At 68.5% G+C, this 56141-nt stretch carries 53 protein-coding genes (2 of these 53 cut by a window edge); 26 read left to right on the top strand and 27 right to left on the bottom strand.

The genetic code is table 11. The features are described from left to right. From Y710_RS01240 to Y710_RS01225, 4 genes are all read right to left on the bottom strand, one after another. Window positions 1-247, bottom strand: the 5' end (the start) of a protein-coding gene (locus Y710_RS01240; protein WP_062366007.1) for a MaoC/PaaZ C-terminal domain-containing protein. 614 nt of this gene lie to the left of the window's left edge; the window shows 247 of its 861 coding nt (coding positions 1-247); the start codon lies at window positions 245-247; its stop codon lies off the left edge, out of view. 3 nt (window positions 248-250) lie between these two features. Next, a complete protein-coding gene (kstD, locus tag Y710_RS01235; protein WP_039867740.1) occupies window positions 251-1981 on the bottom strand; it encodes a 3-oxosteroid 1-dehydrogenase in 1731 nt (576 codons plus the stop codon). 119 nt (window positions 1982-2100) lie between these two features. Beyond that, window positions 2101-2958, bottom strand: coding sequence for a class I SAM-dependent methyltransferase (locus Y710_RS01230; RefSeq protein ID WP_062366005.1), 858 nt, complete (start codon window positions 2956-2958; stop codon window positions 2101-2103). A 48-nt stretch (window positions 2959-3006) separates the two neighbouring features. Continuing rightward, window positions 3007-3804: a VOC family protein gene (locus Y710_RS01225; protein ID WP_062366120.1), complete on the bottom strand. Its 798-nt coding sequence runs from the start codon at window positions 3802-3804 to the stop codon at window positions 3007-3009. 200 nt (window positions 3805-4004) lie between these two features. Here Y710_RS01225 and Y710_RS01220 point away from each other — a divergent pair, with 200 nt between their 5' ends. Continuing rightward, on the top strand, window positions 4005-4628 hold the full coding sequence (locus Y710_RS01220) for a ClpP family protease (protein ID WP_006897265.1): 624 nt from the start codon (window positions 4005-4007) through the stop codon (window positions 4626-4628). Then, window positions 4625-5212 carry a ClpP family protease gene (locus Y710_RS01215; RefSeq protein ID WP_006897264.1) on the top strand — a complete coding sequence of 196 codons (588 nt, stop codon included), beginning with the start codon at window positions 4625-4627 and terminating at the stop codon, window positions 5210-5212. Before Y710_RS01220 ends, Y710_RS01215 begins: the two co-directional genes overlap by 4 nt. 2 nt (window positions 5213-5214) lie before the next feature. Here Y710_RS01215 and Y710_RS01210 read toward each other — a convergent pair whose 3' ends face one another. The 3 genes from Y710_RS01210 to Y710_RS01200 all read right to left on the bottom strand — a co-directional run bounded on the left by Y710_RS01210 (window position 5215) and on the right by Y710_RS01200 (window position 7165). Next, window positions 5215-5529, bottom strand: coding sequence for a helix-turn-helix domain-containing protein (locus Y710_RS01210; protein ID WP_006897263.1), 315 nt, complete (start codon window positions 5527-5529; stop codon window positions 5215-5217). An 86-nt stretch (window positions 5530-5615) separates the two neighbouring features. Next, the gene (locus Y710_RS01205; protein ID WP_006897262.1) at window positions 5616-5999 is read right to left on the bottom strand and encodes a hypothetical protein; all 384 of its coding nucleotides are present in this window, start codon (window positions 5997-5999) and stop codon (window positions 5616-5618) included. Continuing rightward, window positions 5999-7165, bottom strand: a complete 1167-nt coding sequence (locus Y710_RS01200) for a 3-ketosteroid-9-alpha-monooxygenase, oxygenase component (protein ID WP_039867754.1) — start codon at window positions 7163-7165, stop codon at window positions 5999-6001. The genes Y710_RS01205 and Y710_RS01200 overlap by 1 nt, the downstream gene beginning before the upstream one ends. A 157-nt stretch (window positions 7166-7322) precedes the next feature. On the opposite strand from Y710_RS01200, the gene hsaA reads away from it, so the two are divergent. The 6 genes from hsaA to Y710_RS01170 all read left to right on the top strand — a co-directional run bounded on the left by hsaA (window position 7323) and on the right by Y710_RS01170 (window position 13287). Then, window positions 7323-8507 (top strand): 3-hydroxy-9,10-secoandrosta-1,3,5(10)-triene-9,17-dione monooxygenase oxygenase subunit, encoded by a 1185-nt coding sequence (gene hsaA, locus Y710_RS01195; protein ID WP_006897260.1) that lies wholly within the window; start codon window positions 7323-7325, stop codon window positions 8505-8507. A gap of 38 nt (window positions 8508-8545) precedes the next feature. Then, on the top strand, window positions 8546-9460 hold the full coding sequence (gene hsaC / locus Y710_RS01190) for an iron-dependent extradiol dioxygenase HsaC (protein ID WP_062366003.1): 915 nt from the start codon (window positions 8546-8548) through the stop codon (window positions 9458-9460). 126 nt (window positions 9461-9586) lie between these two features. Continuing rightward, complete coding sequence (hsaB, locus tag Y710_RS01185) at window positions 9587-10162, top strand: 3-hydroxy-9,10-secoandrosta-1,3,5(10)-triene-9,17-dione monooxygenase reductase subunit (protein ID WP_045537461.1); 576 nt, start codon at window positions 9587-9589, stop codon at window positions 10160-10162. Continuing rightward, window positions 10153-11349 (top strand): hypothetical protein, encoded by a 1197-nt coding sequence (locus Y710_RS01180; RefSeq protein ID WP_082781235.1) that lies wholly within the window; start codon window positions 10153-10155, stop codon window positions 11347-11349. Before hsaB ends, Y710_RS01180 begins: the two co-directional genes overlap by 10 nt. A gap of 26 nt (window positions 11350-11375) precedes the next feature. Continuing rightward, window positions 11376-12158: an SDR family oxidoreductase gene (locus tag Y710_RS01175; protein ID WP_062366001.1), complete on the top strand. Its 783-nt coding sequence runs from the start codon at window positions 11376-11378 to the stop codon at window positions 12156-12158. Further along, on the top strand, window positions 12151-13287 hold the full coding sequence (locus tag Y710_RS01170; RefSeq protein ID WP_062365998.1) for a sulfotransferase family protein: 1137 nt from the start codon (window positions 12151-12153) through the stop codon (window positions 13285-13287). Before Y710_RS01175 ends, Y710_RS01170 begins: the two co-directional genes overlap by 8 nt. A 45-nt stretch (window positions 13288-13332) precedes the next feature. Here the strand turns inward: Y710_RS01170 and Y710_RS01165 are convergent, their stop codons facing one another. Continuing rightward, window positions 13333-14832, bottom strand: a complete 1500-nt coding sequence (locus Y710_RS01165; RefSeq protein ID WP_062365996.1) for an HNH endonuclease signature motif containing protein — start codon at window positions 14830-14832, stop codon at window positions 13333-13335. 86 nt (window positions 14833-14918) lie between these two features. Continuing rightward, window positions 14919-15788, bottom strand: coding sequence for an alpha/beta fold hydrolase (locus Y710_RS01160; protein ID WP_062365994.1), 870 nt, complete (start codon window positions 15786-15788; stop codon window positions 14919-14921). A 174-nt stretch (window positions 15789-15962) separates the two neighbouring features. Between Y710_RS01160 and Y710_RS01155 the strand changes: the two genes are divergently transcribed. Further along, window positions 15963-17189 carry an Nramp family divalent metal transporter gene (locus Y710_RS01155; RefSeq protein WP_045537452.1) on the top strand — a complete coding sequence of 409 codons (1227 nt, stop codon included), beginning with the start codon at window positions 15963-15965 and terminating at the stop codon, window positions 17187-17189. 1447 nt (window positions 17190-18636) lie between these two features. Here the strand turns inward: Y710_RS01155 and Y710_RS01150 are convergent. The 9 genes from Y710_RS01150 to Y710_RS01110 form a co-directional block, all read right to left on the bottom strand. Further along, complete coding sequence (locus Y710_RS01150; protein ID WP_062365992.1) at window positions 18637-19752, bottom strand: acyl-CoA dehydrogenase family protein; 1116 nt, start codon at window positions 19750-19752, stop codon at window positions 18637-18639. Continuing rightward, a complete protein-coding gene (locus Y710_RS01145; RefSeq protein ID WP_062365990.1) occupies window positions 19749-20714 on the bottom strand; it encodes an acyl-CoA dehydrogenase family protein in 966 nt (321 codons plus the stop codon). Before Y710_RS01145 ends, Y710_RS01150 begins: the two co-directional genes overlap by 4 nt. A 3-nt stretch (window positions 20715-20717) precedes the next feature. Next, a complete protein-coding gene (locus Y710_RS01140) occupies window positions 20718-21920 on the bottom strand; it encodes an acyl-CoA dehydrogenase family protein (protein WP_006895764.1) in 1203 nt (400 codons plus the stop codon). Beyond that, the gene (locus tag Y710_RS01135; RefSeq protein WP_062365988.1) at window positions 21920-22831 is read right to left on the bottom strand and encodes an enoyl-CoA hydratase; all 912 of its coding nucleotides are present in this window, start codon (window positions 22829-22831) and stop codon (window positions 21920-21922) included. The genes Y710_RS01140 and Y710_RS01135 overlap by 1 nt, the downstream gene beginning before the upstream one ends. 59 nt (window positions 22832-22890) lie before the next feature. Then, complete coding sequence (locus Y710_RS01130) at window positions 22891-23340, bottom strand: hypothetical protein (protein WP_062365986.1); 450 nt, start codon at window positions 23338-23340, stop codon at window positions 22891-22893. Beyond that, a complete protein-coding gene (locus Y710_RS01125) occupies window positions 23337-23930 on the bottom strand; it encodes a helix-turn-helix transcriptional regulator (protein ID WP_062365984.1) in 594 nt (197 codons plus the stop codon). Before Y710_RS01125 ends, Y710_RS01130 begins: the two co-directional genes overlap by 4 nt. A 5-nt stretch (window positions 23931-23935) precedes the next feature. Then, the gene (gene fdxA, locus Y710_RS01120; RefSeq protein WP_006895755.1) at window positions 23936-24286 is read right to left on the bottom strand and encodes a ferredoxin; all 351 of its coding nucleotides are present in this window, start codon (window positions 24284-24286) and stop codon (window positions 23936-23938) included. A gap of 4 nt (window positions 24287-24290) precedes the next feature. Further along, window positions 24291-24890 carry a DUF2249 domain-containing protein gene (locus tag Y710_RS01115; protein ID WP_006895753.1) on the bottom strand — a complete coding sequence of 200 codons (600 nt, stop codon included), beginning with the start codon at window positions 24888-24890 and terminating at the stop codon, window positions 24291-24293. A gap of 77 nt (window positions 24891-24967) precedes the next feature. Then, window positions 24968-25849 (bottom strand): IclR family transcriptional regulator, encoded by an 882-nt coding sequence (locus Y710_RS01110; protein WP_006895751.1) that lies wholly within the window; start codon window positions 25847-25849, stop codon window positions 24968-24970. 51 nt (window positions 25850-25900) lie between these two features. Here Y710_RS01110 and cysD point away from each other — a divergent pair, with 51 nt between their 5' ends. Further along, on the top strand, window positions 25901-26857 hold the full coding sequence (cysD, locus tag Y710_RS01105) for a sulfate adenylyltransferase subunit CysD (protein WP_062366114.1): 957 nt from the start codon (window positions 25901-25903) through the stop codon (window positions 26855-26857). Further along, window positions 26857-28743: an adenylyl-sulfate kinase gene (gene cysC, locus Y710_RS01100; protein WP_045539911.1), complete on the top strand. Its 1887-nt coding sequence runs from the start codon at window positions 26857-26859 to the stop codon at window positions 28741-28743. Before cysD ends, cysC begins: the two co-directional genes overlap by 1 nt. A 23-nt stretch (window positions 28744-28766) precedes the next feature. Here cysC and eccA read toward each other — a convergent pair whose 3' ends face one another. Continuing rightward, window positions 28767-30560, bottom strand: coding sequence for a type VII secretion AAA-ATPase EccA (gene eccA, locus Y710_RS01095; protein ID WP_082781234.1), 1794 nt, complete (start codon window positions 30558-30560; stop codon window positions 28767-28769). Window positions 30561-30724: 164 nt separating this feature from the next. On the opposite strand from eccA, the gene purL reads away from it, so the two are divergent. The 3 genes from purL (at window position 30725) to Y710_RS01080 (ending at window position 35094) form a co-directional block, all read left to right on the top strand. Beyond that, window positions 30725-33019: a phosphoribosylformylglycinamidine synthase subunit PurL gene (gene purL / locus Y710_RS01090; protein ID WP_045539527.1), complete on the top strand. Its 2295-nt coding sequence runs from the start codon at window positions 30725-30727 to the stop codon at window positions 33017-33019. A 75-nt stretch (window positions 33020-33094) separates the two neighbouring features. Beyond that, entirely contained in the window at window positions 33095-34792 is a 1698-nt protein-coding gene (locus Y710_RS01085) for an alpha/beta hydrolase (RefSeq protein ID WP_051999618.1), read from the top strand. Window positions 34793-34845: 53 nt separating this feature from the next. Further along, window positions 34846-35094 carry a TM2 domain-containing protein gene (locus Y710_RS01080; protein ID WP_156479386.1) on the top strand — a complete coding sequence of 83 codons (249 nt, stop codon included), beginning with the start codon at window positions 34846-34848 and terminating at the stop codon, window positions 35092-35094. Window positions 35095-35136: 42 nt separating this feature from the next. On the opposite strand, the gene Y710_RS01075 is transcribed toward Y710_RS01080, so the two are convergent. Further along, on the bottom strand, window positions 35137-35808 hold the full coding sequence (locus Y710_RS01075; RefSeq protein WP_062365982.1) for a TetR/AcrR family transcriptional regulator: 672 nt from the start codon (window positions 35806-35808) through the stop codon (window positions 35137-35139). Between the two features lie 55 nt (window positions 35809-35863). Here Y710_RS01075 and Y710_RS01070 point away from each other — a divergent pair, with 55 nt between their 5' ends. Beyond that, on the top strand, window positions 35864-37312 hold the full coding sequence (locus Y710_RS01070; protein WP_062365980.1) for a carotenoid oxygenase family protein: 1449 nt from the start codon (window positions 35864-35866) through the stop codon (window positions 37310-37312). 41 nt (window positions 37313-37353) lie between these two features. Next, entirely contained in the window at window positions 37354-38433 is a 1080-nt protein-coding gene (locus Y710_RS01065) for an NAD(P)H-dependent amine dehydrogenase family protein (protein ID WP_062365978.1), read from the top strand. Window positions 38434-38440: 7 nt separating this feature from the next. Here Y710_RS01065 and Y710_RS01060 read toward each other — a convergent pair whose 3' ends face one another. Then, entirely contained in the window at window positions 38441-39949 is a 1509-nt protein-coding gene (locus Y710_RS01060; RefSeq protein WP_062365974.1) for a glutamate-cysteine ligase family protein, read from the bottom strand. 72 nt (window positions 39950-40021) lie between these two features. Here Y710_RS01060 and Y710_RS01055 point away from each other — a divergent pair, with 72 nt between their 5' ends. The 6 genes from Y710_RS01055 to Y710_RS01030 all read left to right on the top strand — a co-directional run bounded on the left by Y710_RS01055 (window position 40022) and on the right by Y710_RS01030 (window position 46591). Continuing rightward, the gene (locus Y710_RS01055) at window positions 40022-40888 is read left to right on the top strand and encodes a PHP domain-containing protein (RefSeq protein ID WP_101841659.1); all 867 of its coding nucleotides are present in this window, start codon (window positions 40022-40024) and stop codon (window positions 40886-40888) included. Window positions 40889-40968: 80 nt separating this feature from the next. After that, a complete protein-coding gene (locus tag Y710_RS01050) occupies window positions 40969-41358 on the top strand; it encodes a sterol carrier family protein (RefSeq protein ID WP_006895739.1) in 390 nt (129 codons plus the stop codon). A gap of 117 nt (window positions 41359-41475) precedes the next feature. Then, window positions 41476-43071 (top strand): amidophosphoribosyltransferase, encoded by a 1596-nt coding sequence (gene purF / locus Y710_RS01045; protein WP_006895738.1) that lies wholly within the window; start codon window positions 41476-41478, stop codon window positions 43069-43071. A gap of 112 nt (window positions 43072-43183) precedes the next feature. Further along, window positions 43184-44269 (top strand): phosphoribosylformylglycinamidine cyclo-ligase, encoded by a 1086-nt coding sequence (gene purM, locus Y710_RS01040; RefSeq protein WP_062365972.1) that lies wholly within the window; start codon window positions 43184-43186, stop codon window positions 44267-44269. A 193-nt stretch (window positions 44270-44462) separates the two neighbouring features. Continuing rightward, window positions 44463-45677, top strand: coding sequence for a saccharopine dehydrogenase family protein (locus Y710_RS01035; RefSeq protein ID WP_062365969.1), 1215 nt, complete (start codon window positions 44463-44465; stop codon window positions 45675-45677). Beyond that, complete coding sequence (locus tag Y710_RS01030) at window positions 45674-46591, top strand: oxidoreductase (RefSeq protein WP_045540954.1); 918 nt, start codon at window positions 45674-45676, stop codon at window positions 46589-46591. Before Y710_RS01035 ends, Y710_RS01030 begins: the two co-directional genes overlap by 4 nt. 27 nt (window positions 46592-46618) lie before the next feature. On the opposite strand, the gene Y710_RS01025 is transcribed toward Y710_RS01030, so the two are convergent. Together Y710_RS01025 and Y710_RS01020 are read right to left on the bottom strand one after the other, a co-directional pair. Further along, window positions 46619-47749, bottom strand: coding sequence for a saccharopine dehydrogenase family protein (locus tag Y710_RS01025; protein ID WP_062365967.1), 1131 nt, complete (start codon window positions 47747-47749; stop codon window positions 46619-46621). 58 nt (window positions 47750-47807) lie between these two features. Continuing rightward, on the bottom strand, window positions 47808-49409 hold the full coding sequence (locus tag Y710_RS01020; protein WP_062365965.1) for a succinic semialdehyde dehydrogenase: 1602 nt from the start codon (window positions 49407-49409) through the stop codon (window positions 47808-47810). Window positions 49410-49491: 82 nt separating this feature from the next. Here Y710_RS01020 and Y710_RS01015 point away from each other — a divergent pair, with 82 nt between their 5' ends. Then, window positions 49492-50514, top strand: a complete 1023-nt coding sequence (locus Y710_RS01015) for an AraC family transcriptional regulator (protein WP_062365963.1) — start codon at window positions 49492-49494, stop codon at window positions 50512-50514. Here Y710_RS01015 and Y710_RS01010 read toward each other — a convergent pair. Continuing rightward, entirely contained in the window at window positions 50480-51373 is an 894-nt protein-coding gene (locus Y710_RS01010; protein ID WP_062365961.1) for an oxygenase MpaB family protein, read from the bottom strand. The two genes, Y710_RS01015 and Y710_RS01010, sit on opposite strands and share 35 nt — an antisense overlap. Window positions 51374-51531: 158 nt before the next feature. Here Y710_RS01010 and Y710_RS01005 point away from each other — a divergent pair, with 158 nt between their 5' ends. Continuing rightward, window positions 51532-52113 carry a TetR/AcrR family transcriptional regulator gene (locus tag Y710_RS01005; RefSeq protein WP_197078074.1) on the top strand — a complete coding sequence of 194 codons (582 nt, stop codon included), beginning with the start codon at window positions 51532-51534 and terminating at the stop codon, window positions 52111-52113. A gap of 136 nt (window positions 52114-52249) precedes the next feature. On the opposite strand, the gene Y710_RS18390 is transcribed toward Y710_RS01005, so the two are convergent. The 3 genes from Y710_RS18390 to Y710_RS00995 form a co-directional block, all read right to left on the bottom strand. Further along, a complete protein-coding gene (locus tag Y710_RS18390; protein ID WP_006895729.1) occupies window positions 52250-52429 on the bottom strand; it encodes a DUF3073 domain-containing protein in 180 nt (59 codons plus the stop codon). A 168-nt stretch (window positions 52430-52597) separates the two neighbouring features. Further along, window positions 52598-53770 carry a CAF17-like 4Fe-4S cluster assembly/insertion protein YgfZ gene (locus Y710_RS01000; RefSeq protein ID WP_062365959.1) on the bottom strand — a complete coding sequence of 391 codons (1173 nt, stop codon included), beginning with the start codon at window positions 53768-53770 and terminating at the stop codon, window positions 52598-52600. A 29-nt stretch (window positions 53771-53799) separates the two neighbouring features. Continuing rightward, on the bottom strand, window positions 53800-54657 hold the full coding sequence (locus tag Y710_RS00995; RefSeq protein ID WP_039867115.1) for an SDR family NAD(P)-dependent oxidoreductase: 858 nt from the start codon (window positions 54655-54657) through the stop codon (window positions 53800-53802). 126 nt (window positions 54658-54783) lie between these two features. On the opposite strand from Y710_RS00995, the gene Y710_RS00990 reads away from it, so the two are divergent. Continuing rightward, the gene (locus Y710_RS00990) at window positions 54784-55638 is read left to right on the top strand and encodes an aminodeoxychorismate lyase (protein ID WP_045538368.1); all 855 of its coding nucleotides are present in this window, start codon (window positions 54784-54786) and stop codon (window positions 55636-55638) included. A 98-nt stretch (window positions 55639-55736) separates the two neighbouring features. Then, a protein-coding gene (locus Y710_RS00985; protein WP_045538367.1) for a cytochrome ubiquinol oxidase subunit I crosses the window boundary here: on the top strand, window positions 55737-56141 show its start. Its footprint extends 1155 nt past the window's final position; 405 of the gene's 1560 nt are visible here — the first part of the coding sequence; it begins with the start codon at window positions 55737-55739; the stop codon falls past the right edge of the window.

Raw genomic sequence — 56141 nt, 5'->3', positions numbered from 1 at the left:
ACAGGTCGATGTCCACTCCGGGGAACGACACCTTCGGTGCCTCGGTGGCGTTGAACGTCGCCGCGACGGTGGCGAACGACGGCAGTACCTTCGGCTCCGAGTCGTGGACGTACTGCAGACCCGCGGTGTCCAACGGGTCGTGGGCCCCGCCCACGGCGAGGTTGTAGAGCGCCACTTCGCGCGGCGTCCACGAGAACGTCACTTCACCGAGGTCGGCGCCGGCGGCGACTGAGGGATCGATGGGCATGAATCAGGCTCCTGCGTGCGAGACGGTGGCGTTCTTGGCCTTCTCGACGGCGTCGAGCGCGGCGAGATATCCGAACACCATGGCCGGGCCGATCGTGGCGCCGGGACCGGCGTAGGTATGGCCCATCACCGGCGCGCTGGTGTTGCCCGCGGCGTAGAGGCCTTCGATCACGCTGCCGTCGGCTCGCAGTGCGCGTCCCGCGGTGTCGGTGTTGACGCCGCCCTTGGTGCCCAGATCGCCCGGAACCATCTTCACGGCGTAGAAGGGCGCCTTGTCGACGACGCCGAGGCTCGGGTTGGGCTTGTTGGTGATGTCGCCGTAGTAGTGGTCGTAGGCGCTGTCGCCGCGGTGGAAGTCCTCGTCCTTGCCGCTGCGGGCGAATCCGTTGAAGCGCTCGGTGGTGGCCTGCAGCTTGTCCGCGGGCAGGCCGGTCTTCTCGGCGAGCTCGGCGATGGTCGTGGCCTTCACGACGACGCCCGACTTGAGCCAGCTCTTCGGCAGCGGCTGTCGTGCGGTGACGCCTGCGAACAGGTATCGGTTGCGGCAGCGCTGATCGAAGATGAGCCAGCCGGGCACGTTCTCGCCTGGGCCGTCGCCCTGGCCGAACTGGCCGCCGTACATCTGGTGGACGGCCTCGACGTAGGGGAGCGATTCGTTCATGAAGCGCTCGCCCCGGGTGTTCACGATGAAGGTGCCCGGCACCGAGCGTTCCGAGAGCGCGAACCACGGACCCTTGGGCAGCGGAATGGTGGGTCCCCACCAGGCGTCGTCCATCAGGGAGACGTCGGCGCCGACCGCGAGCGCGGCGTTGATGCCGTCGCCGGTGTTGGTCGGTGCACCGGTGGTCCACTCGCTGCCGATCGGCGCGCGCTGGTACTTCGCGCGCATCTCGGCGTTGTGCTCGAAGCCGCCGCTGCCGAGGATCACACCGTAACGGGCACGCAGTTCGGTGGCGGCGCCGTCACCCGTCCCTACCTTGACTCCGACCACGGCGCCGTTGTCGGTCACCAGATCGGTCAACGGAGTGTTGAGCCGGATGTCGACGCCCGCCTGCCGGCAACCGAGCAGCAGCTCCGCGGCCAGGGCGGCTCCCATGGCGATCATCTTCTTGCCGCGGCTGCGGGCCCAGAAGAAGCGTGCACCGACCTTCGCCATTCGGACGGGGCCGCGCCAGTGCCGGAATCCGGTGTTGAGCCAGCGGTAATCGGACTGCAGGACGACCATGTTCAGCGGTGCCTTGGTGTACTGGGGATGCAGCGTCGCGAGATCGTCGCCGAGGCGTCGGGCGTCGAACGGCTTGGGCTCCACCGAACGTCCCATCGCACGACCGCCGGGGGCCTCGGGGTAGTAGTCCGAGTATCCCTTGACCCACTCGAGTTCCAGTGGTGCATGGGCGATCAGATAGTCGAGAGCCTCCGGTCCGCGGTCGATGTAGGTGTCGATCCGCTCGGCGGGAGCGTGCTCGCCGATGATGGCGTGGGCGTACTTGCGTGCTTCCTCGGGGGTGTCCTCGACGCCGTCTCGGCGCAGGATCGAGTTGTTCGGAATCCAGACGCCACCACCGGACCGCGACGTGGATCCGCCCCAGTACGGCGACTTCTCGATGAGGACGGTCTTGAGGCCTTTGCTGGCCGCGGTCAGCGCGGCCGCGAGACCGGCGCCGCCGGCACCGACCACGATGACGTCGAACGTCTCCGGCTCGCCGGCTTCGGTGTTCATGGCTTCGGTGGTCATTTCCTGCCCTTCGTCTGCATGCTGCGCTCATCGCGCCAAAGTAGAACGTGTTGCAGAACAGCCTAAACTAGAACACGTTCGCACTGAAAGGGCGGCTCGAGACTGACGGTGGCCGTGACTCAGGCGGCGGCCGTCACCAGCCAGCAGTGATTCGGGTGCTTCACCGCACCGTCGACGAGGTTGGCGCGCAGATCGGCCCGGACGCGGTCGAGGAGTTCGGCCCAGCCCGCCTCGCCGAGCGTGCCGCGGACTCGGTCGGAGACGAGTTGTCCGCTGCTGGTGGCGAGGATGACGGCGAGACGTTCTTCGACCCCGTCCGTGCGACCGCCCGCGCCGTCGGGAGTCGAGTAGTCGCTCTCGAATGTGAAGGGGTCGATGGAGATCTCCGACCAACTGGAACCGTCGAGAATCGATCGGAGGTAGTCGCGGTCGTCGAAGGCCAGCGGGCCCGGAGTGCCCGGCGCCGGACGTTCCGGCGGCTCGTCGAGCGCGGAGACGAGTGTCTTGGTCCCGAGACTGAAGATCCGGTTGCTTGAGCCCTCCTGCCAGCAGATGAACGCGAGTCGACCGTCCGGCGCCGCCGCTCGGCGGATGTTCTCGAACGCTTCGACCGGACGGTCGAAGAACATCACGCCGAATCGCGACACGATGCGGTCGAAGCCGCGGTCGCCGATGAGCCCGCGCAGATCCGCGGTCTGCGCGTCGGCGACCACAGCCCGTGCGCCGGGAACCCGACGGTTCGCTGCGTCGACCATCGCGGGCGAGATGTCGACGCCGACGGCATCCGTGCCTGCGGCGACCGCCGCCTCCAGGAGCGTGCCTCCGCCGCATCCCACATCGAGAACGGAGCCGGTCAGGTCGGCGGCTTCCACGAGCGCTCGGGTGGCCGGAGCGAAGATCGCATCGAAGATCGCGTCCTGTTCAGCCCACGCCGCCCCGTGCTGAGTCCAGTCGGGTTGCAGAGAGTCGTTCGCCATGTCTGGGACGCTATCGGCGGCGACACTCGGTCCGCAACGGATCGTGAGTCACATCCCGGCGGGCGGGGTCGCGACGCAGATGGCGGCGCCCATCGGGTCCTTGAACGAGGCGAGGACGCCGTACGGCGTGTCATCGGCGGGCATCAGGATCTCGCCGCCCAGCCTCCCGACAGCGGCGAGCGTGGCGGGGACGTCGTCGACGGTGATGTACACCTGCCAGAACGACGGGTGCCCGTCGCCGAGCATCCCGGCCGCGTCCATGATCCCGGCGGTGCCTTCGCGGCCGTCGCCGCCGGTCACCATCACCTGCGCGTAGCGGCCCGGCCCGTCTGAGCCGCCGCCGATCTCCTCCAGTTCCCAGTCGAATACCCGCGGGTAGAACGCCGATGACGCGGCGTAGTCCATCGACATCTCGTCGAACCAGTACGGTGTGCCGGGCTCGCCGCGCCGCACGAAGCCGGGGTGCGTTCCGGGCTGCCAGACGCCGAACGCCCCGCCCGCCGGATCGAGATACACGGCCATGGTCCCCATGTCGCCGACCGGCATCGGCGGCACGACCACGCTGCCGCCCGCCGCGGTCACCGAGTCGGTGGTGGCACTAGCGTCGTCGCTGCGGAAGTACACCGACCAGACATTCGTGGGCCCGTTGTCGGAGCCGCTCATGGGCATCAGGCCGGCGACGCGCGACCCGCCGGCGGTGAAGTTGCGGTAGCCGCCGAAATCGGGGGACGGCTCCTCGATCGACCAGCCGAACAGCGTGCCGTAGAAGTCGGAGGCGCGGTCGACGTCGCTGGTCATCAAGTCGAACCAGATCGGGGCGCCGGGCGCGGCGGAATAGGAGGGCATGACGGTCTCGCTTTCGTTCGCGGTGGCTGTCGCTGAAATGGACGTCACCTGTAGATCCTTCTCCATCGCCGCTTCGGTGTCCACGGTCACGCTGTCTCGCCTTGCGTGCCGACGGTCGCGGGGGCCGGGTCCGCCGTCGGCGGATCCGCTGCGGGCAGATCCGCATGTACCGGCACCGTCCGACGGCGCACGCTGGTGCCATGACGAAACCCGATGAATCCCAACACTTCACCCGCGACGACCGCCAAGACCTGTATCGGCGGCGGGTCGTGGTACTCGACGGCCAGTTGGACGACGACAACGGCACCCTTCTCGCGACGCAGATGCTCTCCCTGGCCGCGGCCGACGACAGCGCCGACATCTCGCTCTGGATCCACTCACCCGGCGGGTCGGTTCCGGCGATGCTCGCGATCCGGGACGTGATGAACGTGGTGCCGTGCGATGTCTCGACCCTGGCTCTCGGGATCGCCTGCAGCGCGGGACAGTTCCTGTTGTCGGCGGGGGCCCGGGGCAAACGCCGGGCCATGCCGCACGCTCGCATCCTCATGCACCAGGGGTCGGCGGGTATCGGCGGAACCGCTGCCGATGTGGAGTTGCAGGCCGACGACCTGCGGTACACGCGGGACACGGTCCTGGGCCTGATCGCCGAGGACACCGGCCGCCCGCTGGAACAGATCTTCGAGGACTCGATCCGCGATCGGTGGTTCAGTGCGGAGCAGGCACGCGACTACGGTTTCGTCGACGAGGTGGTCGGGAACTTCACGGACGTGGTCCCGCACGCCGATCGGACCGGTTTCGGCCTCACGGGGAAGGCTGCGCGATGAGCTCCTACCCGATCCCGAACGTCGTCGAGCGGACGCCCGCCGGCGAACGGTTCACCGACGTCTACTCGCATCTGCTCGCGAGCCGGATCGTCTATCTCGGCACTCCGATCGACGCGGGCGTCGCGAACGCCCTCGTCGCGCAGTTGATCTACCTCGAAGCCGACAACCCCGACCGGGATATCGAGCTGTACATCAACTGCGAAGGCGGCGACCCGGCGGCGATGCTCGCGATCTACGACACCATGCAGTACATCCGGCCGCCGGTGGCCACGACGTGCGTGGGGCAGGCGGTGTCGGTGGGAGCGGTGCTCCTCGCGGCCGGGGCGCCGGGCAAGCGGTCCGCGACGCCGCATTCGAGGCTGGTGCTGCATCAGCCTGCGGCGGAGGGACGCGGCACGATCCCCGACTTGATCATCCAGGCCGACGAACTGGTGCGCGTGCGATCGCAGATGGAGCGAATCCTGGCGCGCCATACCGGGCACGACGAGGCGGAACTGCGCGCCGACACCGATCACACGCGGGTGTTCACCGCCGCCGACGCCGTCGGCTACGGGTTGATCGATCAAGTGGTCGACGAGCGGTGACCTCAGGCCGCGCAGGCCAGCGCGGTCGGACGCGACGGCGCCGGGGCCGTCGCGGTCGGCTGCGTCTCGCGGAGGTGCTCGCCGACCGCTACGGTCACGTCGCCCAATGTGGTGTCCAGGGCGCCGACCACGGCGGCGATCATCTCACTGGAGGGATCCTTTCGTCCGCGCTCGATCTCCGACAGATACTGCACCGACACTCCGGCGCGGGCGGCGGTGTCGGCCAGACGTTCGCCCCGCCGGAGCCGAAGGCTGCGCAGATGTTCTCCGAGCGCTTCCCGGAGCAATGGTGTGCGGACGATCGCGACGACTCCCATGACTCCAAATTAGGCCAGGCGGGGAAGACGACGCCGCCGACTCTGCTCAGAGCAGAATCGGCGGCGTGGCTGTGGGGAGACCGACCTCACCAGTAGCCGTCGGGATCCTCTTCCGGGGACTCGCTCGGGATGATGCCCTCGGCGACCCCGTGATCGATGCTCGCCGACAGCCGCGGGCACGTGGGCAGCAGTGCGGCGTTGCCGCCCGAGGCCCGGATCTCGGAGATCTGCGAGCACCGGGCCAGCGCGTCGTCGTTCCACTGCACGCTGGTGTGGTGCGCGCTGGTCTTCTTCACCATCACGTGTGCGTGGCATGTGCGGCACTCGATGTCCGTCATGCCGCCGGTGAGGTAGTGCTTGCGGTCCCGGGCGGTGGCGTCGGCGATCGCGGCGACGCGCTCGGGATCGCCGGCCCACTGCGGGGCCTTCGCCCAGCCGGGGACCGCGGCCCGCTCGTCGGCGCGAGTCATCAGACCGACGCGCCCTCGGAATCGTTGGCCTCGGCCTCGGCGGCCTCCTTCTCGGCCTGGATCCGCAGGTTCTCCTGGACTTCCTTGTTCCAGGTCTCCTGAGCCTTGGCGGTGTCGATCTCGTACTCGAAGCGGCCCGTCATCTCCTCGGTGACGTCGGCGACGTCCACGTAGAACTGCTCGTACCAGCGTCGCAGCTGGTAAACGGGTCCGTCCTCCTCCACCAGCAGCGGATTGTCGATGCGGGTCTTGCGCTTCCAGATCGCGACGTCCTGCATGAACCCGACTTCGACGCCCTTGGTGATCGTCTTGACCATGCCGTCGGTCTGCTCGGGCGAGAGTCCCTGCGGGATCTTCGCCATGACGCCGAACATGAGGACGAACGAGTTCGAGTCGATGGGGTAGTGGCAGTTGGTCAGAATCGTCTCGACCGAGTACTTACCGTAGTACTGCACCATCGGGTTCAGCATGTAAGACGGGCCGTAATACGCGGCGATCGACTCCAGCCGGGTGTCGCCGTAGGCGGTCGAGATGCCGACGTCGGGGCGGCCGTGGCTGTTCATGTACTGCGCCGCGGTCTCACCTTCGAAGACGTTCTTGAAGTAGTCCGGCAGCGCGTAGTGCACGTAGAAGAAGTGCGCCATGTCGACCACGTTGTCGATGATCTCGCGGCAGTTGGAGCCCTCGATCACGAGCTTGTTCCAGGTCCACCCGGTCCACTCGTCGGTGCCGAACTCGGCGAGTTCGGGAATGATGACGTCCTCCGGCGGCGGGTTGCCCTCGGGATCGTTGTAGACGAAGACCTGGCCGTTGCGGATCATCGTCGGCCACGTACGGGTCTTGGCCAGCTTCGGGTGCCGCTTCGCGTAGGGCACCTCGGCGCAACGCCCCTTGCCGTTCCACTGCCATCCGTGGAACGGGCACGCCACGTTGTCGCCCTTGACGGTGCCCATGGACAGGTCGGCGCCCATATGGCGGCAGTAGGCGTCCAGAGTGTGGATGTCGCCCTTGCTGTCGGCCCACACCACCAGCTTGGTACCGAAGATCTCCAGCGAGTGGGTCTCGCCGTCGTTGTACTCGTCCACCAGGCCGATGCAGTGCCAGCCTCGCGCGAATCGGGTGGGGGGCGTGCCGGTGTCGATCTCCCGGATGTCGGTGTCAGCCATCTTCTCGGCCTCCTCGTCGGTCTCGTTTCGGGCTCTGGCCCGTCTGACTCGATAGTAGAACATGTTCCACTAGAATGAGAACGTGTTCTAGTCCAAAACGAGAACGTGTTCTAATATTGGTCGTAAGTCGATGACGGCACACGAACAGGAGTGACTCATGTCAGCACAGCGGAGCGAAGCCGCGCAGCAGGTTCTGGACAAGATCGATGCATTGCTGCCGGATCTCGCGCAGCGCGCGCAGTCCACGGAGGATGCGCGACGCATCCCCGCGGAGGTCGCGGACATGCTCCAGGAGACCGGCTTCTTCAAGCTCCTGCAGCCCGCGCAGTGGGGCGGTCACGAGACCGACCCCGTCACCTTCTACGAGGCGGTGCGCCGTCTGGCCACGGCCTGCGGTTCCACCGGGTGGGTCGCAGGCATCGTCGGTGTCCACAACTGGCATCTCGCGCTGTTCAGCCAGCAGGCGCAGGAAGACGTCTGGGGCGAGGATCCCAATGTCCGCATCTCGTCCTCGTACGCACCGATGGGCATGGGTGAGGTCGTCGACGGCGGCTACAAGGTCAACGGCTCCTGGGCGTGGTCGTCCGGCTGCGACATCGCCGACTGGGTGGTCGTCGGCGGACCGGTCATCAAGAACGGCAAGCCGGTCGACTTCGTCAGCTTCCTGATCCCGCGGACCGACTACAACATCAAGGACGTGTGGAACGTCGTGGGCCTGCGCGGCACCGGCTCCAACACCATCGAGGTCAAGGACGTCTTCGTTCCCACGCACCGGGTTCTGAGCTTCGGCGTCATGAGCAAGGGCGCCGCTCCCGGGCTCGAGCGCAACACGGCGCCGGTCTACAAGATGCCGTGGGGCACCATCCACCCGTCGACCATCTCGACCCCGATCGTCGGCATGGCCTACGGCGCCTACGCCGCCCACGTCGAGCATCAGGGCAAGCGCGTCCGCGCCGCCTACGCGGGCGAGAAGGCCAAGGACGATCCGTTCGCCAAGGTTCGCATCGCCGAGGCCGCCTCGGACATCGACGCCGCGTGGCGTCAGCTCTCGGGCAATCTGCAGGCCGAGTACGACCTGATCGTCGCCGGTGAAGAGGTGCCGATGGAACTGCGTCTGGCCGCGCGCCGCGACCAGGTCCGAGCGACGTCGCGTGCGATCGACTCCATCGATCTGCTCTTCGAGAACTCCGGCGCGCACGCACTGGAGAACGGGACGCCGATCCAGCGTTTCTGGCGCGACGCCCACGCCGGCCGCGTTCATGCGGCCAACGACCCGGAACGGGCCTACCAGGCCTTCGGCAACGGCGAGTTCGGCATCCCCATCGGCGACACGATGGTATAGCGCGACGGCCCGACTACTTGACGAGGAACGACGAACACATGACTGACGACCAGAGCCCGATCCGGTCTCTCGGCTACATGCGGATAGACGCCACGGACATGGACGCGTGGCGTGAGTACGGGCTGAAGGTGCTCGGCATGGTGGAGGGTTCGGGGTCCATCCCGGGCGCCCTCTATCTGCGGATGGACGACTTCCCGGCGCGCCTGGTGATCGTGCCCTCCGATCGCGATCATCTCGCGTGCTCGGGCTGGGAGTGCGCCACCGCGGCCGGGCTGCAGGAGGTCCGTGACCGGCTCAGCGCCGCGGGTGTCGAGTTCCGGGAGGGCACCCCGGAGGAGATCGCCGACCGCCGCGTCGACGAGTTGATCGTCTTCTCCGATCCCGACGGGAACGTCCTCGAGGCCTTCCACGGGGTGGCGCTGCAGCATCGCCGGGTGGTGAGCCCGTACGGCCACACCTTCGTCACCGGCGAGCAGGGCCTGGGTCACGTGGTCCTCACCACCACCGACGACGCGCGGGCGCTGACGTTCTACCGGGACGTTCTGGGCTTCCGGCTCCGCGACTCGATGCGGCTCCCGCCGCAGGTGGTCGGGCGTCAGGAGGGTGAGGAGCCGGCGTGGCTGCGGTTCTTCGGTTGCAACCCTCGGCACCACTCGCTGGCGTTCCTGCCGATCCCGAACAGCACCGGCATCGTGCATCTGATGGTCGAGGTCGAGAACTCCGACGACGTCGGCCTGGCCCACGACCGCGCGCTGCGCAGGAAGGTGCCGATGTCGGCCACGCTCGGTCGCCACGTGAACGACCTGATGCTCTCGTTCTACATGAAGACGCCCGGCGGCTTCGACGTCGAGTTCGGTTGCGAGGGCAGGCAGGTGGACGACACCGACTGGATCGCCCGCGAATCGACGGCGGTCAGCCTCTGGGGTCACGATTTCACGATCGGTATGAAGTAGGTCCGAGCCCGTTCCGCCGGTCGAGCGAGCGGAGTGAGTCGATTGCCCACTCCGTCCGCTCGGCCCGATCATCCGGCCGCACTGCACCCGACCCACTGCATCCGACCCCACCGAAGGGAAACCGACATGACTCCGCACTCCCCGTACGGGACCGACGACTTCGACTCCCGGCAGTTCCGGACCGCGATGGGCCAGTTCTGCACCGGGGTCACGGTGATCACCACGCTCGACGAGGAGGAGAAGCCGGTCGGCTTCGCCTGTCAGTCGTTCGCGGCGCTGTCGCTGGACCCGCCGCTGGTCCTGTTCTGTCCGCAGAAGACGTCGCGAACCTGGCCGGTGATCGAGGCGCGGGGGCAGTTCTGCGTCAACGTGCTGTCGAACCGGCAGCAGGATGTCAGCGCGACCTTCGGCGCGCCGGGGGCCGACAAGTTCAAGTCGATCACCTGGGATCCGTCGCCCGCGGGGCTGCCGGTGCTGCGGCACAGTCTCACCTGGGTGGAGTGCTCGGTGGACTCGGTCACCGACGGGGGCGACCACTGGATCGTCATCGGGCGGGCTCAGATCCTCGGCGAAGTGCTGCAGGACAAGCCTCTGCTGTTCTATCGCGGCGGCTACCTGTCCACCGAGCATCCGCGGGTGACGCCGGCTCAGGCCGAACTCGACAACTTCCTCACCTGGACCGGAGGCGACACGTGGCTGTGACCGAGCCCGCGGAGTCGGTCACCGCGCCGTTCACCGCGGCGATCGCCGAAGCCGAGGCGCTGGTGCGCAGTGCGGACTTCGCCGAGACCGACGCCGAGCGCGCGGAGGGTCTCGACTATCTGGCGGGCGGCATCTCGTCGATTCTCCAGGTGGCACGCGCGGGGGAGAAGACGCATCCCTATTTCGTGACTTCCACGGGGCCGTACTCCAAGATGGGGCTCGACAACCCGGACACGCTCTATTACCACGCGACGGTGGTTCCCGAGGCCACGTACGTGGTGCGGGGCGTGCGCGGCACCACCGCTGATCTGGCCTTTCAGGTGATCCGGGGCAATTACACGGCGGATGAGGTCCCCGGCGGAGAGACCGCCTTCGACGATCGCGTGATCCCGATCGCCGACGACGGGAGTTTCGAGATCACGTTCGGGCCGGAGCGGCCGGGAGTGCCCGACGGCACCCACTTCGTGCTGGGTGAGGGCGCGACCATGCTCTCGGTCCGGGAGGTGTACAGCGACTGGGCCGCCGAGCAGAAGGGTTCGATCACCATTGAGCGGGTGGACACCGTCGGACTTCCACCCGCGGAACTCTCCACCGACCGGATCGCCAAGCGCTACGCCGTGGCGGCGAAGATGCTGACCTCGCGCGTGAACACATGGTTCAACTTCCCCAAGTGGTTCTACCTCGGTGAGCCGGTCAACACCTTCACGGCGCCGCGCACCACGCCGGGCGGGTTGGCGACTCAGTACTCGTCGGTCGGTCACTTCGATCTGCCCGCGGGCCGGTCGATGGTGGTGACCGTGCCGTGCTCCGATGCGCCCTACCAGGGCTTTCAGCTCGGCAGCATGTGGTACATCTCGCTCGACTATGTGAATCATCAGACGTCGCTGAACTCGGCTCAGACTCAGGTGGACCCGGACGGAATGATCCGGATGGTGATTGCGGCGAACGATCCGGGAATCGCGAACTGGGTGGAGACCACCGGCCGGCGGCGCGGCATCCTGCAGTTCCGGTGGCAGCGGACCGATGCGCCGATCACTGCCGAGCAGGGTCCCACGGCCGTGGTGGTGGACGATGCCGACGTTCCCTCGCATCTGCCGTACTACCGGGACAACCGGATCGACGCCGCCGGCTGGGCAGAGCGGATCGCGGTCCGGCAACGGGCATTCGCCCGCCGGATGCTCGGATAGACAGGCTCGGATAGACAGGACGGGTAATGGCAGGTCTTCTCGACGGAAAGATCGTCGTCGTCTCCGGAGTGGGTCCGGCGCTGGGCCGTGCGGTGTGCGTGCGTTCCGCGGCCCAGGGGGCTCGCGTGGTGCTCGCGGCACGGACCGAGTCGCGGCTCGCGGAGATCGCGGCCGAGATCCGGCAGGCGGGCGGCGAGGCGCTGACCGTCCCCACCGACATCACCGACGATTCCGCGGTGGCGAACCTCGTCGATCGCACCGTGGCCGAGTTCGGCGGGGTCGACGTCCTGGTCAACAACGCCTTTGCGGTCCCGTCGATGAAGCCGCTGGGCCGCACCGACTTCGACCAGATCACTTCCGGTCTCGACCTCACCGTGCTCGGCACACTTCGAGTCATCAAGGCGTTCACGCCCGCGTTGAGCGAGGCGAACGGGTCGATCGTGAACGTCAACTCCATGGTGATCCGGCATTCGGAGCCGCGTTACGGCAGCTACAAGATCGCTAAGTCGGCGCTGCTGTCGATGTCGCAGACACTGGCCACCGAGCTCGGCGGCGAGGGGATTCGGGTCAACAGCGTCGCGCCCGGATACATCTGGGACGACCAGCTGAAGTGGTACTTCGGCGAGGTCGCGAAGAAATACGGGATCACCCCGGAGCAGGTCTACGAGCAGACCGCGTCGCGCAGCGATCTGAAACGGCTGCCGGAGCCGGCGGAGATCGCAGACGCGGTGCTGTTCCTCGCCTCCGACCTCGCGCGGGCGATCACCGGACACACTCTCGACGTGAACTGCGGTGAATACCATGACTGAGTCCCGAACCACTGTCGGCACGGTCGACGAACTGCACGAGGCGGCGATCCGCGCCGTCGGCCTCGACGACTTCGGCGACACGGACTACCTCGAAGGTCTCGAGGTGCTGCTGTCGTCGTACGCGCAGTCCGCCGATCTGGAACCGTTGGGCAGCAAGATGTTCCGCTACTTCCTCAAGGGCGCGCTGATCGCACGGCTGCTCAGCGAGGCGGGGTGGAAGAACAACCCGGATTACGTGCGGGTGCCGGTGGAACGGCCGGTGTTCGTCACCGGACTGCCGCGGACCGGCACCACCGCGTTGCACAGGCTGCTGGCCGCCGACCCCGCCCATCAGGGGCTGGAGATGTGGCTGACGGAGTTCCCGCAGCCGCGGCCTCCGCGCGAGACATGGGACGCGAACCCGGTCTTTCAGCGGATAGACGCCGGGTTGTCGCAGCATCACGTGGAGAACCCGGAGTTCATGGGGCTGCACTACATGGGCGCGGCCGAGGTGGAGGAGTGCTGGCAACTGCTGCGGCAGTCGCTGATGTCGATCTCGTACGAATCGCTCGCGCACATTCCCGAGTACTCGGAGTGGCTCGCGCAGCAGGATTGGACGCCCGCCTACGAGCGCCACCGGCGCAATCTCCAGCTCATCGGCGGCAACGACGTCGATCGGCGCTGGGTGCTGAAGAACCCGAGCCATCTCTTCGCGCTCGACGCGATCATGGAGGTGTATCCCGACGCTGTCATCGTGCAGACACATCGCGCGCCGGAGACGATCATCGGATCCATGTGCAGCCTCGCCGAGCAGGCGACGGCGGGCTACTCGCGTGCGTTCACCAGGGACCGGATCGGGCAGACGCAACTCGATCTGTGGTCGCGCGGTCTGCACGCGTTCTCTCGGGCGCGCGAGAAGTACGACCCGGCGCAGTTCGTCGACGTCGACTTCACCGATCTGAGGGCGGACCCGTTCGGAACCGTGGAGCGCGTGTACGACGCGATCGGTGCCGAGTTCACCGACGCCGCCAAAGGGGCGATGACCGCGCTCGACGAGGATTCCAAGTCGGGCGACCGCCGGCCGCAGCACAAGTACGCGCTCGCGGACTACGGGCTCACCGCAGATCAGGTGCGCAAGGCGTTCGCGTAGGAGCGGTCCACGCTCAGATCCTCGGGGCGCGCGGTGCTCCGCCGGTCAGGCGGCGATGAGGCGGGCGAGGTAGGCCTCGCCGCGGGAGTCGCCCGGTGCGGGCGGGGCGTGCGGACCCTGATCGGGCAGGAGTTCGGCGTGGTGGATCTGGTTGACCCTCCACCCTTTCCGAGGGTACCGAGCAGCGACGGGTCGCCACGCGATGCGCCCGGCGTGTGGACCGTCGATGAGAAGCATCGTCTCCCAGTCGCCGAGGGCCTTGCCCACTGAGCGATTGTGACGGCCGCACGCGGCCCCGAGGTGGTCGACATCGGTGGGGCCGCCGTCCGCGTAATCGGGGAAGTGGTGGGCCTGGGTGCGGGAGAACGGGGCTGCGCAGCCGGGGGCGGTGCAGCCGCGGTCGCGGGCGAAGAGCATCAGCCGCTGGGCTTTCGACGCGAGGCGTCGTCCCCGACCCAGGTAGAGGGCCTGGCCGGTGTGGTGAGAGAACACCGCCAAATGCGGAGTCGCGTCGGCAGCGACTTCGATCAACTCAGCGACGGGCAGCCGAGTACCCGTCGCGGTCAAGGCGACACCCGCGTGCTCGCGCAGTTCTTTGTCTGTGACGGTGACGACGATCTGCGACGACAGCCGGCCGTTCCCGGTGGTTGCGGCGGCGGTCAGTGCGCGTTCGGCGTCGAGCAGCGCGACGAGGGCGTCGTGGCCGCGTTGTCCGGCGGTGCGGTCGTCGCGCTCGGCCGCAGCGGCGACCGCGGCGGGGTCGGCGACTTCGCACGCCCCGCGTGGAGACTCCGGATCTGCCGGGTTGTTCATGCCGGGTGCGGCCCACGAACCCAACAGGAGTTCGAAGCGGGCCCGCAGCGCCGGGGTCAGGGACGCAGTCACTTTGCTCATCAGCCGCCGGTCCTGCGGCATCAAGGCGAACTTGCGGTGCCGCTTGCGGTCCCGCTCGTCGGTCAGTGATCCGTCGGGGTCCAGGTGCGCTAGCAGCCGGATCCCGGCGGCTCGGACGCCGTCCGGGGTCAGCTCCCGCGCCACAGCAGCCAACTGGGCCTCGGCCTGTTCACGCGTCAGTGGGTCGACGGCGGCCGGGATTCTGTCCATGATCGCATCGATCTCCCGGACGTGGGCCGCACCGATGACCCCGTCGGTGACCGCATCGGCGGTGGCCAGGCGCGCCGGTGGGAGGGTTTGGCCCTGTAGTCCGGTGAAGCGGCCGATCGCGGCAACGCTGGTCCGTCGGCGGCGGGCCTCACCGTCGCCCAGACGCAGTCCCGAGGACAGGTACTGATGCAGTGACAGGTAGCCGTCCTTGCGGTAGGCGCCGCGGTCGGAGACCTCCACCAGCAGCGCGGCGTCGACGGCGTCGAGCCGGCGGTGCACTCGCTCGAGAACCTCGGCGATCTCGAGGAGCTGTTCCTCGGTGGCGGCGGTGAACCGGGCAGCGGCGAGTGCAACCGTCGCCCCCTCGATCATGGCGACCAGGGTGGCCGGATCTGTTGGCAGCGCCGTTGACGGCTCGGCTTCCGTCTGATCTGCATCCATCCGACTCACCCCCTATCCGTGTCGTCGATCACTCACTATCCGATTGTATGTACGAAGTCTATCGCGGGGGTACGACAAGGCCTGGGTTACAAACCGCTACGGTCCAGGAATCCCTCGATCGCCGCGGCGAAGACCTCGTTGTCGTCTCCGGCAACCATGTGGCCTGCGCCGCTGACGTCGGCGGTCTCCGCGTGGGGGATCAATGCGCGCATGTGCTGCACGCCGGCGTCGCTCACAACATCCGACTTCCCGCCGCGGACGATGAGCGTCGGAACGGTGACGTTCCGGGCGGCCTCGGCCAGGCGTTCGGGATCGGTGTGCCGGCGCGGTTCGTCGCCGTCGCCCGACCGGATGAACTGCGGGTCCCAGTGCCAGTACCAGCGTCCGTCGTCGCGGCGTCGCACGTTCTTGCGCAGTCCGTCCAGGGTCGCCGGACGTGTTCGTGCCGGGTTGTACGCCGCCACCGCGTCGGCCACCTCCTCCAGGCTCGCGAATCCGTCGACGTGATCGGTCATGAACGCCTTGATGCGGTCGATGCCCGTCTGCTCCACGTTCACCACGATGTCCACCAGCACGAGCGCCGCCGCGGCCGACGGGTCCTCGCCCGCGGTGCAGAGGCCGGTGATGCCGCCGAGCGACGCACCGACGATCACGGGGGCGCCAGACAGTGTCGGGAGCACGCCGCGCAGGTCGGAGACGAACGCCTCCAACCCGTAGTCGTGGTCGCGCGCCCAGTCGCTGTCGCCGTGTCCGCGCAGATCGATGGTGTAGACATCCCGTCCGCGCGAGACCAGGGCGGAGGCGGTGCGGTCCCACGAATGGCGGGTCTGCCCTCCGCCGTGCAGCAGCAGCGCGGGAGCGGCCGCGGGGCCGGAACCGTTCGCGCGCCAGTGGTCGCCGCGCAGTGTGAGGTCGCCGATTTCGACAGCGAAGGACTGCGGGACTGTGACGGTCATGATGGCGGCCTTCCGATGCGACGATTTCCTCTCTTGTGGGTACTACATATCGGAGTCGTCCGCGTGGGTGGGGTGTCGTGCGCGCCGGAATCGAGCAAGTGACGAGTCATTGGTGAGCATCCGCACATTAGAGTTCGGTTGACCGAATCATTGGTGAACGCCTAGCCTCATTACATGCTTCGCACAAGGGGGTCGGGGACTCGTTTGCGCGCCGTGGGCCTGCTGGGACCGGCGTTCGTCGCGGCGATCGCCTACGTCGATCCCGGCAATGTCGCGGCCAACATCACCGCCGGCGCGAAGTACGGGTATCTCCTCGTCTGGGTACTGGTCGTCGCCAACGTGATGGCGGTGATGGTGCAGTATCAGTCGGCCAAACTCGGGGTGGTGACGGGGAAGACGCTCCCCGAGACGTTGGGGCGGCGCCTGTCGCGGCGGTCGCGTCTGCTGTTCTGGGCCCAGGCCGAACTCGTGGCGGGAGCCACCGACATCGCCGAGGTGATCGGCGGTGCGATCGCCCTCAACCTGCTCTTCGGACTGCCGTTGCCGATCGGCGGAGTGATCGTCGGCCTGGTGTCGATGGCGATCCTCTCGATGGCCGATCGGCGCCGACAGCGGCGATTCGAAACTGCGATCGTGGCGCTGTTGGCCGTGATCGTCTTCGGTTTCCTGGCCGGACTGCTCGTGAATCCGCCCGACGCCGGCGGGATCATCAACGGCATGGTTCCCCGGCTCGACGGCGCCGAGACTGTGCTGCTCGCGGCATCGATGCTGGGGGCGACGGTGATGCCCCACGCGATCTATCTGCATTCGTCCCTGGTGATCGACCGGCATGGTCAGCCGATCGGCGCCGGCCGCACGCGCAGGCTGCTCGCGGTCACGCGGATCGACGTCGTCATCGCGCTCGTGATCGCGGGCACTGTGAACATCGCGCTCCTGGTCCTCGCTGCGTCGAGTCTGTATGGACGCGAGGGCACCGACAGCATCGAGGGGGCGCACGATGCGGTACGCGATGCGCTCGGGCCGGTGGTGGCGGCGGTGTTCGCCGTCGGTCTGCTCGCGTCCGGTATCGCTTCGACGTCGGTCGGCGCGTACGCCGGTGGCGCGATCATGGGAGGGCTGCTCAAGCGGCGGATTCCGATTCTCGTACGCCGCGCGGTGACGCTGATCCCGGCGGTCGTCGTCCTGGCGCTGGGTGTGAATCCGACGATGGCGCTGGTCATCTCGCAGGTGGTGCTCAGCTTCGGGATCCCGTTCGCGATCGTTCCCCTGCGTCGCTACACCGCGGACCGGGCCTTGATGGGCGAGTTCGCCGACGGCCGCCCGTTGCGCTGGGCCTCCGCTGTCGCCGCAGTCGCCATCGTCGTGCTCAACGTGGTGTTGATCGGTCTGACGTTCGCGTAGGTGCGCTGTCTGGGCGGGTCTGCGCGCGGTGGTTGGGGACACTCGCCGTCGTCCCCAGGCCTATGAGTAGGCGTGTGAGCGTAGCGAGCGCGTCGTATCGAGACATGGTGTGTAGCGGGTTGGTTTCGACTCGCTTCGCTCGCTCAACGAGCCTGGGGGCTCGCTCAACCGTCCTGGAGGGGGCGCTCGTCGTCGTTCCGAGGTTTGTCGAGTGGGCGTGTGAGCGTAGCGAGTGCGGCGTGTCGAGACATGGTGTGTGCATTGTGGTTTCGACTCGCTTCGCTCGCTCAACGAGCCTGGGGGCTCGCTCAACCGGCCTGGAGGGGGCGCTCGTCGTCGTTCCGAGGTTCGTCGAGTAGGCGTGTGAGCGTAGCGAGCGCGTCGTATCGAGACATGCTGCGCGCGTTGTGGTTTCGACTCGCTTCGCTCGCTCAACCGGCCTGGAGGGGGCGCTCGCCTTCGTTCCGAGGTTTGTCGAGTAGGCGTGTGAGCGTAGCGAGCGCGTCGTATCGAGACATGGTGTGTAGCGGGTTGGTTTCGACTCGCTTCGCTCGCTCAACGAGCCTGGGGGCTCGCTCAACCGTCCTGGAGGGGGCGCTCGTCGTCGTTCCGAGGTTTGTCGAGTGGGCGTGTGAGCGTAGCGAGTGCGGCGTGTCGAGACATGGTGTGTGCATTGTGGTTTCGACTCGCTTCGCTCGCTCAACGAGCCTGGGGGCTCGCTCAACCGGCCTGGAGGGGGCGCTCGTCGTCGTTCCGAGGTTCGTCGAGTAGGCGTGTGAGCGTAGCGAGCGCGTCGTATCGAGACATGCTGCGCGCGTTGTGGTTTCGACTCGCTTCGCTCGCTCAACCGGCCTGGAGGGGGCGCTCGCCTTCGTTCCGAGGTTTGTCGAGTAGGCGTGTGAGCGTAGCGAGTGCGGCGTATCGAGACATGGTGTGTAGCGGGTTGGTTTCGACTCGCTTCGCTCGCTCAACGAGCCTGGGGGCTCGCTCAACGAGCCTGAGAGGGGCGCTCGCCGTCGTTCCGAGGTTTGTCGAGTAGGTGTGTGAGCGTAGCGAGCGCGTCGTATCGAGACATGGTGTGTGCGGGTTGGTTTCGACTCGCTTCGCTCGCTCAACGAGCCTGGGGGCTCGCTCAACGAGCCTGAGAGGGGCGCTCGCCGTCGTTCCGAGGTTTGTCGAGTAGGTGTGTGAGCGTAGCGAGCGCGTCGTATCGAGACATGGTGTGTGCGGGTTGGTTTCGACTCGCTTCGCTCGCTCAACGAGCCTGGGGGCTCGCTCAACCAGCCTGAGAGGGGCGCTCGCCGTCGTTCCGAGGTTTGTCGAGTGGGCGTGTGAGCGTAGCGAGCGCGTCGTATCGAGACATGCTGTGTGCGGGTTGGTTTCGACTCGCTTCGCTCGCTCAACCAGCCGGGGGAGGGCTCGCTCAACCGGCCTGGGGAGGGCTCGCTCAACCTGCCTGGGAAGGTTCGCTCAGACTCACCCGGGCCAGCGCGTGATGCGGCTGGCCGAACAGCTGAGCGTCGGCCTGGGCACGTTTGAAGAACATGCCGATGTCGTGTTCCCAGGTGATGCCGATGCCGCCGTGCAACTGGACGGCGGAGCCGGTGACCGACATGTAACCCTCCGAGCAGTAGACGTGAGCGGCGGCGGCGAGTTCGGCCGCGTCGTCGCGTCCCTGGACGAGGGCATCGATCGCCGCGGCGGACATCGACCGCATCGCCTCCACCTTCACGTACATGTCGGCCATCGCGTGCTTGAGCGCCTGGAACGAGGCGAGCGCCCGCCCGAACTGCTTGCGCGAGGTGGTGTGCTCCACCGTCAGTTCGAGGGCCCGGGCGGCGCCGCCAACCTGCTCGGCCGACAACATCGCCCAAGCCAGGGTGCGGATACGCTCGGCGACGTCCGGTGGCGACGCGAGGGTCGTAGACGACACCTCGTCGAAACTGACGCGAGCCAGCGGTCGCGTGGGATCGAGCAGCGGCAGCGGGGTGACGGTGACGCCCTCGGCATTCGCGTCCACCTCGTGCAGTGTCTGCGCGGCCCCGGCCTCGCCCGGCCGACCGGCCACCACCAGGAAGACATCGGCCGACTCGCCGTCGATCACGTATTCGGCGGTCCCACTGAGCAGGCCCGCCTCGGCGACCACACCGGGCGTCGACCACCCTGCGGCGTCGGCCCAGCACAGGGCGCCGATGCGTTCGCCCGAAGCCAATCCAGGGAGCAGCCGGGCGGCCGCGTCGTCGTCGCCGGAGGCGAGGACGGCACCCGCGGCCAGAACCGCGGACGAGAACACGGGCACCGGAGCGAGAGCGGCGCCCACCTCCTCGACGGCCAAGGCGGTCTCGGTGAGGGCGGCGCCGGCACCGTCGTACTGCTCGGGGACGGCGAGGGCCGCGACTCCCACCTCGGTGCAGAGTGTCTCCCACACGGCGCGGTCCATGCGGCCCTGCGTGCGGATGGCGGCGCGGACCGAGGCGGAATCGGATCGGCGGCGCAGCACATCGCGGATCGACTCGGCCAAGGCTGCGCGGTCTTCGGCGCTGATGCTCTCGTGAGTGCTCACAGGGTCTCCAGGATCAGGGCGCGGTGCTCGGCGGGAGTGCCCCACGCCGACACGAGCGCACGGGTCTTGGTCAGGTACAGCGAGAGATCGTGCTCGGCGGTGTATCCGATGGCGCCGAGCACCTGCAGACTCCGGCGTGAGGCGAGGTACGCCGCATCCGCCGCGGCGACCTTCGCAGCGGAGACCTCGCGCGCCACATCGGTGTCCGCCGGTGCGTTTCCATCGAGACCCACCGCTGCACCGTGGACCAGGGGCCGGGCCATCTCGATGGCGATGGCGACGTCGGCCAGGTGGTGTTTGACGGCCTGGTACGAGCCGATGGCGCGGTTGAACTGTTTGCGCGCCTTGGCGTATTCCGAAGCGATGTCGAGCATCGCACCGCCCAGCCCGATCAGCTGCGCGGCCGTCGCCAGCGCGCCGAGATGCGCGACCGCCCTCTCGTCCGCGGTCCCGAGCTCGGTTCCGGCCTCGACGTCGGCCACTGTCCGGGTCGGATCGACCGACGGGTGTTCGGCGACGACGGTCCCCGAAGAGAGGGCCCCGTCGCGCAGGACGTAGACGTCCGCGTCGACCGGCGCCGCGGCGCGACCGGCGGTGGCCGACGTCGCGATGGTGGCCGGACGGCCGTTCAGCAGCGCCGCCAGCGCATCGGACGCGCCCGCAGCCGCGAGCGCGCAGGGGACGGCGGCGAAGGTCTCGGCGACCGGGCCGGGCAGCGCGAACCGGCCGATCTGCTCTGCGGCGACCACCATCTCGGTGGCACCGGCACCCGAGCCGCCCAGATCGTCGTCGACGAGCAGACCGGTGATTCCGGCCTCGGCGAGCCGGCCGTAGACGGTGAGGGCGGGGGTGCGGTCGCCCTCCGACCATGCGCGTGCGACCGCTGCTCCGCCTGCCTTCTCGCCGATGGCGGCGACGGTGGACGCCAGGTCGGTGTGGATGTCGTTGAGGAGGAAGTCCATGGTCTATCGGTCTCCGCGGGGCAGGCCGAGGAGTCGCTCGGCGATCACGTTTCGCTGGATCTCGTTGGTGCCGGCGTAAATCGGTCCCGACAGCGAGAAGAGGTAGCCGTCCATCCAGGGGTCGGCGAGTTCGGCGTCGGCGCCCTGCAGGTCGAGTGCGGTCTCGTGGGCGGCGATGTCCCACTGCGACCAGAACACCTTGTTGATCGACGACTCCATGCCGAGCTGTCCGCCTGCCGCCAGCCGGCTGACCGTCTGATACGTCGACAGTTCGTAGGCGCGTGCACCGATCCAGGCGTCGGCGACGCCCTTGTCGGTGGCGGCGGTCGACGGTGCGTCGGCGCCGCGTTCCTTCCACAGTCTCACCAGACGATCGGTGGCAGCGAGGAATCGGCCCGGCGACCGCAACGACAGTCCGCGTTCGTTGGCCGCGGTGCTCATCGCGACCTTCCACCCGTTGTTCACCTGGCCGATGACGCCCGAGTGGGCTGGGTCGTCGGGGTCGTCGGGCACGAAGACGTTCTCCAGGAAGAGTTCGGCGAACCCCGCCTCACCGTCGAGCTGAGCGATCGGGCGCACGGTCACGCCCTCGCTGCGCAGGTCGAACATGAAGTACGTGATGTTCCTGTGCCGGCCCGATTTCGCCCCGCTCGCTTCGCTCCCGGCGGCGGGCGCCTCCGGGTCGGTGCGGAACAATCCGAACCCCCAGTCGGCGAAACTCGACCGGGAGCTCCAGGTCTTCTGCCCGTTCAGCAGCCAGCCGCCGTCGGTGCGGGTGGCGGTGGACCGCAGCGACGCGAGGTCGGACCCGGCCTCCGGCTCACTCCATGCCTGCCCCCAGATGTCGTCCGCACGAGCCATGCGCGGCATGATGCGGGCGAGCTGTTCCGGACTCGCGTGCTCGAAGAGGGTCGGGGCGAGCAGGAAGATGCCGTTCTGACTCACACGGCCAGGCGCCCCCGATCGGTAGTACTCCTCTTCGAAGATCAGCCAGTGCAGCAGCGGCTCGTCGCGTCCGCCGAATTCCTCGGGCCAACTGACCACCGACATCCGGTCGGCCGCCATCTCGGCCTCCCACGCGCGGTGCGCTTCGAAACCTTCGGCGGTGTCCATCGAAGGCAGCGGGTCGGCGGGCACGTGCTCGGCCAGCCAGGCGCGGACCTCGGCGCGGAACTTCTGGGCGGCGTCGTCGAACAGCAGGTCCATCAGGCCTCACCCTTCTGCGCGGCGTCGCGCATGCTGCGCGCGTCCATGCCGCCGAGCGAGTCCCCCGAATCGGCGTCGTTGGCCGCATGCGCGAAGTGATGCCAGCCGAACACCGAGTCCATGGCATTGCGCATCCCCATCTGGTCTTCGCAGATGTTGACGGCCTTCTTGCTCAGGAACAGTCCCTGCATCGGCATCTCGGTCATCTGCGCGCAGAGCTCGTCGACCTTGGCGCTCAGACCCTCGCGCGGAACGACGTGGTTCACCATTCCCCAGTCCAGCGCCTGTGCTGCGGTGAAGCGCTGGCCGGTGAACAGGATCTCCTTGGCGCGCCGCGCCCCGAGGACGTACGCGTGCGCGAAGTACTCGACGCCGGGAATGCCCATCCGGGCAACGGGGTCGGAGAAGAAGGCGTCGTCGGAGGCGACGATGAAGTCGGCCGACCACGCGAGCATCAGGCCTCCGGCGATGCACGCGCCGTGCACCTGAGCGATGACGGGCTTCGGGATCTCCCGCCAGCGGCGGCACATCCCCATGTACACCTCGATCTCGCGGGCCAGTCGCTGGTTGCTGTCGAGCGGCTCGCCGTCGCCGCGCGTGTGATCCCAGTGCAGCGTCGCCACATTGGGATAGAACGTGTCGAAGTCGCGTTCGGGGGTGCCGATGTCGTGGCCCGCGGAGAAGTGCTTTCCGTTGGCGCGCAGCACGATCACCTTGATCTCGGTGTCGTCGACGGCTTTCCGGAACGCCGCGTCCAGCGAGTACGTCATCACCGAGTTCTGCGCGTTGCGGTAATCGGGACGGTTCAGCGTGACATAGGCGACGGCGCCGGCGGTCTCGTATGCGACGGGCGATGTGTCGGTGCCGAGGTCGTCGGGCCCCAACGGGGGAGGGATGACGGCGTTGCTCATACCTACAGACTCTAACCTAGCAAGTGCTTGGTTGGTAGGCCGGGCGCCGGCGCGGGCCGTCAGCGGGAGGCGAGAACCATCCCGATGGGCACGCTCACGATGAGGACCGTCAGGACCGCGAGGTAGGCGTACGCCGCCGGCGCCTTCGACCCCAGAAGGCGCAGGCCGGCCCGCCACGTGGCGGCCAGGACGACGAGCAGCAGGATCGACCCGACGTCGACCACGGCCGGTGTGTCGGTCAGCGAGCCGGCGATCACCAGGGCGTTCGCCGCGATCCACCCCGTCAGCTGTGGTGCGTGGAAGCGCGCGCTCATCGGCTGCGGGGCACGTTGCTGTGCGATGCCGATCGCGATGAGGGCGACGCCGCAGACGAGCACCAGGTAGGCCGCCAGCCAACTGCCCTTCGCCAGATCGAGCGGGCGCGCCACGGCGGCCACCAAGCCGCCGGCGATGACAGCGGCCGACCCCGTCGCAGTGAAGAGGTCGATCTCCACGCTCAACCGGCTCACCGGCGGCCTCCCGCCAGGACCGCCAAGCAGTGGTCGCCGTCGACGAAGGCGTCCAGCCGCTCGAGGCGGAGGTCGGTGTGGTGCCTGCTGAGCACGCCCTGCACGATGCCCCGGTGCACCGAGCAGGTCAGCGCCGGCTGTCGTCGTGCGAGTTCGAGGAACGGGCAGCGGTTCAGGCGGATCCGGTCGCCCGCCGCTTCGGGTGCGAAACCGAGATCGTCGAGTACGGCGAGCAGATCCTCGACCGGTTCGTCGGAACCCGAGCTGCCGGCCGCCCCCCATTCGCGACCGGCGGCCACCGCACGCGCGGGCGCGTCCGGCGTGTCGGCCAGCGTTCGGAGCAGCACCTCGGCCAGGACCCCGTAATTGCGAGGGCCGGACGGGTCCATCGCGGGGCGCGCCCGATAGAGGAGCCGGGGCCGGCCCGGCCCGTCGTGGGCGGCGGTGTCGACGACGATCAGCCCGTCCGCGGTGAGTGCGCGCAGATGAAAGCGGACGGTGGTCTGCGGAATGTCGGTCGCCTCAGCCACTTCGGCGACGGTCATCGGCGCGGCCGCCGCGCGGAGGGTGTCCAGGATCGTGGTGCGCATGGCGGTCAGTGGTCGGTGCCCTGCGGCGGGAGGGAGGCCACCAGCGGTGCGTCGGCCCCGGTGGGCCCGAGCTTCATCGCGCCGCCGGGTGAGCCCAGCGGTGCGTCGCGGCCGGGCAGGGTCTCGACGAAGAAATCCGCGTTGTCGGTGATGTACGGCGTCCATTCGTCGGGGACGTCGTCCTCGTAGAAGATGGCCTCCACCGGGCATACCGGCTCGCAGGCGCCGCAGTCGACGCATTCGTCGGGGTGGATGTAGAGGCTGCGGCCGCCTTCGTAGATGCAGTCGACGGGACATTCCTCCACGCACGCCCGGTCCATCACATCGACGCAGGGGAGCGCGATCACGTAGGCCATGTCGTCACCGCCCGGTGCCGAGCGGCTCGATCGTGAGCGTGGGCTCGCGGTGGGTGTGGACGGTGAGATAGCTGAGTCCGTCGGGACCGGCGGTGAACGATCGCTCCGACCGCCGGGGCAACCAGAGCAGATCGCCCGCGGACACCGCCACATCGCCGGTCTCGGTGCCGACGGTGCCCGACCCCGCGACCACGTGGATCAGGACGTCCACCTCCGCTCCCCGGTGCGTGTCGATACCGCCGCCCGGGGCCAGCCGGATCAGGTTGGAATCGAGCCCGCGGCCGTCGAAGTCGAGTTTCCACGCCACGCCTGCGGCGTCCACCGGTCCATCGGTGAGCTCGGCGGTGTTGCCGAGCAGGCGGGGCGGCGGGGCCGCGGTTGTCTTGCTGATGCGGATGCGGTAGTCGCGCTTCTCGCGCACCAGATAGTCCCAGCCGTATCCGCCGGGCAGTCGCTCGTCGAACTCGTCGTGCAGATGCCGCGGATCGTGGTCGTTGATCAGGATGATCGCCTCGCCGACGTCGAGTGAGTCGAAGATGCCGAAGATCTTGGGGTGGCGCTGGGGCTTGGGGATCTCGCGGACATCCAGGGTGACGTCGGGCATGACCAGTCCTCCTAATAAAAACAATGAAGTCTTGTAAAAAATCTAGCGCGATTCGTGACGTGGGGCAACGCCTGGGTTCAGCGGCGGACGGCGGCGCTCACCGCGTCGGCGGCCGCACGGGTCGCGGCACCGAGCCCTGCGACCTCGTCCGCGGGCATCGTCGAATCGGGGCAGGAGACGATCGCGCCGATCGCGGTTCCGTCGGCGTCGAAGATGGGGGCGCCGACGCTCACCGCACCCACCTCGCCGGTCAATTCCGCGGGCAGGTAATCGATCGCCGACAGTTCCGACACGAGTTCCGACATCCGCGATCGCAACTGGGCGGGCATTTCGTCGAGATTGCCCAGGGTGTCGATGATGGCGCGGTGGTGTCCGGTGATCCGCTCGATCGAATAGCCCCGATCGCGGATCGCGTCGAGGACGGCGGCGAGGCGGGCGCGCTGGTCCGCGGACGCCTCGGCCAGCCAGTCGGTGCGCTCGGGCTCGTCCGACCATGCGATGAACTCGCGGCACAGCGGCGGTCGGAGGTGGACGCGGCGCAACGGCGGCACCCAGGAATCGGGAGCGGTCTGCGGGACGACCTGATCGGCCACGGTCACCAGATCGCCGGTGCGGCGCGCGAGGAACGCCGGCACTCCGGTCTCTTCGACGAGGGTCTGCATCGCGGGGATCGCGCTCGCCGCCACCAGGTCCAGACGTGCGGCGCGCCGGGACACGGTGAGGAACTCGGGGCCGAGTGAGAAGGAGTTGTCCCGCCGCCTGGACAGCCAGCCGAGTTCGCACAGCTGAGTGGCGATCGCGTGTGCGGTCCCGCGGGGGATGCCGGTCACTCGCACGACCTCTGCGAGCGTGAGGGAATCGCCCGCGCGCTCGACGAGGAGCGACATCACGTCCACCACGCGGCGCGTCGGCGGGGACGATTGACGCTCGGGGCGTCCGTCACCTACCGTTGCTGTCATATTGCCAACACTAAGTGTCGAATATTCGACAAGTCAAGGAAAGTGGCGTCGATGATCACATCGCCCGACGGGACCCGTCCGGCCGCCCCGGCCGGAACCGGCCGACGGTACGAGCTGACGACTCTCGAGGAACTGGAGGCCGAGTCCGTCCACATCTTCCGCGAAGTGGGCGCCACCTTCGAGCGCCCCGCCATGCTCTTCTCCGGGGGCAAGGACTCGGTGGTGATGTTCCATCTGGCGCGCACGGCGTTCTGGCCGGCGCCGGTCCCCTTTCCGCTCATGCACGTCGACACCGGACACAACTTCGACGAAGTGATCGAGTACCGCGACCGGGTGGTCGAGCAGACCGGGGTGTCGCTGATCGTCAGCAGCGTGCAGGACGACATCGACGCCGGCCGGGTGGTCGAGCAGACCGGGCCGGGCACGTCGCGCAATCGGCTGCAGACAGCGGCGCTGCTGAGGGGGATCGCGGAGCATCGGTTCGACGCGGTGTTCGGCGGTGCGCGACGTGACGAGGAGAAGGCACGCGCCAAGGAACGGTTCTTCAGTTTCCGCGACTCGTTCGGAGCGTGGGACCCGCGCAACCAGCGGCCCGAACTGTGGAACCTGTACAACGGCCACTGCGCGCGGGGTGAGCACATCCGGGTGTTCCCGTTGAGCAACTGGACCGAGCTCGACATCTGGAACTACATCGCCCAGGAGGGCATCGAACTCCCGTCGATCTACTACGCGCACGAGCGTGAGGTGGTGCCCCGTGACGGCATGCTCCTGGCGAAGACGCGCTTCCTGGAGACCTATCCGGGTGAGACCGCACACGTCGAGCGCGTTCGTTTCCGCACGGTCGGCGATGCCACCTGCACCGGTTGTGTCCAAAGCGAGGCTGACACCCCGGAGAAGGTGATCGCCGAAGTCGCCGCCACTCGGGTCACCGAGCGGGGCGCCACGCGAGCCGACGACCGGATCTCCGAAGCCGGCATGGAAGACCGCAAGAAAGAGGGCTACTTCTGATGCGCACCGACAACCGTGCGGCCGGCCCGGCCGACACCGAGGTGATCGCTCCGGCGGAACTGCTCAGGATCGCCACCGCGGGCAGCGTGGACGACGGTAAGTCGACTCTGATCGGCCGGCTCCTCTACGACTCGAAGTCGATCCTCACCGACCAGCTCGAAGCGATCGAGCGCACCAGCGCCCAGCGCGGAGACGAGTACGCCGATCTGGCGCTGCTCACCGACGGGCTGCGCGCCGAGCGCGAGCAGGGGATCACCATCGACGTGGCGTACCGCTACTTCGCGACGCAGAACCGGAAGTTCATCATCGCGGATTCGCCGGGACACGTGCAGTACACCCGCAACATGGTCACCGGCGCGTCCACCGCCGACCTCGCGATCATCCTGATCGACGCTCGCAAGGGCGTGCTCGAGCAGACTCGCCGCCATGCCTTCCTATCGTCGCTCCTGGGGATCCCGCACTTGACGGTCTGCGTCAACAAGATGGATCTCGTCGACTACTCGCAGGAGCGGTTCGAGGAGATCTGCGACGAAGTGGTCGCGTTCGCGGCCAAGCTCAACGTCGGCGACATGAGTTTCATCCCGATCTCGGCTCTGCGCGGTGACAATGTCGTCGACCGGTCCGAGGCGATGCCCTGGTACACCGGCCGACCGCTGCTCAGCCATCTGGAGAACGTGTACATCGCCTCCGACCGCAACCTGCGCGACGCGCGGTTCCCGGTGCAGTATGTGATCCGACCGCAGCGCAGCGACGGCCTCGACCACCGCGCCTTCGCCGGCACCGTCGCCGGAGGGACGTTCGCGGTGGGCGACAAGGTCGTCGCGCTGCCCGGCGGATTCGGGACCACGGTGAAGCAGATCTGGGGACCCGGCGGCGTTGAACTCCAGGAGGCGTTCGCCTCCCAGGCGGTCTCGATCGCGTTGGACGACGAGATCGACATCGTGCGTGGCGACATGCTGGTGCGGCCCAACAATCGCCCGCACGTGGGACGTGAACTGGACGCGATGGTCTGCTGGTTCTCCGAGAGTACCGCTCTCGCTCCAGGCAACACCTATGTGATGCTCTGCGGAACCCGGGAGACGCGCGTGCGCGTGCAGGGACTCAACTACCGGCTCGACGTCAACACTCTTCATCGGGACGAGGACGCGACGGCCCTCACGCTCAACGAGATCGGCCGGCTGTCGTTGCACGCGCAGCATCCGGTGATGTTCGACGAGTACCGCCGCAACCGCGCCACCGGCAGTTTCATCCTGATCGACGAGACCACCAACGCGACAGTGGCCGCGGGCATGATCAGCGCACCGCTCGCGCACGACAGCCACGTGGTGTGGCAGTCGAGCAAGGTGACGCGCGCAGGACGGTCGCATCGCGGCGCGACCGTATGGCTCACCGGCCTCTCGGGGTCCGGTAAATCGACCATCGCCACCGAGTTGGAGCGGCGGATCGTCGCCGAAGGCAGGCCCGCCTACCTGCTCGACGGCGACAATCTGCGTCACGGGCTCAACGGCGATCTCGGCTTCAGCGACGACGACCGGCGCGAGAACATCCGCCGGACCGCGGAGGTCGCGTCGCTGTTCGCCGATTCCGGAGCGATCGCGTTGGTGTCGCTGATCAGCCCGTTCGCCGCAGAGCGGCAGCGGGCCAGGGAGATTCACGAAGCGGCTGATCTGCCGTTCTATGAGATCTTCGTCGACACTCCGCTCGACGACTGCGAGGCACGTGACCCGAAAGGCCTCTACGCGAAAGCCCGGGCCGGCGAGATCACCCAGTTCACCGGCATCGACTCTCCGTACGAAGTGCCCGAGAGCCCGGACCTGGTGGTGCGCCCGGGCGATGGGTCACCGAAGCAGATCGCCGACCGGATCATGCGCGACTTGGGGCTGTAGACGGCTGTTCGTCGGCTGAAAGGCTACGCGAATCGGTCATCCGGGTCGTCGTCGGTGGGGGCGACCCGGATATCGTTGAACTGGGCCAGTGCGGCGCGCATGTCGGCGCCGGTCACGGTCATCAGATCCGATTCGGTCAGCATCGCGAGCTCGGCGGTCCGGGCGAGCCGCAGCTCGCGTTCCTCCTCGGCGGCTTCGACTACGTTGCGCACGAAACGGGCGTTGCCCGCGGTATCCGATGCGCGGCGGCCCTCACGGATCAGGCCGTAGAGGTCGGCGAACTCTGTTTCGAGCATCGCCGTCGCCTCCGCCGACAGCCGGGCGTCCCGGTGCTGAGCGATCGATTCGGCGATCCGGATCAGCTCACCCGGTGTGTACGAGCTGAATCGGATCCGGCGGGCGAAGCGGGACGCCAGACCCTCGTTCGCGGCCAGGAGTCGGTCGATGTCGTCGTCGTAGCCTGCGATGATCACGACCAGGCGGTCCCGGTCGTTCTCCATGCGAGCGAGCAGCGTGTCGACGGCTTCGCGGCCGAAGGCGTCGCCGCCGGCGAGCCCCTCCTGAACGAGGGTGTACGCCTCGTCGATGAACAGCACACCGTCGAGGGCGGAGTCCACGACCGCTGACGTCTTCGGTGCCGTGGCGCCCAGGTGCTGTCCGACGAGGTCTTTTCGACTGACTTCGACGACCGTGTCCGTCGACAGCAGACCGAGCGCACGGTACAGCCGCGCGACCAGACGAGCGATCGTGGTCTTACCGGTCCCAGGCGGTCCGGTGAAGGCGAGGTGCAGACTGCGCGACTGTGTGCGCAGTCCCTTCTCCGATCGCAACTGTGCGAGGGTGACCGCCGCGCGCAGCCGCTCGACTTGTTCTTTGACCGGCGCCAGCCCGATCTGAGCGGCGAGTTCCTCGGACACCTCCCGCAGGGCGAGTTCGTCGACGCCGCGCCCCCGTTCGGCGCGAGGGCCGCCGGCGGGTTCGACCGCGCGATCGACCGTCAGCTGCAGCGACGGATCGGCGAGCGCGCGGGCGGCGTCGGTGAGCCGTGAGTCCAGGGCGTAGGCCTCTTCGAACGCAGACCGGGCAGCGGACTCGTCGCCCTGTGCGCGCAGGGCCAGCCCCATCGTGAAGAGGGCCTGCGGCCGGCAATTGGTGAGCACCGAGTCCCCGGCGCTCGACAGTCTGCGCAGCCCCTCCTCGAACAGGCCCAACTGCACACAGGCCGTTCCGATCATGAAGTCGGCTGCGGCGCAGAGATACTCGTCGTTCCACGTGCTTGAGACGGAGAGTGTCCGCAGGACATCGCGCCAACGGCGCTTGCGTAGCTCGACAATGCCGCGGCAGAAGTCGGCGGTCGAGCCGGCGTGCTCGATCTCGGCCAGTACGCCCTCGGCGCCGGCCACGTCTCCGCCGGCCAGCAGGGACGCCGCATATGCCGCGGCGGCGTCCGCCGGTCCGGTGATCGGCAGGTCGATGAACATCCCGCTCGGCAGATGCCCGGCCAGCACACCGGTCGGAAGTCCCAAGCGGCGTTGCTCGGCGCCGATCGAATCGCGCGCTCGGTACAGCCCCAGCAGCACCGGACCCGATCGATCGCCGACGGCGACCCGTCCCAGCCAGGCGTCGCCGAGTGCGCCGTCGAGCTCGGTGGCGCGGGTGAAGGCCGCCTCGGCTCGTTTCGGATCGGGCGGCCCGCCGCCGGTCAGGAATCCGGCAGCCGTGAGCCCGGCGATGAAGTACTCGCGGGCAGGCGACTTGCCGTCTGCCGCTCCGCGCGTGGATAGAGCGCGCGTGGATAGAATCTGCTCCTCGGCCATGTGGTCCCCCCGAACCTGGTGTGCGCAAACTGTATCCATACCCTCCGACAAGCGGGGCCGGACCGCGCGAACTCCCAGCAGAGGGCACCCGCGCGTCGCATCCCGGTGGTGCTCGCGCACCCCGGCCGGAGGCGTGGCCGTCCACCCACGTGACCTCGCATAGAATGGTCGCCGTGAGCGCCCAGGTCGATACCGTTTCCCACGCCGCTGATACCCCCGATCAGCCGCAGCCCTATGCCGAGCTCGGTCTCAAGGACGACGAATACGCCCGGATCCGGGAGATCCTCGGCCGCCGTCCCACCGACGCCGAACTCGCCATGTACTCGGTGATGTGGTCTGAACACTGCAGCTACAAGTCGTCGAAGGTGCACCTGCGCTACTTCGGCGAGACGACCACCGAGGAGATGCGGGCGGGAATGCTCGCCGGCATCGGCGAGAACGCGGGCGTGGTCGATGTCGGCGACGGATGGGCCGTCACGTTCAAGGTCGAGTCGCACAACCACCCGAGCTACGTCGAGCCCTACCAGGGCGCGGCGACCGGCGTCGGCGGCATCGTCCGCGACATCATGGCGATGGGCGCGCGGCCGATCGCGGTCATGGACCAGCTCCGATTCGGTGCGGCCGATGCGCCCGACACCCGGCGCGTGGTCGACGGCGTGGTCCGCGGCATCGGCGGCTACGGCAACTCCCTCGGCCTGCCCAACATCGGCGGCGAGACGGTGTTCGACCCCAGCTACCAGGGCAATCCGCTGGTGAACGCGCTGTGCGCCGGCGTGCTGCGCGTGGAGGACCTGCATCTGGCATTCGCATCGGGCACGGGCAACAAGATCATCCTGTTCGGCGCCCGCACCGGACTCGACGGTATCGGCGGCGTCTCGGTCCTGGCGTCGGAGACCTTTGACGACGACGGCGGCAACGGCCCGAGCCGCAAGAAGCTGCCGAGCGTGCAGGTCGGCGACCCGTTCACCGAGAAGGTGCTGATCGAGTGCTGCCTGGACCTGTACAAGGCAGGTCTCGTCGTCGGCATCCAGGACCTGGGCGGTGCCGGACTCTCCTGTGCCACCAGCGAATTGGCAGCGGCAGGCGACGGCGGCATGCACATCGAGCTCGAGAAGGTGCCGATGCGAGCCGAGGGCATGACCCCGGCGGAGGTGCTCTCGTCGGAGTCGCAGGAGCGCATGTGCGCGGTCGTGACCCCGGAGAACGTCGACGCCTTCATGGAGGTGTGCCGCAAATGGGACGTCCTCGCCACGGTGATCGGCGAGGTCACCGACGGCGAGCACCTGGAGGTGACGTGGCACGGTGAGACCGTGGTCGACGTGCCGCCGCGCACCGTCGCCCACGAGGGACCGGTGTACGAACGACCCGTCGCACGCCCCGACTGGCAGGACGACGTGGTCGCCTCGACCACCGAGGGTCTGGCGCGCCCGCAGACCTCCGACGAACTGCGCGCCACGTTCCTCAAGTTGCTCGCGAGCCCGGCGCTGTGCAGCCGAAAGTTCATCACCGAGCAGTACGACCGCTACGTGCGCGGCAACACCGTCCTGGCCGAGCACGCGGACTCGGGCATGATCCGGATCGACGAGGAGACCGGTCGCGGCATCGCGATCGCCACCGACACGTCGGGTCGCTACACCTATCTCGATCCCTACGCCGGCGCCCAGCTGGCACTGGCCGAGGCCTACCGCAACGTGGTGGTCTCCGGTGCCGGCCCGCGCGCCGTCACCAACTGTCTCAACTTCGGTTCTCCCGAGGACCCCGCCGTGATGTGGCAGTTCAGCCAGGCCGTTCGCGGTCTCGCAGACGGCTGTGCGCAACTCGGCATCCCAGTGACCGGAGGCAACGTCAGCTTCTACAACCAGACCGGTTCCACCGCGATCCTCCCGACACCGGTCGTCGGCGTGCTCGGTGTGATCGACGACGTCCGCCGGCGCATCCCGACCGACATCGGCACCGAGCCGGGCGAGACGTTGATCCTGCTCGGCGACACCCGTGACGAGTTCGACGGCTCGATCTGGGCACAGGTGGAGCACGATCATCTCGGCGGCGTGCCGCCGAAGGTCGACCTCGAACGCGAGCGTCTGCTCGGCGAGATCCTGGTCGCCGCATCGCGTGACGGTCTTGTCTCCGCAGCGCACGACGTCTCCGAGGGCGGTCTGATCCAGACCGTCGCCGAAGCCGCACTGGCGGGCGAGACCGGCTGCCGCATTCTGCTGCCCGAGGGCGCCGACCCGTTCGTGACGCTGTTCTCGGAATCGGCGGGGCGCGTCCTGGTGGCCGTGCCGCGCACCGAGGAGTCGAGGTTCTGCGCGATGCTCGACGCCCGGCAGATGCCGTGGACGCGCATCGGTGTCGTGGATCAGGGCAGCGACGCGCTGGAGGTCCAGGATCACTTCGAGGTCAAGCTCGACGAACTGCGCGAGGTGCACGAGGGAACGCTGCCCCGGTTGTTCGGGTAGCCGTTGGGTCACGGTGAGCGACTGACGAAGGCGGCGCCGCGGAGAACTCCGCGCGCCGCCGTTCGTCATTCGTCGATGTGGTTCGGATCGGCGGTGACCCGGACGATGCGGGTACTGCGCATCGACGCGCCGGGGCTGGCGATCGGGACCGTCTTCTACATCTGGTCGCTGACGCCCTCGCTGCTTCCTCGGCTCTGGGCGTTTCAGGGTCTCATCGGCGGCATCGCCGCGGCGACCGGCTACGCGGTCGGCTCGCTGCTGGCCTTCGCGATCGGGCGGCTGGTTCTCTCACGCGTCGCCTGGTGGCCGCCGCCGGCCCGCGTTCGTCGCGTTTTGCGCATCGGCGTCCCCATCCTGTGCGCGGTGGCCTCGACGGTCGCTCTGTACTACGGCGTGCGGTCGCAGGCCCAGCTCGCCGACCTGATGGGAACCGACCCTCCGTCGTACCTCGGCTATCTGCGGGCGATGGCGTTGAGCCTGGTGATCGCGGTCGCGATCGTCGCGGTGTTCCGGGTGCTTCGGGACGTCGGCCGGTGGCTGGCGCGCACCATCAACCGGATCTTCCGCATCCCGCGGCGGGTGGCGGGGGTGATCTCGCTCATCGTGATGCTGGTCGTGACGTACACGCTGATCGACGGCGTCGCGCTGCGCGGCAGTTACGCGGCGATGAACGCCGTCTTCAGCGCCACCAACGACACCACGCGCGACGGCGCGGTGCAGCCCTCCCTGGCCGAGAAGTCGGGGAGCCCGCAGTCCGCGGCACGGTGGGAGACCCTCGGATTCGAGGGCCGGAACTTCGTCTCCGGAGGCATTCGAGCGGCCGAACTGGCCAAGTACAACGGCCGGCCCGCGAAGGAGCCGATCCGCGTCTACGCCGGTCTGGAGTCGGCGGACGGCCCGGACGCGCAGATGAAGCTGGTAGTCGACGAATTGGAGCGGACCGGCGCCTTCGATCGTCAGACGCTCGTGATCATTCCGACCACCGGCACCGGCTGGGTCAATCCGACCGCCGCGCAGACTTTCGAACTCGTCGCGAACGGCGACAGTGCGTTGGTCGCGGCACAGTACTCGTACCTGCCGAGCTGGGTCTCGTTCCTCGCCGACCGCGAGAAAGCCGCGGAGGCCGGACGCCGCCTGGTGACGGCGGTGCACGACAGGTGGCTGACCAAGCCGCCCGGTCACCGGCCGAAACTGTTCGTCTACGGCGAGAGCCTCGGCACGCAGGCGGGTGAGGGGGCGTTCGACGATCTGAATGCGATCCGCTCGACGGTCGACGGTGTTCTGTGGGTCGGGCCGCCCGACTCGAATCCGTTGTGGCGCGCGCTCGTCGACCGTCGTGACCCGGGCACCCCGGAGGCGGAGCCGACTTACGCGAACGGGCTGGTGGTCCGCTTCGCCAACGACGCGGCGGCCATCGGCCGCAATCCGGATCCCTGGCTCGCGCCGCGGGTGCTGTACATCCAGCACCCGTCCGATCCCGTGGTCTGGTGGTCGCCCGAGTTGCTCTACCAGAAGCCGGACTGGCTTTCCGAGCCCGCCGCCGGCGACCGCAGTCCCGCGATGCGGTGGTACCCGATTGTCACGTTCTGGCAGGTCAGCGCGGACCTGGGCAATGCGGCCGGAGTACCCGACGGACACGGACACAACTACGGCACCGTCATCCTCGACGGTTGGATCGCAGTGACCCAGCCCGCGGGCTGGACCGATGCGGACACCGCGCGGGTGCGGTCCGCGCTGCTCGATCTGCGAGGCCACGACGGTCCGGAGAAGTGAAGGCGGACAGGCGAGTCGGGCGATTACGGCAGTAGGTCGTTCGGTCGACACGGTTGTGTTGTGGTCGTACCGCCGGGCTGCTGCAGTTGTTCTTGGGCGGGTTCGGCATCGGACGCTGGTACATCGGCACCCACGGCGTCGCCGCGGGACAACTCGTGCTGTGGTTCCTGGCGTTTGTGACGTCATTCATCTTCGGTATCGGACTGGTGCTCTTCGTCGGTCTCGGAATCTGGGTGTTGGTCGACGCGATCATGATCTTCACCGGGTCCGTTCGCGACGGCGACGGGCGAGTGCTCCGATAGCGGAAGCCCCATTTCGGCGCGCAGCCGCCGTTCCTTCCGCGGTCAGCCGTCGGCCATCCGCGCCATCGCGGCGTCCAACGCCCGCTCGGCCTCTTCCCGCGGCGTCCCGCCACCCACGGCGAGCGAGATCAGCGCGCCTCGGGCGACGAGATCGTGCGCGCCGGTCAGGTGCCCGGCGATCGACAACATCGCGAGGCCGTGCACGGTGCTCCAGGCGACGCCGGATCGGATGAGAAGCGCGGCGTCGTCGGTCTCCGGGGTCGCGACCCGCCGGATCGTCTCGGCCATCACCCCGAATGCCGCGCGCCCCATCGGGGAGTCGGTCGGATTCCCGTGCTGCAGCAGCGCCTTCCGTTGCGAGGCCGCCCACTCGGGCGAGGAGTACTGGAACATCAGGGTGTAGAGCAGCGGATGGTCGGTGGCGAACTGCAAATAGGCCAGACCTTGGCACATCAGGTCGGTCAGCGGTTCGTCGGTGCGGCCGGCGGCCGAGAGCGCATCGCCGAACTCCGCGAATCCGCGCTCGCAGACCTCGGCGGCGACGGCCCCGATGCTGCCGAACCGCGAGTACACGGCCATCGTCGAGGTGCCTGCCTCCTGGGCGAGTCTGCGCACGGTCAAGGCTTCGACACCCTGTTCTGTCACCAGTCGGTAGGCGGCCGCGGACAGAGTCTCGCGCACGGGATCGGGACGTGCCTCTTCACTATTGCTCATAACAGCGTTATTATCGCCGTATAACAATGTTATAGGCAACCTGGAGGTGACGGGAATGACCACGAACCGATTTCTCGACGGCGAGTACGCACCGGTCCGCGCCGAGCTGACCGAGCACGCGCTCCCGGTGACGGGAACGCTGCCGGACTGGCTCGACGGCCGGTACCTGCGCAACGGTCCCAACCCGATCGCGGACGTCGACCCCGACACGTACAACTGGTTCACCGGTGACGGAATGGTGCACGGCGTCCGGCTCAGCGGCGGCGACGCTCTCTGGTACCGGAACCGCTGGGTCGATTCGCCCGCCACCGAACGCAGACTGAACAGGCCCGCACCCGACTCGGCCAGCCGGGCCTTTCTGCACGGCCTCGGCGCGAACACCAACGTGATCGGGTTTCAGGGGCACACCCTGGCGCTCGTGGAGGCGGGGCTGCCGTGCGCGGAACTGTCCGAAGAACTCGACACTCTCGGTGTCTGGGACTTCGACGGCACGGTCCGCAGCGGCTACACCGCGCACCCGCTCGAAGATCCGGCGACCGGAGAGCTGCATTCGGTCAGCTATCACTTCGGGCTCGGGAACAAGGTCCGATACTCGGTGATCGGGGTCGACGGTCGCGAACGCCGCCGCGTCGACATCACCGTCGGCGGCAGCCCGATGATGCACGCGTTCTCGTTGACCGAGTCGACGGTGGTGATCTACGACCTTCCGGTCACCTTCGACGTGGAGACGGCGGCCTCGTCCGCCGTTCCGCGCAGGCTCCGGCCGATCGCCGAACTCGCGATGTCGGCAGTCGTGGGGCGAGTGCCGATGCCCCACCTGCTGTCGGAGCGTCTGCCGCGGAATCGGGCAGGGTCTCTGCCGTACAGCTGGGACCCCGACTACCGACCTCGGGTAGGGCTGATGCCGCGCGAGGGCGGCGACGCCGACGTCGTCTGGATCGACGTCGACCCGTGCTTCGTGTATCACCCCATGAACGCGCACGAGGAGAACGGTGCCGTGGTGATCGACCTCGCGGTGCACGACCGCACCTTCGATCGGGACCGCACCGGGCCCACCGACGGCGGGCACCGCATGGAGCGGTGGACCCTCGACCCGCTGCGCCGGACCTGCCGTCGGGAGCAGCTGTGGGACGCCGCCGTCGAGTTCCCCCGAGTGGACGACCGCTTCGTGGGCCGGGCCCACGACTGCGGGTGGGTCGTCGGAGACGAGGGCGGCGGGCTCTTCGGTTCGCTGGTGGCCCGGATGGGCGGCAGGCTCGGCGGGCCCGTCGTGCGCAGGTTCGGCGACGGCGTGTTCGCCGGCGAATTCACCTTCGTGCCTCGGAGTTCCGACGCCGCACAGGGCGACGGTGCCGTCATCGGACTGGTGACCGACATGGCGAACGAATCGACACGGCTCGCCGTCCTCGACGCGCAGACACTCGAGGACATCGCGTACGTGGACCTGCCGCAACGCGTGCCCGCGGGCTTCCACGGGAACTGGCTGCCCACCGCGTCTTCCTGAACGGGGTCCGCGCGGCCGGGCCGCCGCCTACCCTGGCGCGCATGGCATTGCGAGTCGTGGAATGGTCGACCGGAACCGTGGGCAGGCACGCGATCGCCGGCATCGACGCGCATCCGGACCTGGAACTGGTAGGTGTGTGGGTGTCGGACCCGGCCAAGGTCGGAGTGGACGCCGGGCGGCTGGCCGGTCTCGACCGCGACCTCGGAATCGTCGCGACCTCGGATCGGGACGCGCTGCTGGCGCTGCGTCCCGATGCGGTCGTCCATACGGCGATGACCGACGATCGGGTGGCCGAGGCGATCGCCGACCTCACCGCTTTCGTAGCCGCCGGAATCAACGTCGTCTCCTCCGGGCCGGTGATCCTGCAGTACCCGTACGGTGTCCTGCCCGATGCGATGGTGCAGTCGGTGGTCGACGCCGCCCGGACCGGCGGCGCGAGCCTGCACGTCAACGGCATCGATCCCGGATTCGCGAACGACGTCCTGCCGCTGTCACTCACCAGTCTGTCGCAGGAGATCGACGAAGTCCGATGCCTGGAGATCGCCGACTACTCCACGTACCGGCAGCCGGTGGTGATGGGGGAGTTGTTCGGCTTCGGCAAGCCGATGGATGATCAGCCGATGCTGTTGACGCCCGGAGTGCTGTCCCTCGGCTGGGGCAGCGTGGTCCGGCAGATCGCCGCGGGCCTGGGACTGACGCTCGACGAGCCGCTCGTCGAACGCCATGAGCGGATCGCCGCCGACCGGGACTACGAGACGGTGTCGGTGCCGATTCCGGCGGGCACGATGGCCGCCCTGCACTTCGAGGTGATCGGTCAGGTGGACGGCGTCGACCGAGTCGTCCTCGAGCACTACACGCGCACGCATCCCGAACAGTGTCCGGACTGGCCGCGTCCGGCCGACGGCGACGGCTGCTACCGCATCGTGGTGAGCGGCGAGCCGGAGATGAGGGTGGAAGTCGCGCATCACGCGCGCCACGGCGACCACAACGTCTCCGGCATGATCGTGACCGCCATGCGGTTGGTGAACTCGGTACCCGCCGTGGTGGCCGCCGAGCCGGGGCTCGTCACGGCGCTCGACATGCCGCTGGTGACCGGACGAGGGCTGGTGAGCCGGGGCTGAGCGGGCGTCACACCGGCCAGTTGTGCACCGGCTCGCCCTCGTGCATCAGCGACGCGTAGTCGCGGACCATTCCGCGCAGAGCGGCCGAGCGCGACTCGCCGGCGTCCTCGCGGGCCCGGACCGCCGCTCGTTGCCAGACCGATCCGGACTGACGTGTGGCGGCGCGCCCCTCGATCACTCCCAGATAGCGTCGCCTGGCCCGATCGGAGACCCCGTAGGCGATGAGTCCGCGTTCCGCGATCGGCAACAGACGACGCAGGACCAGTTCGTCGGGTCGTACCCATCCGATGTTCGGCCAGTACAGCTGTGCGCCGAATCCCCAACGCGCTCCGGCCGCGAGGTTCTCCCTGGCGGCGTCGAAGGACATCTGTGACCACACCGGCAGTTCGCTCTCGACGAGTCCGCGCACCAGACCGTAGTAGAACGCGGCGTTGGCCATCACGTCGACGACGGTCGGACCGGCCGGCAGCACCCGGTTCTCGACGCGTAGGTGCGCGCGGCCGTCGATGACGTCGTAGACCGGCCGGTTCCAGCGGTACACGGTGCCGTTGTGCAGGCGGAGCTCCTCGAGTTCCGGAATGCGGCCGGCGTCGAGTTCGACGAGCGGATCGACGTCGGTGGACACCGGGAGCAGAGCGGGGAAGTATCTCGTGTTCTCGGCGAACAGGTCGAAGATGGTGTTGATCCAGCGTTCTCCGAACCACACCCGCGGCCGGACCCCCTGGTTCCTGAGTTCGAGGGGCCGGGTGTCGGTCGCCTGCTCGAAGACCGGGATGCGCGTCTCGTGCCAGAGCGCCTTCCCGTCGAGGAACGGTGCGTTGCCCGCGATCGCCACCTGCACGCCCGCGATCGCCTGCGCGGCGTTCCAATGGGTGGCGAAGTCCTCGGGCGCCACCCGCAGGTGCAGTTGCAGAGAAGTGCACGCGGCCTCGGGGAGGATCGAGTCGCTGGTGGTGGCCAGGCGTTCGGCGGGTCCGCCGATCACCATCGGGACGCCGGTGATGTCGAGCTCCAGATCCTCTCCGCGTGCGGCGAAGATCTGCTCGTTCAGCAGGCTGTAGCGCGGGTTGGTGGAGATCCACTGGTGCGCGAAGTGCTCGCGGCCGAGAGTCGGCAGCATGCCGACCATCAGGAGATGATTGCCGGTCGAGGCCGCGCGTGCCTCCGCGCGGTTCAGCGATGCGCGCAGCCCCTGCTCCAGCCCCACCGTGTCGGCGCCGACGAAGGGCCGGGGCGAGACGTTGATCTCGATGTTGAACTGGCCGAGTTCGGTCTGATAATCCGGATCGGCGATCGCATCGAGCACCTCGGCGTTCGCCATCGCGGGCTCGGCGTTCTCGTCGATCAGATTGAGTTCCACCTCCATGCCGAGCAGCGGCTCGGGTGGCCGGCCGTGATCGGTGAACAATCCGTCGGTCAGCATCCGCGCGATGGCCTCGGTCCCCCGGGACACCTGCGCCCGGAAGCGCACGCGATCGGCTCCACTGAACTTCTGATGGCTCACTTCGGCGCCCATGCGGCAATCGTGCCGGAGACGGCCCCGGTGCGCGAGGGTTCGGGCCATTCGACCGCTGACTACAGTGTTCGCATGGCACCCGAGATGACCGCCGACCTGCACACCCACACCGCGTTCTCCGACGGCACCGACACTCCGGAGGAACTGCTCGCGGCCGCACGGGAGGCGGGCCTGCGGACGATCGCACTGACCGACCACGACACGGCGGCCGGCTGGGACGAGATCGCGGCCCGGGTTCGGTCGGGGATGCGCGTGCTGCCGGGCGCGGAGTTCTCGACCAAGCATCCGCGCGAGGACGGGAGCCTGGTGTCGGTGCATCTGCTCGGCTACCTCTTCGATCGCGACGACGCGGGGGTCGCCGGCGAGTGGCAGCGGATGAAGGACGAGCGCGCGGGCCGCGGTGCGCGGATCGTGGAGAACCTCGTGACCGCCGGTTACCCCATCACGCTGGCGCGCGTGCGGGAGATCGCCGGAGTCGGCAGTATCAGCCGCCCGCACATCGCGAGGGCGTTGATGGAGGCGGGAGTCGTCGCGTCGGTCGGGGAGGCCTTCGATGAACTCCTGCACGACGGCAGTCCGCACTACACCGCGCTGCGGTCGACCTCCCTGGTGGAGGGAGTCGAGATGATCGCCGCGGCGGGCGGTGTCCCGGTGATCGCTCATCCGCGTGCCCGGGCCGCGGCGACGGTGTTGACCGCCGACGTGATCGAGTCGCTGGTCGCGGTCGGACTCGCCGGCCTCGAGGTCCGCCATCCCGACCACGACGATGCGGCGCGCGCCGAACTGGCCGACATCGCGTCGAACCTGGGACTGCTGGCGACGGGCTCGAGCGACTACCACGGCGCCAACAAGACCCTGCGGATCGGTCAGGAGCGGACCGACGACGAGGTGGTGGAGCAGATCGTGGAGCGCGGAACGGTGGCACCCTTCACCGCGTGACGGCGCCGTTCACCGTGTGACGGGGGCCGCGGGCGGGCGGTCCGGGGAATGGTCGCCGGCTCGTCGGCGTTGGTGATGCCGTGGCACCACGAGACAGAGCTGATCCGGCGCAGACACGCGCGGCCGTCCTCGCCGTCGCGGACTGGCTGCGCGACGAGACCGCGCCCGCGCCGGGGCGGTCGGCGCTGGCCGCGGCCGTGCGGCTCACTGCGAGGACCGTCGCGCAGGAGGCTCCCGGCAACTCGGTGGAACTGCGCGTTCCTCCGTTCGTCGCGGTCCAGTGCATCGAAGGGGTGCGGCACACCCGCGGCACCCCGCCGAACGTGGTCGAGTCGTCGCCGCGCGAATGGCTGCTGCTGGCCACCGGACTCCTCGACTTCGACGACGCGCTCGCCGCGCACCGGATCAGCGTCTCCGGACACCGCGCCGGCGACGTCGCGAGCAGACTGCCGGTGGTCCCGCTGAACTAGCGGCTCCCAGCGCGGCGCTGCAGCGCGCGCCGCGCTGGATTTCGAGTTGTCCCGAGCGAAGCCGTAGACTGTGGTAACGGTAACGCCCGCCCAGCCCACGAAACCGGAGCGTATTACGTGACCGAGATGTCGATTCACTCTCCGAACCTGCTGAATCAGACCGGATGTGGCGGACCGTCGCACCCGAGCCCCGATGCGGATCAGCCCGAGAACGAGCCCCGCGAGGAATGCGGTGTCTTCGGTGTCTGGGCACCCGGGGAAGACGTCGCGAAGCTGACGTACTACGGCCTCTACGCTCTTCAGCACCGCGGTCAGGAAGCAGCCGGCATCTCCGTCGGAGACGGCTCGCAGGTACTGGTCTTCAAAGACCTCGGGCTGGTGAGTCAGGTCTTCGACGAGCAGACCCTTGCCTCGATGGTCGGTCACGTCGCCGTCGGTCACTGTCGGTACTCGACCACCGGATCGACGACGTGGGAGAACTCCCAGCCGATCTTCCGCAACACCGCGGCCGGCAGTGCGGTGGCGCTCGGTCACAACGGCAACCTCGTGAACACGGCCGAACTCGCCGAACGGGCACGGGAGTTCGGGATCTACGGCAGCGGGCCGCACGGCACGGCCACCTCCGACTCCGACATCCTCGGCGCATTGCTCGCGCACGGCGCGACCGACAAGACGCTCGAGCAGTCGGCGATGGAACTGCTGCCGACTGTCAAGGGCGCGTTCTGCCTCACCTTCCAGGACGAGAACACGCTGTACGCGGCACGCGACCCGCACGGGGTGCGGCCGCTCTCGCTCGGCCGCCTCGACCGCGGGTGGGTCGTCGCCTCCGAAACCGCGGCGCTGGACATCGTGGGAGCTTCCTTCGTCCGCGACATCGAGCCGGGCGAACTCCTGGCGATCGACGCCGACGGCGTCCGCAGCCGGCGCTTCGCCGAGCCGACCCCTGCCGGATGCGTTTTCGAGTACGTCTACCTGGCCCGGCCCGACAGCGTCATCCACGGACGTTCGGTGCATTCGACGCGAGTGGAGATCGGACGCCGGCTGGCCCGGGAACGTCCGGCCGAGGGCGACCTGGTGATCCCGGTCCCCGAGTCGGGTACGCCCGCGGCCGTCGGTTACGCGCAGGAGTCGGGCATCCCTTACGGGCAGGGCCTGATGAAGAACGCCTACGTGGGACGCACCTTCATCCAGCCCTCGCAGACCATCCGCCAGCTGGGCATCCGCTTGAAGCTGAACCCGTTGCGCGAAGTGATCCGGGGTAAGCGGCTCGTCGTGGTCGACGATTCGATCGTGCGCGGCAACACCCAGCGCGCGCTCATCCGGATGCTGCGCGAGGCCGGCGCCGCCGAAGTCCACGTGCGCATCGCCTCTGCGCCGGTCAAATGGCCGTGCTTCTACGGGATCGACTTCGCCTCGCCCGCGGAACTGATCGCCAACGGCTCGGACTCCAAGGAAGCGATGGTCGAGAGCGTCCGCCAGGCCATCGACGCCGACTCGCTCGGGTACATCAGCATCGACGAGATGATCAACGCCACGGAACAGCCGCGTGCCCAGCTCTGCGCCGCGTGTTTCGACGGCCGCTACCCGATCGCGCTGCCGCAGGAGACGACGATGGGCAAGGCCGTGCTGGAGAGCATGCTCAAGGGCTCGATGAACGGCGCCGATCCGCTGACGGCATCGAATGACAACGTCAGCGCAGTGATGCGGCCCTGACCTTCGGCGCCTCGCAGCGCTCCCGGATCCCCTCTGCACTCAGGTACCGTGAGTGCGTCCCACCGCCCGAACGGCTGACTGTCAGCTGCAGAATTTCAGGAGAATCAAGAATATGACCGACGGGTCTGTCGACAAGCCGACGGCCGGCGCATCTTATGCGGCAGCGGGCGTGGACATCGATGCCGGCGAACGCGCCGTCGAACTCTTCGCACCTCACGCGAAGCGCGCGACCCGTCCCGAGGTCCTCGGCGGGCTGGGCGGCTTCGCCGGCCTGTTCTCCCTGAAGGACGACTACCGCGAGCCCGTTCTCGCGGCCTCGAGCGACGGCGTGGGGACCAAGCTGGTCATCGCACAGGCGATGGACAAGCACGACACCGTCGGGCGCGATCTGGTCGCGATGGTCGTCGACGACCTCGTGGTCTGCGGCGCCGAGCCGCTGTTCCTGCAGGACTACATCGCCGTCGGCAAGGTGATCCCCGAGATGGTCGCCGACATCGTCAAGGGCATCGCCGACGGCTGCGTCGACGCCGGATGTGCGCTGCTCGGCGGCGAGACCGCGGAGCACCCGGGTGTGATGGAGGACGGTCACTACGACATCTCCGCCACCGGCGTCGGTGTGGTCGAGGCCGATTCCATCCTGGGACCGGATCGTGTCCGCGCGGGTGACGTGGTGATCGCGATGGGTTCGTCCGGCCTGCACTCGAACGGCTATTCGCTGGCGCGGAAGGTGCTGCTCGACTGGGGGCACATGGATCTGGCCGGTCACGTCGAGGAGTTCGGTCGGAGTCTCGGTGACGAATTGCTCGAGCCGACCCGCATCTACGCCAAGGACTGCCTGGCACTGGCTGCCGAGAGCGACGTCCGCACGTTCGCGCACGTCACCGGCGGCGGCCTCGCCGACAATCTGGCGCGCGTGCTTCCGGCGGGCCTGTCCGCTGAGCTGGAGCGCAACACGTGGAGCCCGGCCCCGATCTTCTCGTTGATCGCCCAGCGCGGCCGAGTGGAGCGGGCCGAGATGGAACGCACCTTCAACATGGGCGTCGGCATGGTCGCCATCGTCGCTCCCGAGGACACCGACCGTGCGCAGGCGATCCTCACCGCGCGTCATGTGGACAACTGGGTGCTCGGCACCGTCAAGCGCGGCGAACCCGGGGCTCGCGGCTCGGTGGCTCTGGTCGGCGATCACCCGAGGTTCTGAACTCGGCGCCGGTCCGGCGGACGGTTGTGAGGAACGGCACTTCATATGTTGACGCCGTTAACCTAGCGGGTTAGTCTCGCGTTGTCAGTGTAAACATCTTCTGGTGTTCCGCCGTGCCGTCGGTGTCGATCGCAGACGGTGCTGCGCTGACGGGATCCGCACGCACTCGACCGTCAACAGATGGAGATCGACGATGCCCGACCTTCCCCAGAACCGCCGATTCGACCTGGTGCTCTTCGGCGCCACCGGATTCACCGGTGAACTCACCGCGGAGCACCTCGCGGAGCATCTGCCGGACGGGGCGCGGTGGGCGCTCGCCGGCCGGAACCGGGACAGACTCGATGCCGTCCGCACCCGCTTGGCGGCGGTCGCTCCCGCGGCCGCCGAGCTCGAACTGCTCATCGCCGACACCACCGACCCCGAATCGTTGCGCGCGGTGGCCGAATCGGCTCGGGTCGTCATCACCACCGTCGGCCCCTACCTCCAGCACGGCGCGCCGCTCGTCGCAGCGTGCGCGGCCGCCGGTACCGACTACGTCGACCTCGCCGGTGAATCCGAATTCCTCGATCGGATGTACATCGCTCATCACTCCACGGCGGTCCGGACCGGTGCCCGTCTGGTGCACGCCTGCGGATTCGACTCCATCCCGCACGATCTCGGTGCATTCTTCACGGCCAAGCAACTGCCCGACTCCGCGCCCGCGACCGTCCGCGGTGTGGTCCGCAGCAATGCGATGATCTCCGGCGGGACGCTGCACTCCGGACTCGGCCAGATCGCGCGGCCGCGGCAGATCCGTCGGGCCGCGGCCGACCGTGCCAGGCTCGAACCGCCGACGGTCGGGCGCCGCGCACGGGTGCGGGCCGGCGCTCCCCGCAGGGACGGTGTGCTCGGCCTCTGGCTCCTGCCACTCCCGACGATCGACCCCCAGATCGTCAAGCGTTCGGCTGGTGCGCGCGATGAATACGGGCCCGACTTCACGTACTCCCACTACGCGGGTTTCCGCAGGCTGGTGATGCTCGCGGCCGCGGCCCTCGGCGTCGCGACAGTTGCCGTCGCCGCGCAGATCCCGCCGCTGCGCCGCCTCATCGGCGCCTGCCTTCCCCAGGGCACCGGACCGTCGCCGGCTCGCCGCGCACGCTCCTGGTTCTCCGTCGACTTCATCGGTGAAGGCGGTGGCCGGACGGTTCACACGCAGGTGCGGGGCGGCGACCCCGGCTACGGTGAGACCGCGAAGATGCTGGCCGAATCGGCCATGTGCCTGGCCTTCGACGCCAATCCGAAGGTGAGCGGCCAGGTCACCACGGCCGCGGCGATGGGCGACAACCTGGTGCGGCGCCTGACCGATGCCGGGATGACCTTCGCCGTTCTGGACACCGACGGCGCACCGGTCGACGGGGTGCGATCGTGAGCTGGTCGACCGCGGACATCCCGTCTCAGTCCGGTCGGGTCGCGGTGATCACCGGGGCCAACGGCGGACTCGGGCTGGCCACCGCTCGAGCGCTGGCAGGGAAGGGCGCCCATATCGTGATGGCAGCCCGCAACCAGAGCAAGGCGCGCGACGCCGAGGAGACGATCCGGCGAGCCGCACCCGGTGCGTCGGTGGAGATCGTTCCCCTCGACCTCGCGTCGCAGGCGTCGGTGAAGCAAGCCGCCGAGACGGTCCTGGCCGGTCACGATCGCATCGATCTGTTGATCAACAACGCTGGAGTGATGGCGACACCGGAAGGCCGGACGGTCGACGGCTTCGAGACCCAGCTGGGCACGAATCATCTCGGACACTGGACGTGGACCGCGCTTCTGCTCCCCGCGGTGCGCCAGGCTCCGGCCGGGCGGGTCGTGACGCTTACCAGCATCGCCCAGCACCAGGGCGGCAACCTGGACCCGGCCGATCCGCATCTGCACCGCCGCTACCGTCCGTGGAAGGCGTACGGCAACTCCAAGCTTGCGAATCTGCACTTCGCGATCGGCCTCGACCGCAGGCTGCGCGCCTCCGGCGACCGGGCGATCGCGCTGTCGGCGCATCCGGGTCTCACCGACTCCGAACTGCAGTCCACCACCCATGCTTCGGGAGGCGGGGGAATCGCTGGGTGGCTCGGTGATGTGGGAGCCGACCTGGTCGGGATGACGACCGACCGCGGTGCGCTCAGTCAGTTGCGGGCCGCCACCGATCCGACGGCGCGCGGCGGAACCCTCTACGGTCCGGCCTTCGTCTCCTTCGGTCCGCCCGTGCGCAAACCGCTCTTCCCGTTCGGCGTCGACGCCGGGATCCGCGCACTGTGGGAGATCTCGGAACGCGAGACCGGGGTGCCGATCCGGCTGTGAGGCCGGTCGACACTCCGGCGGGTCCACTCACACCGGTCGCCGTGACCGAGGGTCTGCGCCGACGGTCAGCCCCATCTCGGCTCCCGCGGCGAGGAGCGTGTCGAGGCCGAATGCTTCGACCGGTCCGACGACGCCCGGCTGCTCGCCGTGGCCCGAAGCGAGACGGTCGGCCGCCCACGCCATCAGCTCAGCGGTGAGGTCGTAGACGTTCGGGCCAGTGGCGTGGACCTCGGCCAGCACGGCGCCGCCGCGGTCGCGCGCCACCGCGACGGTGTGCGCGCCGCTGCGGGAACGCTCGGCGGCGTCCGGACCGCCGGGCGCTCCGCCGGAGCGGCCGGTCACGGCGGCGACGAGTCGTCGGCCGGGTTCGATGCGGACCGCGGTGTTCACGACGGCGGACAGCAGGCTCATGGCCCGGCTGAGCTCGGGGAACCAGCCGTTGTACACCTCGACGGATTCGAGGTGCGGAAACGCCGGAGGCAGGAACAGCACCTCGGTGCCGGTGGCGAGCATCGCCGCCTTGCGGCGAGCGCCGGCGCCGAAGGTCAGCACTCGGCTCGCGGCCCGCTGGTCCTCCAGCCGCCCGTTCTTCCAGACGGTGACCGGCAGCGTGATGGCGTCCGACATCGTGGCGCGGGTGCCGGAACTGAGACCGCGTCCGCGGCGCAGTGAGCCGTCGACGAAGTAGCCGATGTCGAGCGACCGCGCGGAGTCGCCGGCCTCCCGGGCGGCGACGGCTCCGGCCAGGACCCCCGGTACGTAGTCGTTGCCGAAGGCCGGAACCATGACGGCGCCGGTCTTGCGGGCCACGGCGTCGTGACGTTCGTGGATCGCGCGCACGAATCCCACTTCGCCAGTGGAGTCGACGTAGTGGGCACCCTGCTCGGCTGCCGCACGTGCGGCAGCGAATCCGAGCCGCTCGAACGGTCCGACGGTGGTCACGAGCACGTCACCCGGTTCCACCAGAGCCCGCACGCTGTCGAAGTCGGTGACGTCGGCGACCTGGGTGTCGAGTCCGCCGAAGCGTTCGGCGGTGGCGGCCAGCGCCTGCGGCCGCAGGCCGGCGATCACGGGTCGGGCGCCGCGGCGGACGAGCGCCTCCACCGCCAGCCCGCCGGCATAGCCGGTGGCGCCGAGTACAACGATTCTTCCGGTCATGTGAGCCCTCCTCGGGGGGATGGTAGGTCGCGGTCATCCGCCGGCGCGGGTGAACCGGTCAACGAACGCCGATTCTCTTGAGGGTCTTCAGTGCGACCGTCAGCATCGTCGCCCACGCCCGGTGAGAGATGCCACGCGGGGGAGTGAAACCCAGAACTCGCTGGTGAGCGATGGTTTGCGCTTCGGTGTACTTGAGCAGGCCCTCGGATCCGTGCCTGCGCCCTACGCCGGAGTCACCCATGCCGCCCATCGGCGAGTCGATGCTTCCCCATGCCGCGGCGAAGGCATCGTTGACGTTCACGGTGCCGGCGTGCAGGCGTGACGCGACGGCATGGCCGCGGGCCGCATCGCGGCTCCAAACGCTGGCGTTGAGTCCGTACGGTGTGGCGTTCGCGCTCGCGATCGCCTCCTCGACGTCGCTGAAGGAGTAGATCGAGACGACCGGACCGAAGGTCTCGTGATCGTAGAGCGTCATCTCCGAGGTGACGTCGGTCAGAATGGTCGGCTCGTAGAACAGCGGTCCGAGATCCGGGCGGGCCCGGCCGCCGGCGAGGACCGTCGCGCCTTTCGCGACCGCGTCTTCGACGTGCGTTGCGACGGTCTCGAGCTGCGACTGCGTGGTGAGGCAGCCGACGTCGCTCCGGAAGTCGTAGCGTCCGCCGAGTTCCAGTGCGCGGGTGCGCTCGACGAATGCGGCGACGAATTCGTCGCGGACGCTCTCGGCGACGTAGAGGCGTTCCACCGACACGCACAGCTGCCCCGTGGATGGGAAGCAGGCGCTGACGGCGCCGTCGGCGGCACGGGCGATGTCGGCGTCGTCGAGCACGAGCATCGCGTTCTTCCCGCCGAGTTCCAGCGACGCTCCGATCAGTCGCTCGCCGGCCTCTCGCGCGATGTGCCGGCCTGCGGCGGTGGAACCGGTGAACATCATGTAGTCGGCGTTGCGCATCAGTGAGTCGCCGATGGAGCTGCCGCGTCCGACCACCATCTGCCAGAGGTCGTCGGGCAAGCCGGCCTGATGCATCAGATCGAGGGCCCACAGTGCCGTGAGCGCTGTCTGGGTGTCCGGCTTCTGCACGACGGCGTTGCCTGCGAGCAGTGCCGGGATCGCGTCTCCCGCGGCCATGCTGAGCGGGTAGTTCCAGGGCGAGATGATGGTGACCACGCCCTTGGGATGGCGGAGTTCGGTGGTCCGGGTCAGCAGGGGGATCGCGCCACGACGACGCGCGGGTGCGAGCAGTCGGCTCGCGCTTCGCGCGTAGTACCGGGCGGCGATGGCGATGTCGGTGACTTCGAGGAAGGCGTCGCGCCGGGTCTTGCCGCTCTCGGCTTGGATGAGGTCCATGACCTCGTTCCGGCGGTCGAGGACGAGGTCATGGAAGCGCAGGAGGATTCGCTTGCGTTCGCTGACGGGAGTCGCGGCCCACGAGGCCTGGGCGCGCCGGCCGCGGGTGAAGGCCTCGTCGACATCGGACGGCGTGGAGACCGGCAGGTCGGCGAGGGGCGCGCCGGTGTAGGGCATCGTCGTACCGACGCGCGCGGCTGTCGGAGCCGCCGCGATACGGCTCGTCAGGTGCGCGATGCGGGACGGCGTCAGCGATGCGGGCAGTCCGGAGACTGCGGGTTCGGACGTCGCGGGCGAAGATGAACGGACTGTCATCGGTGGCTCCCATTGAAGGTTATCGGCGTTAACATACGAAGGTAGCGATGGATGTTAGCACTGTCAACAAGGAGGGTGGGCTGTGGCTGATCCGGCGTGGAGAAGTCTGCGGCGCGGCACGTCGGGCGGCGTCGCGAGTCTGGTGGAACTCGGCGAGGGTCATGGGCTCGATCCGGCTGACTGCCTGCAGGGAAGCGGACTGCGACAGAGTGACCTGCGTGTCGACGGGGCGGTGGTCCTGGCGGAGCAGGAACTGGCAGTGATCGCCAACATCGTCTCGCTGCTGAACGACCCGCCCGGTCTCGGCATCGAGGCCGGGCGGATGGTGAATCTGGGAAATCTCGGCATCTTCGTGTTCGCGATGCTCTCCAGCGAGACGCTCGGGGACGCGCTGGAGGTGGCGACGACGTTCGCGAGTCTGACCAATACCTACTCCGACCTGTCGGTGACCTACGACGAGAGCGGCTCGGACGTCCGGCTCGAATGCTCGTTCGGCGACGTGAACGACGACGTCCGACCCTTCATCCTCGAGCGCGATCTGACGGTCATCGCCGGTCTGGTGCCGATGGTGCTCGGCGACGTCGTCCTGCCGCGGGTGGAGGCGGAGGTCGATCGGACGCGTGGGGCTCTCGTCGCCTCGGTGCTGCCGACGGAGGAACTCGTCTGCGACGCGGGACGCACGGCGCTCGTCGTGCCGCGCGAATGGATGAGCCGCGGCCTTCCCCACGCGAACGCCGAGACCGCACGCCGGTGCATCGCCCAGTGCGAGCAACAGCTCGAGCAGCGCCGCCTCGGTGCGCGGTCGCTCGTGTGGGCGAGGCTGCACGGCAGTGACGAGCCGGTGCAGTCGCTGACCCGACTGGCCGGCGAACTGCACGTCGATCGCCGGACCCTGCAGCGCCGTCTCGCTCGCGAGGGCACCACGTTCCGGGCGTTGCTCGAGGAGTCCAGACGGATCCGCGCCGCCGAGGCGTTGACCGGCACCGACCGTCCGGTGGCGGAGATCGCGGCTGGGCTCGGAGACGCCGAGACCGCGGCCTTCACCCGCGCCTTCACCCGGTGGTACGGCGTCACGCCGACCCGCTACCGGGCGCGGAACGCGTGAGCTCGCCCGCGGAACCTGCGGGCCGGACCGCGGTGTGACGATCGGGGAGCACTTCGCGGACCATGAAGAACGCCGCCCGGACCACGGCTCGCATCGTCGTCGTCACGACGGGCCGCGGCTTCGGCAGGCCGAGCGCCTCGAGTACGTGGTCGTCGTGCAGAGAAAGAATGAGAGGCTTTGCGAGCCAACGGAACCCGCGCGGGAAGACCCGTTCGCCGAACTGTGCGACGAGGGTCTCGCTCACCCGGTGGCCGGCTTCGGAGGGAGCGAACCAGGCGGGGTCGGCCTCGTAGGCCCGCATCGCCCGGATCATGCCGTCCCATGTCTCGGGCATGTCCCGGACGCCCAGATACTCGCCGATCGTCCGCCAGTGCCGCACTTGAGCTTCCTTCTCCACGTCGGTGAACCCGGGCGCGCCGACGATCTCGGTGAGGCAGTCGATCTGCACGGTGAAGTAGGCGATGGTGTGGATGAAGGTCTCGTTCGACATCGAGTAGTGCCGCGCGTAGCTGTCGTGGATGCGCTTGATCTCGGCGGCGGAGCTGCGGGCCTGCGGGCTCCCCGCACCGTCGTACATCCATCCGGTGAGATAGCGGATGGTGTCGTCGGTGCGCCGGTCGCCGTGGTGGTAGACCTTTCCCTTCCCGTCGCGATCGACGGCGGCGGCTCCTTCGAGCTCACCCATCACCCGCATGAGGGACACGGTGAACAGCAATTCGAGGAAGACCCGTTCACCGACGGGCGGAAGCAGCGACTCGAGCGTCAGTCGGACGATCCGTTCGCTGTCGGCGACCGGGTCGAGGGTCGCGATCTCGCGGCGTATCCATTTGCGGGGAACTGCTCGGCGGGTGTTCGTCATGTCAGTCGACGCTAGTGGCGGCCGGGGCGGCACTGAAGGCTGCGAGGCGACCGGTATTTGATACTTTGCGACACTCCGTGACGCTCGCGGCGGTGCCACGGCCTGCGGTGGCCGGGTCAGGCACAGACGAGTCGAGACCGCGGCGATTGTTAGGGTTGTTGACTGTGCCGACCTCGTACCACCACGGTGACCTGCCCGCAGCGCTCGTCCGGGCGGCGGTGGAGATTCTGGAGGAGGGCGGTGCAGGCGACCTCTCGCTCCGCGCGGCGGCACGGCGCGCCGGCGTGTCGAACGCGGCACCGTACCGTCATTTCGCCGATCGGCGCGCCCTTCTGTCCGCCGTGGCCGCGGTGGGATACCGGGACCTGGCGATCGAACTGGCCGCAGTTCATCCCGCGCCCGCATCCGCGGACGATCTGGCCGACGTCGGGATCGCATACGTACAGTTCGCGCTGTCGCGGCCGGGCCTGTTCCGGGTGATGTTCGCCGAGCCGTGCGACCCGGCCGATGAGGAACGGACCTCGGCCGCCGAGACCATCAACGCGTACGTCGAATCCATCGTGGCGCGGGTCTTCCCCGATGCCGAGCCCGAGCCGATGGCCGTCGCAGTGTGGGCGCTCGTGCACGGCCTGGCGTTCCTGTATCTCGACGGCAAGTTCGATTCCGGAACGCCGGGCGACGTGGACGAGCGAGTGCGCGCGGCGGTTCACGCGGTGCTCTCGGCGACCCCGCGGACATGACGACCGCGCGGGTCGGCGCGACGCGAGAAACCCCGCGTCGCAGGACGACGCGGGGCTCTACGAATGTCAGGCCATCAGTCTGGGCATGAGCGCCCGGGCTGACCGCCCGTACGAGCGGGTGCGTGCGACAGCGCCGTCAGGCGTGTCGCCACTCCTCTTCACTGTTCCAGCTCTCGCTGTCCGACCACGAGTCGTGGGACTCTTTCCTGCCACCAGAGAGTTCACGCTGGAGACTATCGAAGTCGGTACTCGGAGCGGAGTACTTCAGCTGACGTGCAACCTTCGTCTGCTTTGCCTTTGCCCGGCCGCGGCCCATGTGGGACCCCCTCGCACAGTGACGGGGCGGCCATCGGTGTGGCGGCCCCGTTCTATTCGTTAATAGTTTTCGTACCGACAGTCTAGCGCGGAGTACGGATTAAGTCTCATCGCCTGACCGTCGAACATCGAAAACGCTCGAACCAGCGGCTTCCCGTGGCCGCACGTGTCAGCCGCGGCCCCGCAGACGGTCGACGGCGGCGCGGCCGGGCGGCACTTGGTCGTCGGGCGTGTACAGCACGGGGTCGATGCGGGCGGTCGCGGAGGTGTCGGGCGAGGCGGCATCGCCGACGACGAGTTCGGCGTCGGCCGGAACGTTGCGCTTCACCAACGCGAGCGCGATGGGACCGTTCTCGAAGTGATCGACGACGGTGCCGACCCGGCCCACGGTCCGGCCGCCGGCGCTGACCTGATCGCCGGTAGCCGGGCGGTACGCGGAGCTGCCGTCCAGATGCAGCAGCACCAGCCGCCGCGGCGGGCGGCCCAGGTTCGCGACGCGGGCGACGGTCTCCTGACCGCGGTAACAGCCCTTGTCCAGGTGCACGGCGCCGGCCTCGTCGGGGCCGCCGATCCAGTCCACCTCGTGCGGAATCGTCCGCTCGTCGGTGTCGATGTGCAGGCGCGGCCGCAGGACGTTCACCCGCAGCGCTTCGTAGGCCCACATGCCGGCCGGCGCGGCGCCCGCCTCGGTCAGCAGTCGCCACCACTCTCGGAGATCGGGTTCGGGGACGATGAGATCGACCACAGGTGTCGAGCCGTTCTCACCGATCCGCGGCATCACGCGCCAGAAGCCGAGCGGCTCGTCGTCGTGACGGAGCTCGGGCAGGTCGCCGGCCTGGTAACGCTCGGCGTCGGGCGGGAGCGCGATCGCCTCGGCGACCGGGCCGGTGAGGATGTCGGGACCCAGCAGGGTCAGCACCGCCATGTCGGGGCGCGCGGTCGGCGTCACCTTGGCCCAGAACACCATTCTGGTCAGGAACTCGGTGAGCGCCTGTCCTCGCTCGGCCTCGGTGTCGATCCATGTGGTCTCGTCGATGTCGGTGAGGACGAAGTGGTCCTCCACCCGTCCGTTGCCGTCGAGCGAGAGGTTCTCGGCACTGCGCCGATCGCCGAGCGCGGTCAGATGCTGCGAGGAGATGGTGTGCAGCCAGGTGAGCCGCTCCGGGCCCGACAGTTCGATCACGGCGCGATCGGAGCGGTCGACAATGGCCGCGCCGCGTGTCGCCGCCCGTTGCTCGCCCAGCGGGTCGCCGTAGTGCCAGGCCACGCCGGGACTCGGGTCTCCCTCCGGAGTGGGGACGGCACTGGGATGCGAATTGAGGATCGGCGACACGGAGGTCATGTCCCGAGTGTACGAGGCCGCCCGCTGGTTCAGTCGATGACGGCAGAGGAGAATTCGGGTGGGTCGCCGAGGAAGGGCCGATGCGACGGGGGAGTGCTGCCATCGACGTCGGTGATCCCGTACTCCTGCGCGAGCTCCGCAGCCACCAGCACCCGCCCCGAGTACTTCATCCGGTCCCGATCGCGGGACAGTGCGTCGATCACGCGTCCCGGGAACTCCACCGACTCGGCGGTCGCGACCAGCCCGTCGTAGAGGTCGGGCCGGGCACTGAAGGCGGCCATGTTCACCTCGGTCTTGAGCAGCCCCATCCACAGCGAGACGACGGCGACGTCGAAGGGCTTGAAGTCGACAGCCATGTCGTGCGCCATCTTGTCGACGGCGGCCTTCCCGGAACCGTAGGCCGGACCGTGCATGTAGCAGGTGCCGCCGAACGAGGAGGTGTTGACGACGAGCCCGCCGCCGGACTCGGTGAGGAGCGGCGCCGCGTAGTAGGTGGCGACATAGGTGGAGCGCAGGCCGACGCCGTGCAGGCTCAGGAGGTCGAGTCCCTTGGTCCAGAACGGTCCCTTGTCGGTGAGCCCGGCGGGCAGGGCGATGGCATTGTTGACCAGGACGTCGAGCCGTCCGTGGTCGTTGCCGATCCGGTCGAAGAGGGCTTGGACCCGAGTGTCGTCGTCGTGGTCGACGGCCACCGCGATTCCCGTCCCGCCGCGCTCATCGATCTCAGCCGCGGTCTGGGTGATGGTGCCCGGCAGACTGGTCTGCCCGGCGGCCGTGGTGCGTCCGGTCACGTAGACGGTGGTACCCGGCTGTGCGAGCGCGAGGGCGATTCCCTTGCCCGCTCCCCGGCTGGCGCCGGTGACGACGACGATCCGTTCATTGCTCATCTGTCGGTGGTACCCGGTGTCGGACGCATTCGCCAAGGGATTCTCTCGATGAGCGGAATGTCGGCACGCAGATTCCGGCGCGCGGAATTCAGCCGGCCGCACGCCGTTCCATGGCATCGTTGTCGCATGCCAGTCGTCCTTGTGTCGCCTGAGGGCGAGGTCGCTGACCCGGATTCACCCGTCCTGCACGCGGACGATCTCGGAATCGTGCACGGCGACGGGCTCTTCGAGACCATGCTCGTGCGCGAAGGGCGAGTCTGCGGGCTCGACCGGCATCTCGCGCGGCTCACGGCGGCCGCGCCCGTCGCCGGCCTGCCCGCACCGGATCCGGGGCGGATCGAGGCGATGGTGCGCACGGGCGTCCGCGAGTGGCGGTCGGTCCATGCCGGTGAGGGCATGCTGCGGCTGGTGTACACGCGTGGACGCGAACACGATCCGTCGGGTGATCCGACCCTGTACCTGACGATCGCGCCCGTCCCGGACCGCGTCGAGTCCGCTCGGCGGCACGGCGTCCGCGCGCTGACGCTGCCGACCGCGTATCAACCCGGGCTCGCCGCCACGTCGCCGTGGCTGCTCTCCGGGGTCAAGTCGCTCAGCTACGCCGCCAACATCGCGGCCCTGCGTCACGTCCGCGGACTGGGCGTCGACGACGCGATCTTCGTCTCGGCGTCGGGCACGGTGCTGGAGGGTCCGCGCAGCACGGTGGTCGCGGTGATCGACGGCGCACTCGTGACGCCGCCGCGCGACGACGGCGTGCTGCCCGGAACCACACAGGACGCACTGTTCGAACTCGCCGAGAGCGAAGGGATCGGGACGGACCAGCGGCCGTTGACCGTCACGGAGCTGTACTCCGCCGACGAGGTGTGGCTGCTGTCGTCGGTCACCCTCGCCGCGCGTGTGCGCGAACTGGACGGGCGGGCCTGCGGAGCCGGATCGGTGATCGACGTCGCTGATCTGGTGCACAGGTCAGCGGGGTCATAGGCCCAAAGGCCGTTGCCTGCATCACGCACGCTTTACAACTGAACAAGGTCTACTACCGTGTGTAGTAACGCCCATCCTCGGGACGAATTGAGGTCGCAGTGAGTGTTGTAGACATATCCAGATGGCAGTTCGGTATCACCACCGTCTACCACTTCATTCTGGTGCCGCTGACGATCGGCCTCGCGCCGCTCATCGCGATCATGCAGACGGTGTGGCACCGCACCGGCAACGAGCAGTGGCTCCGGGCCACCAAGTTCTTCGGCAAGATCTTCCTCATCAACTTCGCCCTCGGCGTCGCGACCGGCATCGTGCAGGAGTTCCAGTTCGGCATGAACTGGAGCGAGTACAGCCGGTATGTGGCCGACGTCTTCGGCGCACCGCTCGCCCTCGAAGGGCTGATGGCCTTCTTCCTCGAGTCCACGTTCATCGGTCTGTGGATGTTCGGCTGGGGACGGCTCTCGCGCCGGCTCCATCTGGCGTGCATCTGGCTCGTCGCGATCGGT

This window comes from Gordonia sp. QH-12 (assembly GCF_001578675.1).
Taxonomy (GTDB): Bacteria; Actinomycetota; Actinomycetes; order Mycobacteriales; family Mycobacteriaceae; genus Gordonia; species Gordonia sihwensis.
This window is presented reverse-complemented; position numbering and strand designations above follow the sequence as displayed.

Excerpts from the sequence above, each read along its gene's own strand:
- eccA (WP_082781234.1), bottom strand. The coding sequence starts at position 30,560 with ATGGCCGAGGAGCAGATTCTATCCACGCGCGCTCTATCCACGCGCGGA.
- Y710_RS01205 (WP_006897262.1), bottom strand. The coding sequence starts at position 5,999 with ATGACTCGCGCCGACGAGCGGGCCGCGGTCCCCGGCTGGGCGAAGGCC.
- purM (WP_062365972.1), top strand. The coding sequence starts at position 43,184 with ATGACCGACGGGTCTGTCGACAAGCCGACGGCCGGCGCATCTTATGCG.
- Y710_RS01140 (WP_006895764.1), bottom strand. The coding sequence starts at position 21,920 with ATGGACCTGCTGTTCGACGACGCCGCCCAGAAGTTCCGCGCCGAGGTC.
- Y710_RS01085 (WP_051999618.1), top strand. The coding sequence starts at position 33,095 with ATGTGGTTCGGATCGGCGGTGACCCGGACGATGCGGGTACTGCGCATC.
- Y710_RS18390 (WP_006895729.1), bottom strand. The coding sequence starts at position 52,429 with ATGGGCCGCGGCCGGGCAAAGGCAAAGCAGACGAAGGTTGCACGTCAG.
- hsaC (WP_062366003.1), top strand. The coding sequence starts at position 8,546 with ATGACTGACGACCAGAGCCCGATCCGGTCTCTCGGCTACATGCGGATA.
- Y710_RS01155 (WP_045537452.1), top strand. The coding sequence starts at position 15,963 with ATGCTTCGCACAAGGGGGTCGGGGACTCGTTTGCGCGCCGTGGGCCTG.
- Y710_RS00990 (WP_045538368.1), top strand. The coding sequence starts at position 54,784 with ATGCCAGTCGTCCTTGTGTCGCCTGAGGGCGAGGTCGCTGACCCGGAT.
- kstD (WP_039867740.1), bottom strand. The coding sequence starts at position 1,981 with ATGACCACCGAAGCCATGAACACCGAAGCCGGCGAGCCGGAGACGTTC.
- Y710_RS01115 (WP_006895753.1), bottom strand. The coding sequence starts at position 24,890 with ATGCCCGACGTCACCCTGGATGTCCGCGAGATCCCCAAGCCCCAGCGC.
- fdxA (WP_006895755.1), bottom strand. The coding sequence starts at position 24,286 with ATGGCCTACGTGATCGCGCTCCCCTGCGTCGATGTGATGGACCGGGCG.
- Y710_RS01010 (WP_062365961.1), bottom strand. The coding sequence starts at position 51,373 with ATGACGAACACCCGCCGAGCAGTTCCCCGCAAATGGATACGCCGCGAG.
- Y710_RS01025 (WP_062365967.1), bottom strand. The coding sequence starts at position 47,749 with ATGACCGGAAGAATCGTTGTACTCGGCGCCACCGGCTATGCCGGCGGG.
- cysC (WP_045539911.1), top strand. The coding sequence starts at position 26,857 with ATGCGCACCGACAACCGTGCGGCCGGCCCGGCCGACACCGAGGTGATC.
- hsaB (WP_045537461.1), top strand. The coding sequence starts at position 9,587 with ATGACTCCGCACTCCCCGTACGGGACCGACGACTTCGACTCCCGGCAG.
- Y710_RS01075 (WP_062365982.1), bottom strand. The coding sequence starts at position 35,808 with ATGAGCAATAGTGAAGAGGCACGTCCCGATCCCGTGCGCGAGACTCTG.
- Y710_RS01165 (WP_062365996.1), bottom strand. The coding sequence starts at position 14,832 with ATGGATGCAGATCAGACGGAAGCCGAGCCGTCAACGGCGCTGCCAACA.
- Y710_RS01060 (WP_062365974.1), bottom strand. The coding sequence starts at position 39,949 with ATGGGCGCCGAAGTGAGCCATCAGAAGTTCAGTGGAGCCGATCGCGTG.
- Y710_RS01160 (WP_062365994.1), bottom strand. The coding sequence starts at position 15,788 with ATGACCGTCACAGTCCCGCAGTCCTTCGCTGTCGAAATCGGCGACCTC.
- Y710_RS01145 (WP_062365990.1), bottom strand. The coding sequence starts at position 20,714 with ATGGACTTCCTCCTCAACGACATCCACACCGACCTGGCGTCCACCGTC.
- Y710_RS01070 (WP_062365980.1), top strand. The coding sequence starts at position 35,864 with ATGACCACGAACCGATTTCTCGACGGCGAGTACGCACCGGTCCGCGCC.
- hsaA (WP_006897260.1), top strand. The coding sequence starts at position 7,323 with ATGTCAGCACAGCGGAGCGAAGCCGCGCAGCAGGTTCTGGACAAGATC.
- Y710_RS01225 (WP_062366120.1), bottom strand. The coding sequence starts at position 3,804 with ATGCCCTCCTATTCCGCCGCGCCCGGCGCCCCGATCTGGTTCGACTTG.
- Y710_RS01110 (WP_006895751.1), bottom strand. The coding sequence starts at position 25,849 with ATGACAGCAACGGTAGGTGACGGACGCCCCGAGCGTCAATCGTCCCCG.
- Y710_RS01200 (WP_039867754.1), bottom strand. The coding sequence starts at position 7,165 with ATGGCTGACACCGACATCCGGGAGATCGACACCGGCACGCCCCCCACC.
- cysD (WP_062366114.1), top strand. The coding sequence starts at position 25,901 with ATGATCACATCGCCCGACGGGACCCGTCCGGCCGCCCCGGCCGGAACC.
- Y710_RS01215 (WP_006897264.1), top strand. The coding sequence starts at position 4,625 with ATGAGCTCCTACCCGATCCCGAACGTCGTCGAGCGGACGCCCGCCGGC.
- purL (WP_045539527.1), top strand. The coding sequence starts at position 30,725 with ATGGTCGCCGTGAGCGCCCAGGTCGATACCGTTTCCCACGCCGCTGAT.
- Y710_RS01000 (WP_062365959.1), bottom strand. The coding sequence starts at position 53,770 with ATGACCTCCGTGTCGCCGATCCTCAATTCGCATCCCAGTGCCGTCCCC.
- Y710_RS01220 (WP_006897265.1), top strand. The coding sequence starts at position 4,005 with ATGACGAAACCCGATGAATCCCAACACTTCACCCGCGACGACCGCCAA.
- Y710_RS01125 (WP_062365984.1), bottom strand. The coding sequence starts at position 23,930 with ATGCGCACCACGATCCTGGACACCCTCCGCGCGGCGGCCGCGCCGATG.
- Y710_RS00995 (WP_039867115.1), bottom strand. The coding sequence starts at position 54,657 with ATGAGCAATGAACGGATCGTCGTCGTCACCGGCGCCAGCCGGGGAGCG.
- Y710_RS01035 (WP_062365969.1), top strand. The coding sequence starts at position 44,463 with ATGCCCGACCTTCCCCAGAACCGCCGATTCGACCTGGTGCTCTTCGGC.
- Y710_RS01065 (WP_062365978.1), top strand. The coding sequence starts at position 37,354 with ATGGCATTGCGAGTCGTGGAATGGTCGACCGGAACCGTGGGCAGGCAC.
- Y710_RS01055 (WP_101841659.1), top strand. The coding sequence starts at position 40,022 with ATGGCACCCGAGATGACCGCCGACCTGCACACCCACACCGCGTTCTCC.
- Y710_RS01230 (WP_062366005.1), bottom strand. The coding sequence starts at position 2,958 with ATGGCGAACGACTCTCTGCAACCCGACTGGACTCAGCACGGGGCGGCG.
- Y710_RS01170 (WP_062365998.1), top strand. The coding sequence starts at position 12,151 with ATGACTGAGTCCCGAACCACTGTCGGCACGGTCGACGAACTGCACGAG.
- Y710_RS01175 (WP_062366001.1), top strand. The coding sequence starts at position 11,376 with ATGGCAGGTCTTCTCGACGGAAAGATCGTCGTCGTCTCCGGAGTGGGT.
- Y710_RS01210 (WP_006897263.1), bottom strand. The coding sequence starts at position 5,529 with ATGGGAGTCGTCGCGATCGTCCGCACACCATTGCTCCGGGAAGCGCTC.
- Y710_RS01135 (WP_062365988.1), bottom strand. The coding sequence starts at position 22,831 with ATGAGCAACGCCGTCATCCCTCCCCCGTTGGGGCCCGACGACCTCGGC.
- Y710_RS01020 (WP_062365965.1), bottom strand. The coding sequence starts at position 49,409 with ATGACAGTCCGTTCATCTTCGCCCGCGACGTCCGAACCCGCAGTCTCC.